Genomic DNA, 57525 nt, shown 5'->3' with positions numbered 1-57525 from the left:
TCGCGTTCGACGTGTTCGGACCGCCGGCCGCGCTGTTCCGGCGATTGCGCGCGCGCCAGACGGTGCAGTACGGCGCGCTCATCGCGTTGCCGGAGCGCCGCTGGGTGCTGTCATGTTCGCCGGAGCTTTTCATCGAAAAGAAGAGCGGTGCGTTACGCGCGCGTCCGATGAAAGGCACCGCGCCGCGCTCACGCGACCCGGACGCGGACCGCGCGGCCGCCGATTTTCTTGCGCACGATCCGAAGAACCGCGCCGAGAACGTGATGATCGTCGACCTGCTGCGCAACGATCTGTCGCGCGTCGCGGAGACCGGCTCGGTCAAGGTGCCGGCGCTGTTCTCGGTCGAGCCCTACGAATCGGTCTGGCAGATGACGTCGACGGTGACCGCGCTGCTGCGGCCTCGCACGTCGTTCGCCGATATCCTGCGCGCACTTTTTCCGTGCGGCTCGATCACCGGTGCGCCGAAACACCAGACCATGCAGCTGATCGACGTGCTCGAAAGTACGCCGCGCGGCCTGTACACCGGCGCGATCGGCTGGCTCGATGCGCCCGCGCAGCCGATGGCGCCGGCCACACAGCGCTGCGGCGATTTTTGCCTGTCGGTCGCGATTCGCACGCTGACGCTCGACCCGGTGCCGCCCGGCGTCAGCACCTACCACGGTACGCTGGGCATCGGCGCGGGTATCGTGCTCGATAGCGTCGCGGCCGACGAATACGCGGAGTGTCGATTGAAAGCGCGTTTCCTGACCGAAGCCGATCCCGGCTTCCAGCTGTTCGAAACGATGTACGCAACGCACGAGGCGGGCGTGCGCCATATCGACCGTCATCTCGCTCGTATCGGCGCAAGCGCCGCGTGGCTCGGCTTCGCGTTCGACGAAGCGGCTGTCCGCGCGCGCATAGCGACGCACTGCGATGCGCTGCAGGCCGGCCAGCCGCACCGGATGCGGCTCGTGCTGGAAAAGGCCGGCGCGGTTGAACTGACGGTGGCGCCGCTGATGCCGCTCGCGGACGAAAGCGTCGGAGTGCTACTCGGCCCCGCGCATGGTTTTATGAATGTCCAGTCGGACGATCCGCTGCTGCGTCACAAGACCACGCGCCGCGCCGAATACGATCGCGGCTGGCGCGAGGCGGAAGTGATGGACGCGTTCGATACGCTCTTCTTCAACGAACGCGGCGAATTGACCGAAGGCGGAAGGTCGAACGTATTCGTAAAGCTCGAAGGGAAGTGGTGGACGCCGCCGCTCGATTGCGGCGTGCTGCCGGGCGTGATGCGCGCGGTGTTGCTCGATGACGCGGACATGGCCGCCGCCGAGCGCGTGCTGACGCGCGACGATGTGATCAACGCCGAAGCGCTCCTGATCTGCAACGCGCTGCGCGGCGCATTGCCGGCGCGGATCGTCAGCTGAGACGACTGGTCGTGACCGCGAATGCACGTCGACCCGCACGTCGACCCGCACGTCGGCCTGCAAGAACGCCCGCGCGCTTAACGCGGGCGGGCTAGTTCAGAACGTGTGCTCCGCGGCCGGGAACAAGCCATCCTTCACTTCGCGCACGTACGCTTCGATCGCAGCGAGAATGCTCGAACTGCCTTGCATGAAATCTTTCACGAAGCGCGGACGCTTACCGGGGTAAATGCCGAGCATGTCGTGCAGCACGAGCACCTGACCTGAACAGTCGAGGCCCGCGCCGATGCCGATCGTCGGAATTTTTAGCTGCTTCGTCACTTCGGCGGCGAGCCGCGCGGGAACCGCTTCGATCACCATCAGCTGCGCGCCGGCGTCCTGCAACGCGCGCGCATCGCGCAACATCTGGCTTGCCGCTGCTTCGGTTTTGCCTTGCACCTTGAAGCCGCCGAACGCGTGCACCGATTGCGGCGTCAACCCGATGTGCGCACATACGGGCACCGCGCGCTCGACAAGAAACCTCACGATGTCCGCCGCCCATTCGCCGCCTTCGAGCTTCACCATCTGCGCGCCCGCGCGCATCAGCGTGACGGCGTTTGCAAACGCGTCGGCGGCGGTGCCGTAAGTGCCGAACGGCAGGTCCGCGACGATCAGCGCGGACGGCCGCGCGCGCGCGACGCAGGCCGTGTGGTACGCGACGTCTTCGAGCGCGACGGGGAGCGTGGTGGTCTGGCCTTGCAGCACGTTGCCGAGCGAATCGCCGATCAGCAGCGAATCGACACCCGCATGATCGAGCAGCGATGCGAAGCTCGCGTCATAGCAGGTCAGCATCGCGATCTTTTCGCCGGCCTCGCGCATTGCCTGAAGTTTCGGCACCGTGATCGCGTTGCGGCTCGTTTCCTGCAAATAGCTCATGGGGCAATCCGTTCGTTGAAGAGGGGAACGCGGGAAACCGGGGCCGGCGCGTTATAGCGACGTGCCCTTGACGAAGAATTCCTTGCGGCCGCGCATCGTCTCGATGCGTTCGGCCAGCAGCGCAAGGTCCGCGTTCGATTCGATCGGGTTCAGATGTTCGGCGTTGACCGTCAGCACCGGCGTGCGGTCGTAGTGATAGAAGAACTCGTTGTACGCGTCGCACAGTGCGCGCAGATAGGCGTCAGAGATCTGCAGTTCCATCGGCACCGCGCGTTTCTGGATGCGCGAGAACAGCACCTCGGGACTCGCCTGCAGATACACGACGAGATCGGGTGCGGGCCCGTCGGCTTCGAGCCGTGCGGCCAGCGCGCGATACAGCTGCCATTCGTCGTCCTTCAGCGTGAGGCGCGCAAAGATGCCGTTCTTCTGCGTGATGAAGTCCGTGATGAGCGGCGTGCCGGCCGCCTGCAGCGCGGCAATGTCCTGGATCTGCTGGGTGCGCTGCAGCGCAAAGCTCAACTGCGCGGGCAGCGCATAGCGCGCCGTATCGCGGTAGAAGCGTTCGAGAAACGGGTTGTCCTGCGGCCGTTCGAACAGCGTCTGCATCGACCATCGCTCGGCGAGGCGCATCGCGAGCGACGTCTTGCCGACACCGATCGGCCCTTCGATCGCAAGATACGCATACGGCGCCCGCGTGGCCGGCGCGGTCACCGTGAGCGGCGATGCGGTCATGAGCGGCGATGCGGTCATGAGCAGCCGCCCTTGCCCGGTTCGCCCGCATCCTTGCCGGCGACTTTGCTACCGCTCAGGGCGGCCAGCGAGGGGCACAGACACGCGGCCTTCACCTTCTCGATACGTTGCGCTGCGACCGCTTCGAGGAAATCGTGCGCGCGGCCGCGTTGAGGAATGATCAGCGACGGCTCGATTTCGACGAGCGGCACGAGCGCGAACGCGCGCTCGGTGAGCCGCGGATGCGGCACCGTCAGATCCGGTTCGTCGATGCAATGCTCGCCATACAGCAGGATGTCGAGATCGAGCGTGCGCGGCGCGTTGCGATACGGCCGTTCGCGGCCGAAGTGGGTTTCGATCTTGTGACAAAGCGCGAGCAGATGCCGTACCGGCAACGCCGTCTCGAGCTTCACGGCGAGGTTGAAATAGTCATCGCCGCCCGCGTCGATGGGGGCAGTGCGATACAGGCTGGACTTCGCGAGCACGGTGATCGCGTGCTGCTGTGCGAGGCACACCACCGCGTCTTTCAGGGTCTGGCGCGCATCCCCGAGGTTTGCGCCAAGGCCGAGATAGGCAACCGTCATGGCATCACTTCCTACGACTTTCGTTCGACGGCTTCCGCCGGAACCGCGTCAGTCTTCGTGTGTGCCGTTGGGGCTCACATCCTTGACTTCGCCGTTGCCTGCGGGCGTGCCGCCCTCCATACCGTCGCCCGCCTTGCGGTTTCTGGCGCCACCTCCGCGCCGCCGTCGTTTTCTGGGCGTCCGGTCCTTCCCGCCTTGCGTGAGCAATGCTTCGCGCGCGGCAGCGTCTCCATTGATGAATTCAGTCCACCACGCAGCAACCGATTCGTCCAGTTCACCGGATTCGCTGCGCAGCAGGAGGAAATCATACCCCGCTCTAAATCTTTGGTGTTCGATCAGCTTCAGCGCACTGCGTCCGGAGCGCCGCTCGAGACGCATCTGCAGGCCCCAGATCTCGCGCATATCGGCCGAGAAGCGCTTGTGAATGGCAAGCTTCTCGGTCTGCATGTCGAGCACGTCGTCCATCGCGCGATGCAGCGCCGGCACGGGGAATTCGCCGTTCGCCTCGTACTGCTGCCAGCGCTGCTGCACGTCGTGCCACAACAGCGTGGCGAACAGGAAGCCCGGCGACACCGTTTTGCCCGCCATCACGCGCGCATCGGTCTTGTTCAGTGCGAGCGTGATGAAGCGCTCGCCGTGCGGCTGTTCGAGCACGACATCGAGCAGCGGCAGCAGGCCATGATGCAGCCCTTCCTTGCGCAGCCGCTGCAGACATGCGAGCGCATGTCCCGACAACAGCAGCTTCAGCATTTCGTCGAAGAGGCGCGCCGCAGGCACATTGTTGATCAGATCCGCGAGCGAGGTGATCGGCGCGCGCGTCGCATCGTCGATCTCGAAGCCGAGCTTGGCCGCGAAGCGCACGACGCGCAGCATTCGCACCGGGTCTTCGCGATAGCGCGTCGCCGGATCGCCGATCATCCGCAACAGGCGCGCGCGCACGTCGGCCATGCCGTTGTGGTAATCGAGCACCGTCTGCGTCGCGGGGTCGTAATACATTGCGTTGATCGTGAAATCGCGTCGCGTCGCGTCTTCGTGCTGCTCACCCCATACATTGTCGCGCAGCACGCGTCCGCTCGCATCGACCGCATGCGTGCGGCGATCGAGCTCGTCGCGCCTCAGGCGCCGCGGCGGCGTGGCGGGCTCGCTTGCAGCGGACTGTGCCGCATCGGCAGACTCAGGCGCCGCGGCGGCAGCCGGCGGATCGACCAATGCACGGAACGTCGATGTCTCGATGATTTCCTGGCCGAACTGCACATGCACGATCTGGAAACGCCGCCCGATGATGCGGGCGCGGCGAAACAGCCGTTGTACCTGTTCGGGCGTCGCGTCGGTCGCGACGTCGAAGTCTTTCGGTGCGATACCGAGCAGCAGGTCGCGCACCGCGCCGCCGACGATAAACGCGCGAAAGCCCGCCTGCTGCAGGCCTTCGGTGACGCGGATCGCATTGCGGGATATCAGCGCGGGGTCGATGCCGTGAACGTCCGACGCAATGATGACGGGCAGGTTCGGGTCGCGCGCGCTGTCGTCCTTAACGGCGGCGCCGGCGCTGGACGCGCGTGCGGGCTTGCGGCGCGAACGGGTCGAAGACGAGGTCGAAGCGGCGGATGTGTCAGAAGCGGCGGCGGTCGCTGCAGCGGGCGCGCCGCGCGGCGGCGGATTTTCGACGCGTTTCGCCGCCGCCGTGTCTTCTTCGTGCAGAGGGGTGGACGGGTCTTCGTCGGCGAGATTGTCGGCGTCTGCCCGGTCTTGTCCGAACAGCTTGCGAATGAGTTTTTTGATCACGTGGTCTGGAATAGTTCGAGGATGCGCCAGCCGTGCGTCTGCGCATACTCGCGCAGCGTGTCGTCCGGGTTGGTCGCGATCGGGTCGGTGACCTTTTCGAGCAGCGGGATGTCGTTATGCGAATCGCTGTAGAAGTAGCTGCGCTCGAAATCCGACCATGTTTTGCCGAGCGAGGCGAGCCATGCCTCGGTGCGCACGATCTTGCCTTCACGGTAGCTCGGCGTGCCGGTCGGCCGGCCCGTATAGGCCGATGCCGGATGGCCGTCGATGGTTTCCACTTCGCACGCGATCAGCTTGTGGACGCCGAACATTTCGGCGATCGGCGCGGTGATGAACTCGTTCGTGGCGGTGACCATGCAGCACAGGTCGCCCGCATCGCGATGCTCGCGCACGAGTTCGATTGCGGCCGGCACGATGGCCGGCTTGATGACCTCGTGCATGTACTGGTCGTGCCACGCCTTCAGCTGCTCGCGCGAATATTTCGCAAGCGGGGTCAGCATGGCGACGAGATACGCGTGGATATCGAGCTTGCCGGCCTTGTAGTCGGCATAGAAGCGGTCGTTTTCGCGCGCGAAGTTCTCAGCGTCGACGATGCCGAGTTTCACCATGAAGCGCCCCCACTCGTGGTCGCTATCGGTGGGAATGAGCGTGTGATCGAGATCGAAAAGTGCAAGATTAGCCATGGGGGCCTATTTTACTTGAAGCGGCCTGATCGGATGGCTGAAACGGCGCGTCCGGACCGTGCGGGCCCGAGGGGGCGGTATTCGCGGCGCCGGCCTTGCCGCCGCTTTCGCCGCCCGGGCTGCCGCTCGTCGCGTTGCCGCCGGCCGGGTTGCCGCCAACGGCATCGGCGCCGGCGGCAGCAGAAGCGGGCGCGAGCCTCGAGTCGGGCGAGGCGAGCATGGTGCGTAACAGCGGCAGCGTCACCGCGCGCTTCTGTTCGAGCGAGAAGCGGTCGAGCGCATCGAGAAGCGCCATCAGGCTCGGCATATCGCGGCGAAAGTGCGTGAGCAGATAGGCGGGCACGTCGTCGGCGAGCGCGATGCCGCGCTCGTGCGCCGCGTGCTTCAATACCGCGGCCTTGCCGTCGTCGGACAGCGGCGCGAGATAGAATACGAGGCCCCAGCCGAGGCGCGTGCGCAGGTCTTCGCGCACTGCAAGGCCGAGCGGCGCCGCGGCGCCGGTCGCGACGAGCGCGCTGGCCGGGTGCGCGCGCACTTCGTTGAACAGATTGAAGAGCGCGATCTGCTGCGCGGCCGATAACGCATCGCAATCGTCGATCGCATAGAGCGTGACGCGCGCATCGAACGCGAACGCGTCGAGGCTGCTGTGCGGTCCCGCGTAGCGTACGTGGCCGGGCGCTGCTTCGTGCGCGAGCGCCTGCAGCAGATGCGTGCGGCCGCTGCCCGTTTCGCCCCACACATAGAACGTGCGGTCCGCGACGGGGCCCGCCGCCAGCGCGGCGTCGAGTCCGCGCAGGCGCGTGACCAGCTCGTCGTTCGCGCCGGCGAAGAAATTGTCGAAGGTCGATGGCGGCGGTGTGCCTAGATCGAGCGTAAGTTGGCGCAGCACAGTATTCGATAGAGAGAAGGACGGTCAGTCCCGCGGCAACCCGTATGCGCGCATCGCAATGCCCGACCGGTACGCGAACTCGACGCAAACGCGGGTTAAGCGAGGATCACGCGTGCGTCGAACACGCGGGTCGAACACGGCGCAACATGACACAAAACGCGCCGCAAGCACGTCGCAAGCACGCCGCAAGCACGGCCTCACGGCAATACAGCGGCGCACGTTAATCGCCGGCATCAATTCTTGTAAAGCGTGCTCGACAGATAGCTTTGCCGCAATTCGCGCCACGCGACGGACAGGATCGCGCTGACCGGCAGCGCGAGCAGCACGCCGAAAAAGCCGAACAATTGACCGAACGCGAGCAACGCGAAAATCACGGCAAGCGGGTGCAATCCGATGCGTTCGCCGACGAGACGCGGTGTCAGGATAAAACTCTCGAGAATCTGGCCGACGCCATACACGATGGCGACTGCGCCGATTCCATACCAGCTGCCGAACTGCAGCAGCGCGGCGACGAGCGCGAGGATCAGGCCCGTCGCGAAACCGATATAGGGAATAAACACCGCGAGACCGGTAAATATGCCGACCGGCAGCGCGATCTCGAACCCGGCGGCCCATAGCGCGACCGAATAATAAACCGCGAGCACGGCCATGACGAGCAACTGGCCGCGCAGGTATTGCGACAGCATCTGGTCCATGTCGTGCGACAGCTGCAGCGTCTTGCCGAGCCAGCGGCGCGGAATGAAGTGCGTGATGCGGCGCGTCATCGCGTTCCAGTCGTAAAGCAGGTAGAACAGCACGAGCGGCACCATGACGAGATTGCCGACGATGTCGAGCATCAGGTTGCTGCTCGTGCGGATCGACGTCCATGCGTAGATCACGACAGTCTGCGCACTGCCTTCGAGCTGGTTCGTGACGAGATCGCGAATGCTCGCGAAGTCGAGCGAATCGGCGAGGCCGAGGAGCTCGAGCTTCGGCTGCAGCCACTGGTGGAGGTGCGAAATCATGACGGGCACCTGCTGGCGCAACTGCGGCACTTCCTTCTGCACGACGGCGAGTATCAGCAGCACGAGCCCTGTCACCATCAGCGTGAAGAACAGCATCATGAGCAACGCGGCGAGGCCCTTCGGCACGCGGCGGCGCCTGAGCCACGACACGCCCGGATGCAGGATGTAAGCGAGGATCGCGCCGAGCAGAAACGGTGTGAGCACCGGGCTCAATAGCCACAGAAGAATGCCGGTGACGAGCGCGATGGCGAACCAGATCATCGCGCGCCGCTGATACGGCGTAAAAATCGGAGCGTTCTGCTGCAAGATAAACTTTTCCTCGTTTTCCTGGGTGGGGTTTCCCCGCCGGTGCGGCGGTGCAAACGGCGCGTATACCGGGGGAAGAATTCCAGCCCGCGGGCCGGCATCAGGTAAAATCGCATTTTACCGACCTTCTCGCGCTTTCCTTATGAATCAACCGAAATCCGCTCCTGACGCTCAAGGTTTGTCGTATCGTGACGCCGGCGTGGACATCGAAGCGGGCGATGCCCTCGTCGATGCGATCAAGCCCTTTGCGAGGAAAACGCTGCGCGACGGCGTGCTGGCCGGCATCGGCGGTTTCGGTGCGCTGTTCGAGGTGCCGAAGAAATATCGCGAGCCCGTGCTCGTGTCGGGCACCGACGGCGTCGGCACGAAGCTGAAGCTCGCCTTCCACCTGAACAAACACGACACGGTCGGCCAGGATCTCGTCGCGATGAGCGTCAACGATATCCTCGTGCAAGGCGCCGAGCCGCTCTTCTTCCTCGACTATTTCGCGTGCGGCAAGCTCGAAGTGGGCACCGCGGCGACGGTCGTCAAAGGCATTGCATATGGCTGCGAACTCGCGGGCTGCGCGCTGATCGGCGGCGAAACGGCCGAAATGCCGGGCATGTATCCCGATGGCGAATACGATCTCGCGGGCTTCGCGGTCGGCGCGGTCGAAAAGAGCAAGATTATCGACGGCAGCACGATCGTCCCGGGCGATATCGTGCTGGGCCTCGCGTCGAGCGGCATCCACTCGAACGGCTACTCGCTCGTGCGCAAGATCGTCGAGCGCGCGAATCCCGATCTCACCGCCGACTTCGACGGCCGCCCGCTCGCCGATGCGCTGATGGCGCCCACGCGCATCTACGTGAAGCCGTTGCTCGCGCTGATGGAACAGATGCCGGTGAAGGGCATGGCGCACATCACGGGCGGCGGGCTCGTCGAAAACATTCCGCGCGTGCTCAAGGCAGGGCTCACCGCCGAGCTCGATCATCGCGCATGGCCGCTGCCGCCGCTGTTCGCGTGGCTGCAGAAGCACGGCGGCGTCGCCGACGCCGAGATGCATCGCGTATTCAACTGCGGCATCGGCATGGCCGTCATCGTTTCCGCGCAGGACGCGAAGCAGGCGATCGGCCTGCTGTCCGCCGCGGGCGAGCAGGTGTGGCAGATCGGCACCGTGCGGCAAAGCAAGGAAGGCGAGGCACAGACGGTCGTCATCTAACGGCGAGCGCCTGGATAGCCAGGGCAACCGAGCAAGGCAACGGAGGCAACTGCTCCGGCAGCGCATTCAACGAAAAACGGCACGCGAATCTGGATTGATGCGCGTGCCGTTTTTCGTTTCGGTTCGTTTGCTTCAACCCCCCCGGCTTCACTTTCCCATTTCACCTTCCCACTTCAATCGTCGGACTCGGGCCGCACAATGAGAAGGTTCTGCACCGAAGTCACGCCGGCGACCTTGCCCGTGATGCCGGCCGCGGATGCAATCATATTCTGGTCGGGCACTGCGCCGATCAGCGCGACCTTGCTGCCTTTCGCGCGGATCAGAATGTCGGTCGTATCGATCTTCGCGTGGGCCAGCGCGACCCGAACGTCGCGTTCGAGCTTGTGATTGGCGTGACGCAGGCTCGCGTGAGTCGCGTGCGTGGCGGGCGTCGTCGTCTGCGTGGCGGACGACGTCTGCGCATCTTGCGCGAAGGCGGCATGTCCGAATAACGATGCGGTCGCGATGGCGGCGGCACATATGATCGTTGCACGGGTGGAGACGAGCTTTCGGCTTGACTTCATCTGACTCACGGAAAATCTCCTTCTGTAATGAATGCAGTCGGGATGCGATTGCAGAAACGGCGATGCCACAATGTGCATCCGCAACGAAATCGCGGCTTGTGCCGGGCAATGGAAATTGACGAGTTCGCACGGAGTCCGGTTGCGCCGCCGGCACGGCCGCGCGTACCGCGACAGCAGTGTCAAAGACGCGCATTGACGTTGCCGAAAGGCATCTGCAACCCTTGCGCTGCCTGCACCAGAAACCGTGCGAATTCGAAATTGCAGTGCGTGGCGGGAAACGCGTTGTTTCGCGACAGGACAGACTTGCGTCACCCGTCGGGCTCGGCGCCTCATGCATCCATCGTCCCGGCTCCGACAAATCAAGAACGACACGACGCGCACAATCCTCATGACCAACCCGTCCGCTCGCGACTGGCTGTTTTCGGTCAAGACTTTCGTGGCCGGGATGCTCGCGTTATATATCGCGCTCGCCGTGCCGCTGCCGCGGCCGTCGTGGGCGCTGGCGTCGGTCTATATCGTGTCGAACCCGTTTGTCGGCGCAACGCGCTCGAAGGCGATGTTTCGCGCGATCGGCACGATGATCGGCGCGGCGATGTCGGTGGCGCTTGTGCCGCCGTTCGTCGAGTCGCCGTATCTGTTCAGCGTGCTCGTCGCGCTGTGGACCGCGACGATGCTCTACCTGTCGCTGTCGGACCGCAGCGCGCGTTCATACGTGTTCGTGCTCGCGGGCTTCACGCTGCCGCTCGTCGCGTTTCCGACGGTGACGAACCCGACGGCGATCTTCGATGTCGCGATCGCGCGCACCGAGGAGATTCTGCTCGGCATCATCTGCGCAAGCGTCGTCGGTTCGATCCTGTTTCCGAGCCGGCTCGCGCCGACGCTGCTCGCACGCACCGACTCGTGGTTCGCCGATGCGGCGCAGTTCGCACGGGCCGCACTGTCGGCGCGCTCGCACGACGTCGTACAGCTGCCGTTGCAGCAACGGCTGGCCTCGACCGTCAAGGCGCTCGACGTACTGCTCTCACAATTGACTTACGATCACGCGAGCCCGGACGTCGTGTCGCGCGCCTACGCGCTGCGCGAACGCATGCAGCTGTTTCTGCCCGTGCTGGCGGCGGTGGCCGATCCGCTCGCCGCGTTCCGGCGCTCGGCAGCGATGGCCCGCGTGCCGGAATTCGAGCCGTTGCTTACCGACGTTGGCAAGTGGATCAATGCGCCTTCGCGCCGAGATCAGAGCGTATCGGCAATCGGCGACGCCGAAGCGACGAGCCTGCGCGCGCGCATTGCCGCGCTGCGCGTGAGCGTGCCCCGCACGCTTGGGCCATGGGACGGCGCGCTGCTGTCGAACGCGCTGTGGCGCGTGCAGATGGCAATCGACATCTGGCAGGATTGCCGCGAACTGCGTGCGCTGTTCGATCATTCCGACGGCATCTGGCATCCGCGCTTCCGGCATTGGCGCGTGAACGGCGAGCAGATCTGGGTCGATCACGGCTTCATGCTGTTTTCGTCGGCCACCGTCGCGGGTTTCGTGGTCGTTGCCTGCAGCCTGTGGATCGCCTCCGGCTGGCACGACGGCGCGAACGCGGTGTTTATCGCGACGGTGGCGTGCTGCTTTTTCGCGGGCCTCGACGAGCCCGCGCCGGCCATCTTCCGGTTCTTCGTTGCGAACATCGTGTCGGTGGTTCTATCGGGCGTCTATCTCTTCGTCGTGCTGCCCGAGGTCCATAACTTCGAGACACTGGTGCTCGTGTTCGCGGTGCCGTTCCTCGCGATCGGCACGCTGATCGCGCATCCGAAACTCAATGCGGTCGCCGCGGTGATCGCGCTCTTCACCGCGACGTTCATCAGCCTCGCCGGCTCGTACGACGCGAACTTCCTGGTGTTCCTCAATACGACCTCCGCGTCGCTCGCGGGCATCGTATTCGCGTTCGTCTGGACCCAGGTGACGCGGCCGTTCGGCGTCGAGTTCTTCGCGCAGCGGCTGATCCGCGCGACCTGGGCCGACGTCGCGCGCTCGGCGTCCGCGCAGCCGATCTCCGATGAGCGCACGTTCTTCTCGCTCATGCTCGACCGTCTGATGCAGGTGCTGCCGCGCGTCTCGACTTCGGGCCCGCATCATCATCCTTCGCTCGAAACGTTTCGCGATCTGCGCGTTGCGTCGAATTCGCTCGATCTGCGCCACTACCGCGATGGCGTTGCCGCCGAAATGAGCGAACAGCTCGACCGCGTGCTGGTCAACGTGCGCACCTACTACGAACTGTGTATCGCGCGGCGCAAGCGCCAGCCTGTGCCGCGCGGGCTTATCGAAGCGATCGATGCCGCGCTGTCGCGCGTCTCGCAATGGGGCCCGGGAACAACGGCGGGGACCACCGGCGGGACTACTGCGGGCGCGCCGCCTTCGTTTTCGACCGAGATCCGGCTGCGCGATGCGGTGCACGCGCTCGTCGGCCTGCGCCTGTCGCTCGCGCCGCTCGCCGCGGGTGCGCCGGCGGCGCCGCCCGGCCTCGCGGGGGCGGGCCCGGCGTCCACCGCGTGAATGCCACTCTCGAACGCTACACCTGAACCCAAAGAGAAAGTCATGATCGGGGAAATCAATATCGTCGGCGTGTTCGTGCCCACCGTCCTGGTGCTGATGCTGGTCGCGTATCTGATCAAGCGCGGCGTGGTCGCGCTGCTCGCGCTGACCGGCTTCTATCGCTTCGTCTGGCACCGGGCTGCTTTCGATTTTTGCATCTACGTGTTCATTTTCGGTGCGGTCGTGGCTCTAACGAGGCGGTTCGGCGCGTGAAACAGATCTCGGTGTTCTCCGTCATTCTGACGCTGATCGCGACCGTTGCGGCCGCGCTCGTGCTATGGAAAGTGATCGACTATTACATGTTCTCGCCGTGGACGCGCGATGGCCGCGTGCGCGCCGATATCGTGCAGATCTCGCCCGACATCTCCGGCTGGATCACCGATATCCACGTCGTCGATAACCAGCCGGTCAGAAAAGGCCAGGTGCTGTTCGTGATCGACGAGGCGCGCTACGCGCTCGCGTATCGCGAGGCGGTCGCGACGCTCGCCCAGCGCAAGGCGACTTACGACGAGGCACGCCGCGAGGACGTGCGCAACCAGCAACTGGGCAACCTCGTCGCGACCGAGGTGCTGCAGCAAAGCCACGCGCGCGCGATCGAGGCGCGCGCGCAGATGGATCTCGCGCAGGTCGCGCTCGACACCGCGCGCCTGAACCTGCAGCGCACGACGATCGTGAGCCCCGTCGACGGCTATGTGAACGACCGCGCGCCGCGCCCGAACGAATACGCGAGCGCGGGCCACCCCGTGCTGTCGATCGTCGATGCCCACTCGTTCCGCGTCGACGGCTACTTCGAAGAGACGAAGATGCGGCATATCCGCATCGGGCAGGCCGTCGATATCGCGGTGATGGGCGAGCCGAAGCTGTTGCGCGGCCACGTGGTCAGCATCGTCGCCGCGATCGAGGACCGCGACCGCACGAACAGCACGCCGAACCTGCTGCCGAACGTCGACCCGGCGTTCAGCTGGGTGCGGCTTGCGCAGCGCATTCCGGTGCGTGTCGCGCTCGACGAAGTGCCGCAGGATTTCCAGATGATCGCCGGGCGGACCGCGACCGTGCTGGTCCGCGGTCCGGAACTGCGGCCGATCGGCAAGGGCGCGGCGTCGGCGCCCGATGCCGCGTCGGCGCCGCAATCGCGCTTCGCGCTGTGGTTCGAGCGGGTGCTCGGAGCGCTCAGATGAACGGCAAAGCGCGCTGGGCGGAGCGGACGACGGTGCGCAATTGCGTGCTCGTGTCCGCCTTCGTCGCGTTGCTCGCCGGCTGCACGGTCGGCCCGAACTATTCGCTGCCGAAAGACGCGCTCGTCAACTCGAACTTCGCGAACGCGCCGATCGAAGGCGCGAACGATCCGCTCGTCACGCAGCAGCCGGTCCCGCCGAACTGGTGGCGGCTCTACGACGACCCGGTGTTGAACAGTCTTGTCGAAGAAGCGCTGGCGGAAAACCGCGACTTGCGCGTCGCGGTCGCGAATCTCGCGGCGTCGCGCGCCGAAGTGCAGTTCGCACGCGAGCAATACGGCTTCAGCGGCGACGCGTCGGGAGCGGTGCAGTACTCGCAGCTTTCGCCCGAACAGTTTCTGACCGACAAGATTCCGCCGCAGACGCTTGCGGGCATCGGCTTTAACGTGTCGTACGAACTCGACCTGTTCGGCAAGCTGCGGCGCGGCATCGAAGCAGCGAAGGCCGACGACGATGCGGTCGAAGCCGCGCGCGATCTCGTGCGCATCACGGTGGTCGCGGATGTCGTGCGTTCGTACGTGGAAAACTGCGCGGCCGCGGAAGAACTCGCGATCGCGCAGCATTCGCTCGCGCTCGAACGCGAGCGCGTCGATGTATCGCAACGGCTTCTCCAGGCGGGCCGCGGCAACGAGCCCGACGTCACGCGCGGCATCACGCAGCGCGACACGATTGCGGCCGAGATCCCGCGCTTCATGTTGCGCCAGCGCGTCGCGCAATACCGGCTCGCGATGCTGCTCGCGCGCTCGCCGCAGGACCTGCCGCCCGCCGCGAGAAACTGCGCGAAACTGCCGCAGATCGGCGAGCCGCTACCGGTCGGCGACGGCGCCGCGTTGCTCAAGCGCAGGCCCGACGTGCGCGAGGCGGAGCGCAAGCTTGCGGCGTCGACCGCGCGCATCGGCGTCGCGACGGCGGCGCTGTATCCAACCATCAGCCTCGGCGCGAGTGCGGGCTTCAACGGCCTCGCATCCGACATCGGCACCGCGCCGACCGCCTACTACTCGGTCGGGCCGATGATCAGCTGGGTGTTCCCGGTGAACGGGCAGCGCGCGAAGGTGCACGAGGCCGAGGCGTCGACAGCCGCGTCGCTCGCGCGTTTCGATTCCGTCGTGCTGAACGCGCTGCGCGAGACCGAGTCCGCACTTGCCACGTACAGCCTCGACACGCAGCGCGCGCAGGTTCTCGAAACGGCGTTGCAATCGGCGCGCAAGTCGGCCGATCAGACGCATCAGCTGTACACGAGCGGCCGCGAGTCGTTTATCTCCGATCTCGACGCGACCCGCACGCTGACCTCGGTCGATGCGCAGGTCGCCGCGGCGCGCTCGACGGTCGCCGTCGATCGGGTCAATCTGTTTCTTGCGCTCGGCGGCGGGTGGGAAGAAGAGGCGCAGGGCGGGGCGAAGGAAGGGACGCAAGGCGGCGCGCAGCAGCTTATGCAGCAGCCGGCCGCGCAGCCCGGCGGCTCGCAGTCGGGTTCCGGCGACCGGACGCAACAGGCCGCGCAGGAACGCGCCGGCGCTCAGCGAGGCTCGCAGACGAGCGAATAGACGGCTGCTTACGGGCCGCGAGCGTTACACGCGTGCGTCGACGACCCGCTCCAGCGCGTGCAGCGCCTGTTCGGTCGCATCGGACGCGCAGCAGTCGATCACGATCCGTTCCGGCATCGCGCGCAGCCACGTCAACTGCCGCTTGCATAACTGCCGCGTCGCGAACACGCCCTTGTCGCGCATCGTCGCATAATCGATCGCGCCGTCGAGATACGCCCACGCCTGCCGGTAGCCGACGCAGCGCATCGACGGCAGTCCGGCGTGCAGATCGCCGCGCGCGCGCAACCGTCGCACTTCATCGACGAAGCCGGCCTCGAGCATCGCATCGAAGCGCTGCGCGATCCGCACATGCAGCATGCCGCGGTCCGACGGTTCGAGCGCGACCGGCACGAAGCGATAGCGCGCCGTGGCTCGATCGTCGCGTGGGGGCGCCGCAAGCAGCGTCGACATCGGCTGGCCCGTCAGCATGAAGACTTCGAGCGCGCGCTGGATGCGCTGCGCGTCGTTCGGCGCAAGCCGCGCGGCTGTTTGCGTATCGACGGCGGCAAGGCGCGCATGCAGCGCGGGCCAGCCGTCGCGCGCGGCATCGGCTTCGAGTTCGGCGCGAAGCGCGGCGTCGGCGGCGGGCAAGTCGTTAAGGCCTTGCGTCAACGCCTTGTAGTACAGCATCGTGCCGCCGACCAGCAACGGCACGCGGCCGCGCTCGACGATCGCATCGATGGCGCGCAACGCGTCGGTGCGAAAGTCGGAAGCCGAATAGGCGTCGGCCGGATCGACGATATCGATCAGATGATGCGGCACCTGCGCACGTTCGTGCGCGGTCGGCTTCGCGGTGCCGATATCCATGCCGCGATAGACGAGCGCCGAATCGACGCTGACGATCTCGCTGGCCCGCCGCGCCGCGAACGCGAGCGCCGCCGCGGTTTTGCCCGAAGCGGTCGGGCCGAGCACGCAGGCGATCGGAAGCGGGGCGGCGACGCGAGTCATGACGATGCGCTCGCGGCGTCAGTGCATGCAATCGTTGCGCGCGCATCGACTTGCGATGCGTTCATTGTCCGCGCATGAAAAGCCGATCGAGGTCGGACAGCGTCAGTTGGTACCACGTCGGACGCCCGTGATTGCATTGATCGGCACGCTCGGTCGCTTCCATCTGACGCAGCAGCGCGTTCATTTCGTCGAGTGTCAGACGCCGGTTCGCACGCACCGCGTGATGGCAAGCCAGCGTGCCGAGCAGTTCGTGCTGACGCTCGGTCAGCACGCGCGAACCGCCGAACGCATGCAGATCGGACAGCACCGCGCGCGCGAGCGCGGGAAGATCGGCGTCTTTCAGCAGCGCGGGCACCGCGCGGATCGCAAGCGTCGTTGGCGACAGCACGGCGAGGTCGAAGCCGAGCGCGTCGAGCGTCTCGCGCTCTTCCTCGACGATGCCGATCTCGACCGGATCGGCCGGCATCGACTGCGGAATCAGCAGCGGCTGCACGGCGATCGTCCGGTCGGCGAGCGCGTTCTTGAACTGTTCGTACAGGATGCGCTCGTGCGCCGCGTGCATATCGACGATCACGAGCCCGCGCGTATTCTGCGCGAGCACGTAGATGCCGTGAATCTGGCCGAGCGCGAAGCCGAGCGGCTGCTCGTCGGCGACGTCGAATGTGTTGAACGTGTCGACGGCGGCAGCGCCGGACGGCTGCGCCGCGAACGGCGATGGCGCATCGTTCGCATCGCGCGCGACGGGCGCGGTCGATGCGTCGAATGCCGTCGCGTTGTATGGCGAACCGGACGAAGAAGTGGACGAAGAAGCGGACGAAAACGCGGACGAAAACGCGGACGAAAGCGCGGCGTCCGTATCCTTGCGGCCGAACAACGCGTCGTAGAGTGCAAGCGGCTGCGCGACCGGCAACGTGCCCTGGCGCATCCGCGCATCGCGCATCCATGTCGTGCCCGACGGTGGCGCGTTGCTGCCGAAGCGGCTGCTGCCGCCGCCCGACGACGATGCGCCGCCGCCGAGGCCTGCGCCGCTGCCGCCGATGCCGGCCGCGCCGCCGGGCGGCGTCGATCCAAACGACCCCGGCCGTCCAGGCGGTTCGATATGCGCCGCATGGCCGCCCGCCGTGGTCTCCGGCGACGCGCCCGCATGCCGCGCGAGCGCGCGCTGCACGGCATGGAATACGAACTGGTGAATCGAGCGCGAATCGCGAAAGCGCACCTCGATCTTCGACGGATGCACGTTCACGTCGACCGCTTCGGGCGGCAGATCGAGAAACAGCACATACGACGGATAACGGTCGCCGTGCAGCACGTCTTCATAAGCGGCGCGCACCGCGTGCGTAAGCAGCTTGTCGCGCACGAAGCGGCCGTTCACGAAAAAGTACTGCTGGTCGGCGCGGCCGCGGCTCGCGGTCGGCAGGCCGGCGCAGCCGTACACGGCAAGCGCGCCGGCCGCTTCGTCGAGCGGCAGGTGCGCGGTGGCGAACGCGTCGCCGAGAATTTTCGCGACGCGTGCCGCCGGATCGCTCGCGTTCCAGTGCTCGACCGCGCGGCCGTTATGCAGCACCGAAATCGCGACGTCGGGCCGCGCGAGTGCGACGCGGCGGACCATCTCGATGCAATGGCCGAGTTCGGTCTGTTCGCTCTTCAGGAATTTGCGGCGCGCCGGCGTATTGAAGTACAGCTCGCGCACTTCGATCGTCGTGCCCTGCGTGCCGGCCGCGGGAGTCAGCGCGCCGGTATTCGCATCGATGCGCGTCGCGTGCGCGGCGTTGCCGGTGCGGCTCGTAATGGCCATCTCCGATACCGATGCGATCGACGCGAGTGCTTCGCCGCGAAACCCGAGCGTGGCGACCGCTTCGAGCTCCGCGAGCGAGCGGATCTTGCTCGTCGCGTGCCGCGTCAGTGCGAGCGCAAGTTCGGCTTCGGGGATGCCGCAGCCGTCGTCGGTGATCGAAATGCGTTTGACGCCGCCTTCGTCGAGCAGAATGCGCAGCGTGGTCGCGCCGGCGTCGAGCGCGTTCTCGAGCAGTTCCTTGACGACCGACGCGGGCCGCTCGACGACTTCGCCGGCGGCGATCTGGCTGATCAGCTGATCGGGCAAGGGCTGGATCGAGCGTGGCGCGCGCGCCGCGCGCAATGCGCGGGAAGGGGCGGCGGCAATCGAAGCTTGTGCGGGCGCGGGGCAGGCGCCCGCGGCCGTGCCGTCTGACGGTTCGCGGAATTCGGACATGGCGGAATTATAGCGATTCGCCGCGAGGCCGCAGTCGGCCGATTGCGTTGCGCGCACCGCTGGCATCGCCTCCGCCGCGCTCCGCTGCCCATAATTTCTTAATATTGAAGCCAGCACTTTCGGTATCATGGCGCGGTCGCATTTCCGGACCGGGCGTGTTGTGTCGTTTTGTGTTATGCGCCGCTGGGCGCCTCGCTGCATCGGGTACTTCGGATGCTGCGCCAGAAGGTGCGTACGCTATGTATGCGTCCCTTCGCGCGTGCTTTTCGTCGGACCACAGGCGCGCGCCGACACGCCTCACCATCCACGTTCTTGAGAGGATGTCTTTTTGGATACGCTGCTGCATTTCGTCAACCTCGTCCTGCATATCGACGCCTTCCTTGGCGACTTCATTCGCCAGTACGGCGCATGGGTGTACGCGGTCCTCTTCCTGATCGTGTTTTGCGAAACAGGTCTTGTCGTCCTGCCGTTTCTGCCCGGCGATTCGCTGCTCTTTATCGGCGGCGCGTTCGCGGCGAGCGGCGCGATGAACATCGGTTTTCTGATCGTGCTGCTCGTCATCGCGGCCGTCACCGGCAACACGGTCAACTACATGATCGGGCGCGCGATCGGCGTGCGGGTTTTCGATTCGCATATTCCTGTGCTCGAACGGTTTCTCGATCGCGAAGCGCTGCGCAAGACGCACAACTTCTACGAAAAACACGGCGGCAAGACGATCGTGCTGGCGCGTTTCATCCCGGTCGTGCGGACCTTCGCGCCGTTTGTCGCGGGCGCATCGCAGATGTCCGTGCGGCGTTTCCAGCTGTTCAACATCGCCGGCGCGCTGTTCTGGGTGTTGCTGCTCGTGCTGCTCGGATACTTCTTCGGCAACATTCCGTTTATCCGTCAGTATCTGAACGTGATCGTGCTGGTCGGTATCGGCGCGGCGATCGTGCCGGTTGCGTTGGGCGCATTGTGGAAAGTCGCGCGACGACGGGCGCCGGCGACTTCGGCGCGCAAGACGGGCGGACAGTGAAGGCGGTGAGCGCCTCGTCGGTCCGACGGGCAGGCATCGTGCAATGAAGCGCGCAATGAAGCGCGCATCCGGCAGGACGTAAGGGCATCGCTTCGATTGCGATGCCCTTTGTATTTATGCCGCCTGCTGAGCTCAACCCGCCGCCGTGCGGCGCACGAACGGCGTTTCAGGCGTCGGATAGCCGGCTTCCCTGAACGTCTCGACAATCGCGCGATTCGTGTCGAAATAGACCTGCCAGTAGTGGTCGGTATGCGTGTAAGGGCGCACGCACAGCATCGGTCCTTCCGGCGTGAACGACAGCACTTCGATATCGGGCGCGGGGTCCCCGGCGACATTCGGAATGCGCACCACGGCCGCGCGCAGCCGGTTCGCCGCGTCGACGGGATCGACGCCGTTGGCGATCTTCGCGGTCAGCTCGACGCGGCGCACGGGCAGCGCGCTGTAGTTCGAGATCGTGTCGGAGAAGATCTTGTTGTTGCCGACGATGGTCGTGACGTTGTCGGGCGTGACGAGCGTCGTGCCGAACAGCCCCAGTTCGCGTACCGTGCCCGTGACGCCGCCGGCCGTGACGAAATCGCCGACCTTGAACGGTCGCAGCACCTGCATGAACACGCCGGCCGCGAAATGCGCGAGCAGGCCGCCCCATGCGGTGCCGATGGCAAGACCGAGACCCGCGAGCAACGCGGCGAACGATGTGGTCTGCACGCCGAACACCTGCAGAATCGCGAGAATCAGCAGCAGGTTCAGCAGCGCGCCAAGAATCGAACTGAGATAGTGCGCGAGTGTCGGGTCGACACGGCTATTGCGTTCGAGAACGGCGCGCAGCATGCGCGTGACGAGTCCGATGACCCAGCGCGCGATGATCCACAGGACAATGGCGGCAAGTACTTTGGTTCCGAAGTCGATGCCGCGGGTCATCATGAAAACGCGTACGGTTTCAAGGTCCACGATGTCCTCGCTCGAGTCGGTGGGTTTGCGCTTCGTTCGATTGACTGCAACGGATGCAGGGTGCTGCGTGGCGCTAACGTGCGGCCGCGCCGCCGTTGCCCTGTCACTGCGTTGTTCTAATGCGGATGCGTTTGCCGGGCAGCGGTGAGACGGCGCACCTCGCGTGACGGCCGGCCGGGCTCGTCCTTCCCGCGGTTTTCGGGAGAGTTATAGTCGAGCGCGCGGGCGTTAGCAAGCCGTATTCCCGCATTGCCGCACGTCGCTCGCGGCGCGGTACGCTCGCTTATCGCACCGCATTCATGCGCAATGCTTGAAACCGGCGCGACCGCCGTTGCTCGCGCAATCGTGCGAAACAGAAGCCGGCTGCTGCAGCGAGTCCATATGCGCATGCGCGCCCGGCAAACGCAACGGTCGTGCTGAACTTGCCATAACGTTGTTGCGAATCGGCGAACACGAGAAAGGTCAGTGCCGCGTCGAAGGCCAGCGCGAAGAGCGAGACTGCCATGAAGATGCGCAAGCCGTCGAGCGACTCGTTGGGCCATAGCCAGTTGACGACGCAACAAACGGCCACTACGACTGCAAGCAGCGCGAACATCCAAAGCAGGTGAAACAGGAGAAGCTCGAGCATCGATATCGGAGCAGAAAAGCACAAAGGAGAACGCGACACGACCGCGCGTTGCCGGGCGCTTCGCGATGCGTGTGTTGCACAGCTGTTGCAACACCGCGCAGCGAGGCGGCGCGCGATCATTGCATGCCTTTCTCTCTCAATAAATAGCTGGTTGCACGCTTCGGTCTCGAAAGCTTTGGAATGCAAAAAAGGCTCACCGGTTACCCGATGAGCCTTCTGCGTCGCAGCCTGTATCTGGCCGTTAGTGCGCGGTGTCAGCGTGCTTTTGCTGCGGCCGTCGTCGAGCCGGTCGCGAAATCTTCGGCGTCGACGTCATAACCCGACGGTTCCCAGCGAATCGCGAGCAACGCGATGAGACCGCAGAGCGGCGCGGCCGCGATGATCCAGAACACGCGCGTGCCGAGTGCGGCAGCGAGCACCGGGAACAGGAACAGCGACACGGTCGAGCTTGCACGCATCAGCGTCTGGTTGAAGCCGACGCCCACGCCGCGCAGCGACGTCGGATAGCTGAGCGAGGCGAAGGTCATGCTGTGCGAGCCGGGACCGAAGCCCTGGCCGAGCAGGAACGCGCCGAGCAGCGCGACCGCAATCGCAACCTGTACGCCGCCCGCCGGTTTGCCGACGATCGCGAGACCGACGAGCGCGGCGAGCTGGAACGTATAGCCAAGCACGGTCGGCTTCCACGCGCCTGTTCTCGGCACCGTGCGCACGGCGATCAACCCGCCGACGAACGCGAATGCGAGATTGAGCGCGAGCGAGGCGAGGATCGTCGTCAGCATCGATTGGGCGAGGAAGCTCGAGATAATCACGGGCAGACCGAACGCTACCGCGTTATAGGCAAACGAAGAAGCGACGGCGATCACCGTCGCGAGCACGGTGCGCTTCAGGTAGACGCCGCGCAGCAGCGCGCCGTAGTTGGCCCACGAGGCGCGCCGCGGCGAGTTATTTGCAGCCGCCGTTCCCTGCAGCGCATCGGGCGCGACCGCTGCATCGATGCCGTACGAGCGCTTGAGGATTTTCGCGGCGCCCGCGAGGTCGCCCTGGTTCGCGGCCCACACCGGCGACTCGCTGATATAGCGGCTGCGGATCGCGATGATGATCAGCGCGGGCACGGCGCCGAAGCCGAGTATCAGTCGCCAGAGCAGCGGCTGGTGGCTGGCCGGCAGCATCGCGTAGAAGGCGAGCACGAGCAGATACGAGACGCTGATCGCCGCGTACCAGACGGGGCACCACATCGCGACGCGCGCGGCCTTGTTGCCGCGTCCGCGCAGTCGCGAAAACTCGGCGAGAAACGCCATCGCGACCGGCAGATCGATGCCGACGCCGAGACCCATGACGAAACGCGCGCCGCCGAGCACCCAGGCATTCGGTGCGAGCGCGCACGCGAGCGCAGCGACCACGAAGAAGAACATGTCGGCCATAAACACGCGATAGCGGCCGATGCGGTCGGTCAGAAAGCCGCCGAGGCATGCGCCGACGATTGCGCCGAAGGTGATCGCCGAGGCCACGAAACCGGTACCGGCCGGCGTCAGCGAGAACTCGCGCGCGACGTCCTTGAGGCCGAATGCGAGGGCGCCGAGATCGTAGGCATCGAGAAACACGCCGCCGAGCGCGATCGCCACGACGATGCGTGCGTCGCTGCCGACCGCGGCGCCCTGGTTGACGAGAGTGGAGACATCCGCGGCGCAGCGGATCAGCGCACGGGCCGGAGCGGCCTGTTGGGCCGGCGCCGCGGCGCGTTCGGGGGCAAGGGAGGTGGACATGCGGCGGGCGCGCAAAAACGCGCAAAGCCGTGATGGTACGGGCGCCTTACGATGCCCGGCAACGTTATTTTCGTTATTAGCTCATGCGGCGCTGCCGCGCGGCGGCGCGCAGCGAAGCCGCTTTAATGGCGACGCTCAGCGCCGCGCAATCACCGCCGTCGACTCGACCCACTCGTCGAGCCAGCCGTCGCGCGCGTGCGCATCGAGCACTTGCTTCAGACGGCTCATCAGTTCATCGAGACGTTCGCCCAGATGACTGCGCGATAAGCTCGACATCGAAAGCGGCCGCATCATCAACGCGTCGACCGGCACGCGGCGCCGCTCGACGACCGATATACGCTCGATCGACGCAAACGCCGATTGCATGAGCATCGCTTCGTGGCCGACCCAGTCGTCGGATCTGCGGCGTGCGCGGGCAGGGTCGGCCTGCGCATACTGATCGAGCAGGCGCTGGTACTCCGCCATCCACGGCTCGGTCGCGCTTTCAGGCTGCGATGTGCCGAATAGCGCGACCGCGCCGCCTGGCTCGATCAGCGCGTCGAGGCGCCGCAGCGTGTCGGCGCGGTCCATCCAGTGAAACGCGCGGCCGATCACCGCGAGCCGGAACCGCCCCGTGTCGTCGCCGAGATCGTACGAGCTGCCATTGCGAAAGGCGATATTCGGCGCGATGCCCGCGCCGAGTTCCGACGCGATGCGCAACATCTCGGGTTCAGGATCGAGCGCGAGTCCCCCGGCGACCCACGACGCGAACGCAATCGACAACTGCCCGGGCCCGCAGCCGAGATCGAGCAGGCGCTGGGTGCCGTCGAGTCCCGCGGCAAGCGCCACGCGCCGGATCAATCGCGGCGAGTATGCCGCGCGGCCGGTCAGATAGTGCGCGGCCGCATGCCTGAAACGGTCGGGGACGAACGGAATGGGATCGGTCATGAGCGTGCCCGGCGTGCTGATTACGCGGCGTCCTGCAGGCGCTGCGCGGCGCCGCCTTTGCGATACAGGATCAGCGTGGCGATCAGTCCGCACACGGCCGCGAAGCTAAGCCAGTAACCTGGCGCGGCCTTGTCGTGCAGCGACTGGATCAGGAACGTCGAGACGGCCGGCGTAAAGCCGCCGAACAACGCGGTGGCAAGACTGAACGCGAGCGAGAAGCCCGCGACGCGTACTTCGACCGGCATCACTTCCGTCAGCGCCGCGACCATCGCGCCGTTGTAGGCACCGAAGAAGAACGAGAACCACATCAGCACGATAAACATGCGGCCGAAGCTCGGTGCGGCGGCAAGCCACGACAGCGCCGGATACGCGGTGAAGATGGCGAGCACGGTGATCAGCAGCAGCAACGGCTTGCGGCCGATGCGGTCCGACACCGCGCCGCCGATCGGCAGCCAGACGAAGTTGCCGATACCGACGCACAGCGTGACGATCAGGCTATCGGCCGTCGACAGCTTCAGCACGGTTTTGCCGAAGGTCGGCGTATACACGGTGATCAGGTAGAAGGTCGTGGTCGTCATCGCGGTCAGCAGCATGCCGGCGATCACGGTCGTCCAGTTCGCGAGCATCGAGCGGAACACTTCGCGCGCGGTCGGATGATGCTTGCGCGCAGCGAATGCTTCGGTCTCCTGCAGCGAGCGGCGCAGCAGAAACAGGAACGGCACGATGAGGCAGCCGATGAAGAACGGAATGCGCCAGCCCCATGCATGCAGCGTGTCGGCGGGCATCCATGCGTTCAGCGCGTAGCCGAGCAGCGCGGCGACGATGATCGCGACCTGCTGGCTGGCCGACTGCCAGCTCGTATAAAAGCCCTTGCGGCCCGGCGTCGCCATCTCGGACAGATACACCGACACGCCGCCCAGCTCCGCGCCGGCCGAGAAGCCTTGCAGCAGGCGGCCGATCAGCACGAGCACCGGTGCGAGCAGGCCAATCGTTTCATAGCCGGGCACGCACGCGATCAGGATCGTGCCGCTCGCCATCAACGACAGCGTGACGATCAGACCTTTGCGGCGGCCCACTTCGTCGATATACGCGCCGAGCACGATCGCGCCGAGCGGCCGCATCAGGAAGCCGGCGCCGAACACTGCGAAAGTCAGCATAAGCGACGCGAACTCGCTGCCGGTCGGGAAGAATACCTTCGAGATATAGGTGGCGTAAAAGCCGAACAGGAAGAAGTCGAACTGCTCGAGAAAATTGCCGCTCGTGACCCGCAGCACGGCGGCCGCCTTCGACCGGGTTGTCTGCGCCGCGAGGGACGTGGTGGCCGAAGAGGACACGATGTTTGTCTCCATGGGTGATTCCGTAACGCGTAGTTTGAACCTTGGTTGCTCTAGATTTCTTTCATTTAGAAAGGAATGTGGCCGGAATGAGGCCATTTTTTAGCTTTTTTGTGGCCTTTCGGGGGCCTCGAATCAGCGCGCCCCGTACGCTAACTCATTCCGAACCGAGCTTCAAACTATTCGCTTGTCTTTTTTCGATCGACGACTTGAGCAGGGCGGCGCTGCGATAAATGCCGTGCGCGAATTTGCCGTAGGGCAGCGTCGCGAAGAGCGCAAGCACGACGCCCAGGTGCGCGGCGAGCAGCCATGCGAGCGCCGCGGTATCGCGCCATGCGAGCAGCGCGAGGCCGCTTGCGCTCGTCAGCAGCAGCAGCGCGATAAAGCCGCGATCCATCGGTTTTTGCGCGGCGTCGCCGCGTGCCGGATCGCGCTTCACATTGAGCCACAGCAAGCCGGCCGGCCCGACCAGCAGACCGACGCCGCCGAGCGTGCCGAGCAGCACCGGGACGCTCGCGAACGGATACGGCGCGTGCAGGTCGAGGAAATAGTGATAGAAGGTTGCGACGACCGTCGCGGCGAAGCACAGCATGAAGCCGTAGAACGTGAAGTGGTGAAAGCGCCGCCGCGCGAGCGTGAAGCGATCGTCGGCTTCGTTGCAGCCGTCGCCGTGACCGCCGTCGAGATACCTGAGCGTCAGCGCGTTTTTCGTTGCTTCCGCAACGGCCCCGCCTGCCGTCGGACTCGACGCGGTTCCCGCCGTCACATCGCGCCAGAAACGCGTCACGCCGATGCCGAGCGACACGATCGCGAGCACGAACACGATGCCGAACAGCAATGCAAGCAGGTTGTGCGGGAAGATCGCATAGAAGTTGCCGGCGAGCGGCGTGCCGAAGAGCGGCCCGTTCATTGCGATACCAAGCACGAGAAACAGTGCGAGGCCGACTGCAAGCGCGAGCGACAGCGTGAGGCCATTGCGCTTGTACAGCGCGCCCATGAACGACGGCACCGCGTATTCGCTGTAGGTGTCGAGACGCACTTTCGCCATCGCCTGCGGCACATTGACCGCGAATTCATGCGGCGGTGCGTACTGGCATGCGTGATAGCACGCGCCGCAGTTATGGCACAGGTTCGCGAGGTAATTGACGTCGGCCTTGCCGAACTCGAGGCGGCGCGTCATCGCGGGGAACACGGCGCAAAAACCCTCGCAATAGCGGCACGCATTGCAGATCTGCATCTGCCGCGCGACCTCGGTTTCGTTTTCGGTCAGCGGCAGCACGCGGATGGTCTGCCGCGTATCGCGTGCCGGCTGCGTCTGCGCGCCGCCGTGGCGCGTACTGTCGCGGCCGGCCGCCAGTTGCTGCGCATCGTGCGCGAGTGCTTCAAGCTTCTGCACGTTCTACTCCGGTTGGTTCGTTTGCGGCATCGGCCGTCCAGTCGGTCAGCGCCTGTCCTTTTGCGACGTGGGCGGCCTGCCGGCCCGCAATGCGGCCGAACGCGGTGCCGATCGACATGCCGACGCCCGCCGTATAGCCCTTGCCGAGCACGTTGCCGGCCATCATCTCGCCGGCGACGAACAGGTTCCCGCTCGGCTTGCCGCCGAAATGCACCTGTGCGCGGTCGTTGACCTTGAGGCCGAGGTACGTGAACGTGATTCCCGGACGCAGCGCGTAACCGTAGAACGGCGGCTTATCGAGTGGCAGCGCCCAGTGCGTCTTCGACGGCGTGAGGCCTTCGGTGCGGCAATCGTCGAGTTTCGTGTGGTCGAATGTGCCGGGCCGGCACGCCGCGTTATAGGCGTTGACGGTATTCATGAACCTGTCGACGGGCAGGCCGAGCGCGCTCGCGAGCTCGGGCAGCGTATCGGCCTTGACGCCCGGAAACACGGGCGGCATGAAACGGCCGATCGCTTTCGAATCGATGATCGAATATCCGATCTGCCCCGGCTGTTGCGCAACGAGCCGGCCCCAGATCGCGTAGCGCTTCGGCCAGAAATCTTCGCCCTCGTCGTAGAAGCGCGCGGCGTCGCGATTGACGACCACGCCGAGCGACACGCAATCGATGCGCGTACAGATACCGCCGTCGTACAACGGCGCGCGCGCGTCGATCGCGACGCAGTGCGATTGCGACGGATCGCCGATCGCGTCAGCGTGCGCGTCCTCGATCATGTGCTTGAGCAGCACGCCCATGTTGAAGCGCGTGCCGCGAATCAGGAAGTTATCGGCCGGCCATTCGCCGCGCTCGTTTTGCCCCCATGCTTCGCGCAGCCATTCGCGGTTCGATTCGAAGCCGCCGGCCGCAAGCACGCACGCGCGTGCCTCGAAACGCTGCTTGCCGCTTTTCGCGGCGACGAAGCGGCCGTTGTCGAGTTCGATCGAATCGACCGGCGTCTCATAGCGGATCTGCACGCCGAGCGCTTCGGCGCTGCGGTAGTACGCATTGACGAGCGCCTTGCCGCCGCCCATAAAAAATGCGTTCGTGCGCGCGACGTGCAGCGCGCCTGACAGCGGCGGCTGAAAACGCACGCCGTGCCTGCGCATCCACGGCCGGCACGTCGACGACGCGCGAATCGTGAGGCGCGCCAGGTATTCGTCCGTGATGCCGCCCGTGACCTTGAGCAGATCCTGCCAGTACTCTTCTTCCGGGTATGCCTCGACGAGCACGTCTTGCGGCGCGTCGTGCATGCAGCGCAGATTGCGCGTGTGCTGGGAATTGCCGCCGCGCCATTCGCGCGGAGCGGATTCGAGGAGCAGCACCGATGCGCCGGCTTCGCGCGCCATCAGCGCGGCGCACAGCGCGGCATTGCCGCCCCCGATGACTAATACGTCGACCATGTGGGAGTCTCCTGTGTCGATCGGAGCCGGCGCTTGAGCGGCTTGCTCCGGTCCCATGCAGGCTATGCTTGCAAGGGCCGCAATGTAGTCGGCGCCGCCGATTGCCGCAAGAAGGCGGTGTGCAACAGGTCTTCACGTTTCGTGAAGACGTTCGGGCGATTCGCGGCAGTTTCCCGTCAACGCAGCCGCGCGCCCAGCCAGCGGCCTTCGCTCACCAGCGTGCGCGCCGTATCCGCGAGCACCACGCGCGCGGCGAGCCCCGCCGGCGACAGTTCGTCGTCCGAGACGCTGACCAGCAGATTCGGCCGCACCGCATCGGCGTCCGCAATTTCCACGCTGGCAAGCCCCGCATATTCGGCCCGTGCCAGGGCCGCGCCCGGCTGGATCGTTGCGCCGAGGCCGCCGCGCACCGCATCCATGAGCATGGCGAGGCCGTCCACTTCGGCGACGATGCGCGGCTCGAATCTGGCACGCTTGAACGATTCGGCGAGCGTCGTGCGCAGGCCGTGCGGGCCGCTCGGCAGGATCAGCGGCAGCGCGCCGAGCTTCGCGAGCCGTACGCGTCTCGCGGCCGGCATGCCGGGCAGATCGCGCGCGCCGATCAGGAACAGCCGCTCGTCGAGCAGCGGCATCACGCTCCAGCGCTGCGCGGGTTCTTCGTGAAAGAGAATTGCAAGGTCGATCTGCCGCGCGCCGAGCATCGAGGCGAGAAAGCCCGACAGGGTTTCGACCATGCGCAGCCGCACATCGGGGTAGCGCTCGCGCATCGCGCGCATGAACGCGAGACCGAGCACGCCGCTCGTGCTCGTTGCGAGGCCGACCGTCACGTGGCCCGACAGCCGCGCTTGGCGCGCGGCGAGTGCGGCGTCGTCCACGTGTCGCAGTGCCAGTTGCGCCTGGCGCCAGAACGCGAGCCCAGCGTCGGTCGGCACGACGCCGCCGGACGTGCGTTGCAAGAGGCGCGTCGCGAGCTCGCTTTCGAGGCGGCTGATCTGCTGGCTCAGCGCGGACGTGACGACGCCGAGTTCGAGTGCCGCCTTGCCCATGCTGCCGTGCTCGACGACGCTGACGAAATACCGCAACTGACGCAATTCCATTGTGTTCCCCGCTTGGGTAGCCGTTGAGCGGCATTGTCCGGAGTGGGGTCGGAAAAGGCAAATGCGGGCAAATGCGGCAAATGCGGCAAATGCGCCAATGCGCCAATGCGCCAATGCGCCAATGCGCCAATGCGCCAATGCGCAAATGCTCGCAAAGCTGACGGTAGGGCCAGGAGCCGACGCATCTCGTGCGCCAATCTGCTTGACAGATTGTATGACAGGAATATAATCATCTCAAAACAAGAACATGTCGTTCATCTGGTTTCGGCGGAATTTCCACAGCAGAGCAGAGCGGAGACACTCAGCATGCGTGATTCATCGACGATCGGCTTGCGCCTCGACGGCCTGCCGCTGTCAGGTTTTCATTGGCGTCTGCTCGGCCTGATCGCGGCCGGCATGTACTTCGACTCCTTCGATATCTATATTGCAGGCACTGTGCTCGCCGCGCTGATTCACAGCGGCGAATCGACGCTAAAGCTCAACGCGACCTTCGTATCGGTCACCTTCATCGGGATGATGGCGGGTGCGTGGCTGTCGGGCGTGCTCGGCGACCGCTACGGCCGCCGCTTCTCGTATCAGATCAATCTCGGCATTTACGGGTTTGCGTCGATTGCCGCGGCGCTCGCGCCGTCGATTTACTGGCTTATCTTCTTCCGGCTTGTCATGGGCCTTGGAATGGGTGCGGAGATCGTCGTCGGCTATGCGACGCTTTCCGAATTCATTCCGGCCGTGTGGCGCGGCCGCTTCGGCACGATCCTGAATCTGATCATCAATACGTCGCTGTTTCTGTCGACGTTCCTCGGCTGGCTCATCGTGCCGCATTACGGTTGGCGCTGGATGTTCGCGATCGCCGGCTGCGGTGCGCTCGTCGTCTGGTTCCTGCGCAAGTCGATGCTCGAGTCGCCGCGCTGGCTCGCCGCGCGTGGCAGAACCGACGAAGCCGAAGCGATCGTCGCGCGCGTCGAGACCGCGTGCGGCGTGGACCCCGCCGCATCGCGAGAGTCGGCGCGCGCGGCCGCGCGGCAAGCGGCGCAAGATGCAACGAACGTCGCAACGCGAAACGAAGCGCGTCTGTCCGAACTGTTCTCGCGGCGGCTACTGACGCGCACGATCACGGCCATCACGGTGCTCGTCGCGCTGTTTATCGTGAACTACGCGTTCGTCAGCTGGATTCCGACCTTCCTCGTCAAACAGGGGCACAGCATTTCGAACTCGCTCGGTCTTACGGCCGTGATGTTCGCGGGCGGTCCGGTCGGCTCATTGATTGCATTTGCGCTGGCCGAGCGCGTCGGGCGCAAATGGGGCATTGTCGCGTTCTCGCTCGTTTGCGTGGGGTTCGGCGTCGCGTATCCGTTCGCGCAAACCGCAACGACGATCACGATGCTCGGCTTTGCCATCACCGCATGCATTTATGTGCTGTCGTCGTTCAGCGTCGCGAGTTATGTACCCGAGCTGTTTCCGACCGAATTGCGTTTGCGCGGCTCGGGTCTCGCCAACACGATCGGCCGTGCGGTCAGCATCGCCGTGCCGTATGGTGTCGCGGCCGCATTTGCGGGCTTCGGCATTAGCGGCGTGATTGCGTTGATCGTCGGCACGCTATTGTTGCAGGCGTTGATTGTCGGTGTGCTTGGCGCGGAGACGAAAAACCGTTCGCTCGAAGCGATCGCCGCTGAAACCGGTGATGACGCGCATGCCGCGGGTGAGCGCGCGGCGGCCGCGATCACCAGCCGGTAAGCGAGAACCCGTGTTCAGTAAAGGAACGATAGCCAATGCAGCAACGCACGACTTCTGCTGAAGAACCGCTTGCGCCGACGCGGCAACTCGCGCAATTCGTCGAGCGCACGCGCTGGAGCGATATTCCGGACGCAGTTCGGCACGAGGCGAAGCGCTCGCTCGTCAATTATTTCGCCGTCGCGTTCGCAGGCTGCGCCGATCCGTCGATCGAACAAGCCGTGAGCGTCTATCGCCGTTATCGCGCCGGTTGCGACGCGAGCCTGATTGGCCGCGCCGAACGCACCGACTGCCTGAACGCGGCCGCGCTCAATGCGATGACCGCGAACGTGCACGATTTCGACGACACGCATCTGCCGACCATCATCCATCCGACCGCGCCGGTCGCCGCGCCGCTGTTCGCGCTTGGCGAAAGTACGACCATGAGCGGCGAGGCGCTGCTGCTCGCCTTCGTGCTCGGCGTCGAAATCGAATGCCGGATCGGCAATGCGGTGTCGCCGTCGCATTACCAGCGCGGCTGGCACATTACATCGACTTGCGGCGTATTCGGCGCGGCGGCAGCCGCGGCGAAGCTACTCAACCTCGATGCCGGGCAGACGGCCCATGCATTGGGCCACGCGTCCGCCCAGGCGGGCGGACTTGTCGAAACGCTCGGCACGATGGCGAAAAGCGTGAGTGTCGGCAATGCGGCGCGCAATGGTTTGCTCTCGGCGTTGCTCGCGCGCGAGGGATTGAGCGGACCGGCGCAGCCAATCGAAGGCGAACGCGGTTTCGTGCGTGTGTGCTCCGATCAACCCGATTTCGATGCGCTTACCGCGCAGCTCGGCAGCCGTTGGGCGTTGCAGGCCAACACGTACAAGCCGTATCCGTGCGGCGTCGTGCTGAACCCCGTCATCGAAGCCTGCCTCGACCTTGCACGCGGCAAGCAATGGTCGCTGGCCGATATCGAGCGTGTCGAACTGCTCGGCCACCCGCTGCTGCGCGAGCGTACCGACCGGCCCGGCATTCGCAGCGGCCGCGAAGCGCAGGTCAGCGCACAGCATAGTGTGGCGGTGACGCTTTCGACAGGCCGCGCGGGACTCGCGGAATTCAGCGACGAAAGCGCGGCGAATCCGGCCGTGCGCGCGTTCGCGGGCCGCGTCGCATTCGTCGACGACAGCCGCCTGCCCGTCGAAGCCGCGCGCGTGACGGTGCTGCTGCGCTCGGGCGAAAGCGTATCGCGCACGGTCAGCGCCGCCCGCGGCAGCCTTGCCGTGCCGCTTTCCGATGCCGACCTCGACACCAAACTGAAAGAACTCGCCGCGTACGGTGCGCCGCATGTCGACACGCAACGCCTGCTCGACACCTTGTGGACGCTCGATACCGCGGCTGACGCCACGATACCGATGCATATCGCACGTACCGAATCCGGTTAGCAAAATAAGGAAGCCGGTCCGACAGATTTTGTTGCGCTTTTACGTAACCGGCGGCTTCGCTGGGTTAGCATCGGCTTCGCATTTCCCTTAACCATCCATACGGAGAATTTCTAATGATCGTCGAGATGCGCGTCTATCACTGTGCGCCGACACGCCTGCCGGCGCTGCTGGATCGCTTCGTCAACATCACGCTCGGTTTCTTCGAGAAATACGGCATCGAGCAGATCGGCTTTTTTACGACGCTGGTCGGTTCGAGCAATCACTCGTTGACGTACATGATCAAGTGGGACAGCCTGGCTGAGCGCGAAACCAAATGGAACGCGTTTCAGTCGGATCAGGAGTGGATCGCGAAACGCGCGGCGACCGAAGCGGATAAGCCGATCGTCGAGCGCATCGAGAACTGCTTTCTGACGCCGACCGCTTTCTCGGCGCTTCGATAGAACCGCACGAAGCGCTGCCCGCTAGCCGGTCGCGCAGCGGCCCGGCTGGCTGGCCCTGGCTTTGCAGGCTGACGAGCAGCTTTAGCCGGCGATTTCATACTCTGGAGCCTGGAATGTCTCGTGTTGGACAGTTTTATATCGATGGAAAATGGGTCGCGCCGCTCGCGCCGGTCTGGTTCGATCTGATCGATCCGGCAACCGAAGTCCGCTTCGATCAGCTTGCGCTCGGCAACGCGGCCGATGTGGACCGTGCGGTTGCGGCTGCGCGTCGCGCTTTTCCGTCGTATTCGACGAGCACCGTCGCGGATCGCGTCGCGCTGCTCAAGCGCATCGTGCAAATTTACGAGCGCCGTATCGATGAATTCGCCGAAGCCATGCGCGCCGAAATGGGCGTGCCGATTACTTTCGCGCGCAACAATCAGGCCGTGCGCGGCCCCGTGCATCTGAATGCGCTGATCGATGTGCTCGATTATTTCGCCTTCGAAACCCAGCGCGGCACGACGCGGTTGCGGCATGAAGCGGTCGGCGTATGCGGCCTCATCACGCCGTGGAACTGGCCGGTCAACCAGATCGTCGTGAAGATCGCGCCGGCGCTTGCGGCCGGCTGCACGATGGTGCTCAAGCCCAGTGAATATTCGGCATTGAGTGCGCTGCTGTTTGCCGAAGTGCTCGACGAAGCCGGTGTGCCGCCGGGTGTGTTCAATCTCGTCAACGGCGACGGTCCGGGCGTCGGTGCCGCGATCGCAGCGCATCCCGATATCGACATGGTGTCGTTCACGGGCTCGACGCGCGCGGGCATTCAGGTCGCGAAGCTCGCGGCCGATACCGTGAAGCGCGTCGCGCAGGAACTCGGCGGCAAGTCGGCCAATATCCTGCTCGACGACGTCAATCTGAACGACGCCGTCACGCGCGGCGTGAATACGTGTTTCGCGAATTCGGGCCAGTCGTGCTCGAGCCCGACGCGCATGCTCGTGCCGCGGCGCCTGATGGATGAGGCCGCGCATATCGCGGCGCGCGCGGCGCAGGCGTTCAGGGTCGGCGCGACCGACAAGGTGACGACGCAACTAGGCCCGGTCGTGAACCGCAACCAGTTCGTGCGCATCCAGTCGATGATTCAATCGGGTATCGACGAAGGCGCACGGCTCGTCGCCGGTGGCACCGGTCTGCCCGAGGGCTTGTCGAAAGGCTGGTTTATCAAGCCGACGGTGTTCGCCGACGTCAAACCCGATATGACGATCGCGCGCGAGGAAATCTTCGGCCCCGTGCTTTCGATGATCCCTTACGACGACGATGAAGAGGCGATCGAGATCGCGAACAGCACGGTCTACGGACTTGCCGCGTATGTGCAGTCGGCAAGCGTCGAGCGTGCGCGCACGGTGGCGCGTGCGTTGCGTGCGGGCGGCGTGCATCTGAATTATCCGGCACCCGATTTCAGCGCACCGTTCGGCGGCTACAAACGCTCGGGCAACGGGCGCGAGTGGGGCGAGGCCGGCTTGCGCGAGTATCTGGAAACGAAGGCAATGGTGGGCTACGGCGAAGCATGAGGCATGGTCGGGCGCCGATAGGCGGACGTATCGGCGCTGACGATTTGCTCGCTTGCGACGCGAAGCGCGCAGGAGCAAGTCCATCGGCCTAAAAAATTTTTCGCTATTCTGTTTGTATGACAATCTGTCGGTAAGACGATCAGTGAAAACGTAGCAGACGATTACGATGCGGACACCGATGCCGCAGCGGCATCGCAAACAACCGAGGGAAACGACTATGGCAAGCAACGACTGGTTTGAAAAGGGTTTCGCGAACCGCAAGACAGTGCTTGGCGCGGGGCATGTCGAGAAATCGTGGGAAAACGCCGACGAGTTCAATCGTCCGATGCAGAAGCTCGTTACCGAGTACTGCTGGGGCGAGATCTGGGGCGACGACACGCTGCCGTTCAAAACGCGCAGCATGCTCAATATCGGCATGCTGACCGCGATGAGCCAGCACCACGAACTTGCGGTGCACGTTAAAGGCGCGCTGAAGAACGGCGTGACGAAAGACGAAATCCGCTCGGTGCTGATGCAGGCGGCAATCTATTGCGGCGTGCCGCTCGCGCTCGCGGCGTTTCGCGTCGCAACCGAAGCGATCAAGGCCTACGAGGCTGAACCGAAAGCGTCGTAGGCGGCACGCCTGATGACGTGAGCCACTGTAGCCGCACGACGGCACTGCGCCGCGCCGAGCGGCACTGGGATGGTGCCGGACAACCATACCGGAGACACGAATGAAAGCGCTGACCGCTGAACACGTCTCGTCGACTGCCGACGAACAGTCGATCGACGCGCGGAGAAGGAGCGCCATCAAAGGCGCGTTCTTTTCCGAATTCATCGACATGTTCGATATCTATCTGCCGGTGGTCGTGCTGTCGCCGGTACTGTTTTTCTTCCAGCCGCCGCATCTGTCGAGCGGTATGGAGACGATCCTCGCATCGCTCGTATTTATTACGACGCTGCTTGGACGGCCGGTCGGCGCGTTGCTGTTCGGCATGGTTGCGGACCGCGTCGGACGCCGCAAGGCGTCGATCTATTCGGTATCGGGCTTCGGCGTGGTCACGTTGCTGATCGCGCTGTTGCCCGGCTACCAGAACATCGGCATCGCGTCGTACTGGCTGCTCGTGCTGCTGCGCTTTGTCGACGGTATTTTCCTCGGCGGCGGCTATACGGGCGCGATGCCGCTTGCGATCGAGTATTCGAGGAAGCATCAGCGCGGTTTCGTCGGAGGACTGATCATCGCGGGCTTTCCGGCCGCCTATGTGACGATCAATCTCGTTGCGATGGCGATGTTCGCGGCCTTTCCGCTGAACGGCGTCAATTCGCCGTATGCGCAGTGGGGCTGGCGCATTCCGTTCGTGATCGGTGCGGTGCTTGCCGGTGTGCTCGCGCTCTACTACGTGCATAAGGTGGCGGAATCGGAAATCTGGAAAAGCGAGGCCGGTGAAAAGCAGGCCAGAAGCGACACGCCGCTGCTGTCCGAACTGATAAGCGGCAAAAGCGCGAAGAGCCTCGTGCAAGTGCTGTTGCTCATGACGGGTTTCTGGCTCACGCAAAACATCATCACGATTTTTCTGCCGACAGGGCTGCTCGTGCACACGCTGCATCTGAGTGGCTTCCAGCTCACGTCCACGCTGCTGCTGTCGTATTTCGTGCTGTTTTTCAGCTATATCGGCGCGGGCATGCTGGGCCAGAAGATCGGCCGGCGGCGTTTCTTCGCGATCGTCGGTCCGTTGATCGCGACCGTCGGCGCCGCGCTGCTCTACGTGCTCGGCAACGTGCACGGCCTGTCGCTGCCCGCGATCATGCTGACCGTTTGCGTGCTCGCGGTGCTCGTCACGTCGCCGTGGGGCGTGATCGTCACGTACATCAACGAACGCTTTGCGACCGAGGTGCGCGCAACGGGCTTCGGCGTCGGCTTCAGTCTCTCGGTGATCGTGCCGTCGTTCTACGCGTTCTATATGAACTGGCTCGGCGCGTGGATGCCGCTTTCGGTGACGCCAGTCGTGCTGCTCAGTATCGGTGGCCTGATCGGCATGGCCGGCGCGCTGATGGGACCGGAAACGAAGGACGTCGATTTCTAGCCTGCTTCACTGACACAGGACATCATGAACAAGGAACGAATCGGATTTATCGGGCTCGGCAATATGGGCGGCCGCATGACGCGCCGCATCGTCGATGCCGGTATCGCGGTGCTTGGCTACGACACCGTGATCGCGCGCGTGAAGGACGCGGGTGCGCAAGCGGCCGCATCGATCCGCGAAGTCGTCGAATACGCGGACCTCGTGCTGTTATCGCTGCCCGATAGCAAGGTGGTCGAAGCGGTCGTCGAAGGCGAGGGCGGGATACTCGCGCACTGCCGCGCGGGCCAGACCGTGATCGATCTGAGCACGGCTGCGGCAAGTTCGACGGTGCGGTTAAACGGCCTGCTGAAAGCGCGTGGCGTGCATTACATCGATGCGGGCATTTCGGGCGGCGCCGCCGCGGCCGAGAAAGGTACGCTGACGTTGATGGTGGGCGGCGACGCCGCCGCGATCGAAGCCGCGCAATGGATCTTCAAACCGGTTGCCGGCAAGGTGCAGGTGATGGGCGGAAGCGGCGCCGGCCACACGACGAAGCTGCTCAACAATTTCCTCAACGCGGTGAGCCTTGCCGCGACCGCCGAAGTCATGGTCGCGGGCAAACTGGCGGGGCTCGATCTGCATCGACTGCTCGACGTGCTCAACAGCAGCACCGGCGTCAACTTCGCGACGCAAAGCCGCTTTCCGAAGATCGTCGACGGCGATTATCTCGAAGGCGGCCTGACGTCGAAACTGATGACCAAAGACATCGTGCTGTACGTCGACCGCGCGCGCGAACTCGGCGTCGCATCGGTCAACGCGGCGGGACCGCTCGCGAGCTTCGGCCTCGCGACGTCGCTCGGCTATGGCGACGCGATCAGCAATCGGGTGGTCGACGCGATCGGCGACGTGTCGGGCGGCGTCAGACTTCACGACCACGCAAAAAGCAAAGGAGCAAACTGATGAAGGTGTTTCACGGCAGAAAGACAGGCGCTGCATCGGAGCGGCGCGGCAATGGCGACACGTTTACCGGTGTGGTGTGGGCCGATCCGGTCATGCCGTCCACCGACGGCGTGACGATCAACACCGTCTGTTTCGAGCCCGGCGCGCGCACGTACTGGCATTCGCACGAGCGCGGCCAGATCTTGCAGGTCACGGCGGGGCAGGGATGGATTTGCGTCGAAGGCGGCAAGCCGGAAGTGATCCGTCAGGGCGACGTCGTATGGATCGGGCCGAACGAACGCCATTGGCACGGCGGCAGCGCGGACAGCTTCATGGTTCATATCGCGACGTCGCTCGGCACGTCGAACTGGCAGGAAGCGGTTAGCGAGCACGACTATCCGCCGTCCGCCGTGCGCTGAAACGGGATCGATTGCCATGCAAGTAACCGCAGCATTGACCGAAAGGCAGCAGCGCGTGAAGGACGAGTTCATACGCGTACGAAAGACATGGGGCCCGTCGTGGGAAAGCCTGTTGCGTCTCGACGCGGGCTTTCTCGAGGCTTACCTCGATTTCTCCGCGGTGCCGTGGCGCAAGAATCACCTCGAGGACAAGGTGAAGGAGTTCATCTACATCACCGCCGATGCGGCGGCGACGCATCTGTATGCGCCTGGTATCCAGCAGCATCTGCAAATGGCGCTCAAGTTCGGCGCGACGCGCGAGGAGCTCGTCGAGGTGCTCGAGCTCATTAGCACGATCGGCATTCATGCGTGCAATGTCGGTGTGCCGCTTTTGCTCGAGGTGCTCGAGGAAGAGGGCCAACGCGAAGGACGGCCGCCGCTCGATGCGCGGCAGCAGGCGCTTAAAGCCGGCTTCGAGAAGAATCGCGGGTACTGGCATCCGTCGTGGGACGGACTGCTAGAACTCGATCCCGATCTCTTCGAAGCGTACCTCGAGTTTTCGTCGGTGCCGTGGCGTACCGGCGTGCTGAGCCCGAAGGTGAAGGAGCTGATCTATTGCGCGTTCGACGCGTCGGCCACGCATCTGTATCAGCCGGGGCTCAAGCTGCATATGCGCAATGCGGTTCGCTACGGCGCGACCGCTGGCGAGATCATGGAAGTGCTCGAGATCGTCAGCGCGATCGGCATCCACGGCGCGGCGGTCGCTGCGCCGATGCTCGAAGAGGCGCTTGCTGCTCACGCGGCCATGTGAGCGAGGTACGGCGCAGCAGCGTCGTCGGGCACTCAGCGCGGCGCGCGACGGAGTCTGCAGGCATAGTGCGCCGCGGCCGTGCACGGTTTCGCATCCGGTATGATGTGCAACAAAATCTATTGTCGGACAGGCATACAACGGACGGGATGAACCATGTCAGCAGAAATTGGGGTGATACGGCCGGAAACGCTGCGCCATCAGGTCGAAAACGTGCTGCGGCAGGCGATCATGACGGGACGTTTCGCGCCGGGCGCGCGTCTCGTCGAACGCGAACTATGCGAAACGCTCGGCGTGAGCCGCACCTCGGTGCGCGAAGCGCTGCGCAAGCTCGAAGCCGAGAAGCTCGTGCGCAGCGTGCCGCACAAGGGGCCGATGGTCGCGGTGATGACGAAGCAGGAGGCGAGCGAACTGTACGCGCTGCGTGCGCTGCTCGAAGGCTTTGCCGCGCACGAATTCGCACGGCTTGCCGACGATAGCGCGATCGCGCGTTTCGGCGAAGTCGCGAGGGAACTGCGTGCCGAAGCAACCGCGCGCAACCAGGCCGGCGTGCTGCGCGCGAAGACGGCGCTGTACGACGTGCTGCTCGACAATTGCGGCAATTCGCTGATCAAGGAATTTCTCACGAGCCTTTATTCGCGCGTCAATCTGTTGCGCGCGACGTCGCTCATGCATCCGGAGCGCCTGCCCGCGAGCCTGCGTGAAATCGACAGGCTTTATAAAGCATTGAAAGCGCGCGACGGCGAAGCGGCGCAACAGGCCGCGCGCATCCACGTGCAGAACGCGGAGAAGGCGGCGATGCGGATGCTCGACGAGCAGCAACCGGACGAGACGTAACGGCACGGCGCGCTCGCGGACTATCGCGGCACCGCATCGAGCCGCACGATCCAGTCCTGCGTGTCCTTGCCGGGCGACGGATAACGCCGCAGTACATCGGGATCGTGCCCGGGCACGACATGCTGCGGCGAATCGGCCAGTGCGTGCACGATCCGGTATCCCTCGAGCATGTCGCCGATGTTGTACACGGCCGGAAACGGCCGCTCCTGCTCCATATTCGCGTACAGGTGCGACGCATCGGAGGCGAGCACGACCCAGCCGCGTTCGGTATGCACACGCGCGACCTGCAGGCCGTTCGTATGGCCACCCACGAGATGCACGGACAGTCCCGGCGCAAGCTGCGATGTGCCATCGTGAAACTGCACACGGCCGTCGAATACGCGGCCGACCATCGTTTTCACATCGTCGGGATTGAACGGATGCCTGAGTTCGCGATGGCACATGCAGCGGCCCGTGCAATAGGCCATTTCGCGGTCCTGCATGTGGTAACGCGCTTTCGGAAACAGCTCGCGGTTTCCTGCGTGGTCGTAATGCATATGCGTGACGATCACGTCCTCGACGGAATCGGCGCGAATGCCGATTGCCTGCAAGCCCTCTTCGACGCGATGCGTGGTCGTGCGGCCGCGCCGCTTGCCGACTTCCGGGTCGAACCCGGTATCGACGAGCCATGTGCGGCTTTCGCCGACCACGGCCCAGACGAAATAGTCGAGCGGCATCGATACGTCATGCGGATCGCCGCCTATGAAGTTGGCGCTTGCGGGGCGGTCGTGGTGCGCGTATTTGATCGCGTAGATCTTGTAGTTTTCGAGCGGTGAAGTCATCGAGCGTCTCCTTTCCCGAATAACTTTCCCGTGAAAATTTCACGAGAACTGATAGCGCTATCATAGCAAACGCGTGGCCAGTCTGCTGCCCGCCGATGCGCCGTACCGGTGGGATACAATTCGCCATCGTTTCGAAAGACCGGATGCAGAACAGTGAAAAAGCGCGCAGGCACCGCTGCTGGCGGGAACTCACGGTTGAGCGAGAACAGAACGCGCAGCGGCGGCGGCGCCGTGCGCATGGCCGACGTCGCGAAGGCGGCGAACGTATCGTTGATGACCGTCTCGCGCGCATTGAACGAGCCGGCCAAACTGTCGGAAGAAACGCGCAAGCACGTGCTCGATACGATTCGCAAGATCGGCTATGTGCCGAATTCGATTGCGTCGAATCTCGCATCGAACCGTTCCAACGTAGTCGGCCAGATCGTACCCAGCATCCAGAATTCGCTGTATTCGCACACCATGAAAGGCGCCGCCGATGTGCTGCGCGCGGCCGGCATGCATCTGCTGATTGCCGATAGCGGCTATTCGCTCGACGAAGAAGAAGCGTTGATCGGTGCATTCGTCGCGCAACGCGTATGCGGGCTGCTGTTGCACAACACCGCGCATACGCCGCGTGCGACGCAGCTCGCGCGCCAGGCCGGCATTCCGGTCATCGAAACGGGCGACCTCGTGCGCAATCCGCTCGACGTCGTGATCAGCTATTCGAACTTCAATGCGGCGAAAGAGATGGCGCTTTATCTCGCCGCGCGCGGCTACAAATCGATCGGTTTCGTCAGCGTGCCGATGCGCAATAACCCACGCTCGAAGGAGCGTCTGAAAGGTTACTATGCGGCGCTTGCGTCGCTTGGCCGCGAGCGCAATGCCGCGCTCGTGCAGGAAGCGGAGCCCGGTTTGACCGCGGGTGCGCATGCGATGATCGATATGATGCAGCGCGCGCCGGAAGTCGACGCGATTTTCTTTGCCGGCGACGTGCTCGCCGTCGGCGCGCTGTTCGAAGCGCAGCGGCGCGGCTGGAAGGTGCCCGAACGGATCGCGATCGCGGGCTTCGACGATCTCGACATACTGCGGCATACGGTGCCGAGGCTTACCTGCCTGAATCTCCCGCGCCTCGAAATCGGCCGGCGCAGCGCCGAGTGTCTGTTGCAGCGGCTACGCGGCGACGCGGACGCGGCGCCCACGCGGCTCGATCTCGGCTTCGAAATCATTCAACGCGAAAGCACCTGAGAAGGCAGCGTTCCGGCGCCTCGCATTCACCGCTTCACATTCACCGCTTCACATCCATCGCTTCACATCCAAGTTTGGCATTGCGTTAAGTTAGCGCTATCATAAAACTACGCCTTCCACGCTGCGGAGGGCATCGCCGACAGGAACTGCCGATGAAAGGGAAGACTGCGCTCGTGACGGGCTCGTCGCATGGACTGGGTTTCGCGATGGCGGATGCGCTGGCCGGCGCGGGATGCGATGTACTGCTGCACGGGGTTGAATCGCAGGCCGACGTGCAGCCCGCGTGCGCCGCCTTCGAAGCGCGCCATCACGTTGCACCGCACTACATTCAGGCGGATCTGTCGCAACCGGAAGCGGTCGAACGGCTTGTCGACGAAACGATCGGGCGGACCGGTTCGCTCGACATTCTTGTCAATAATGCGGTGGTGCGGCACTTCGCGCCGATCGAAGCATTCCCGGCCGACAAGTGGGATCAGGCACTCGCGGTGAATCTGAGTGCGGCATTTCATGCAGTGCGCCTCGCGTTGCCGCGCATGCGCGAACGCGGCTGGGGACGCATTTTCAACATGACATCCGTGTACGGCATGCGCGGCACGGCAAACCGCGTCGATTACGTGACGACCAAATCGGCGCTGCTCGGTCTCACGCGTGCGGTGGCCGCCGAGACGGTCGGCACCGGCATCACGTGCAATGCGATCTGTCCGGGGGCGGTCCATACGCCGACCAGCGAAAAGCGCATCGTCGCGCTGATGAACGAAACCGGGCTCGCGCGCGAGCCTGCGGTTCGCGAATTCCTACGCGGCAAGCAGCCTGGCGGCGAGTTTGTCGATGCGGCGCACGTCGCGCAACTCGTGGTCTTTTTGTGCAGCGATGCGGCACGCGATATCACGGGCGCGATGTTGCCTGTCGAAGGCGGTTGGCTTGCTACATGAGCCGCGACGCACTTTTCATTCATATCGAAGGAGCAGCAGATGCTTGAGAACAAGCTGATCGGTTTTATCGGTGTCGGCGTGATGGGCAGGCCGATGGCACGACGTCTGATCGAGCAGGGGCACTCGCTCGTCATCTACGACAAGGATGCAAATGCGCTTGCCGAACTGCAGAAGCTCGGCGCGCAAGTGGCCGGCAGCGTGTGCGAGGTGGCGGACAGCGCGGGCGTGATCTTCACGAGCTTGCCGACGCCCGCAGTCTTTCGCGACGTCGCGGTCGGCGCGCAAGGCATTGTGCATGGCAAGGCGGTCAAAATACTGATCGATCTGTCGACGGTCGGCTCGACCACGGAAAAGGAAGTCGCAGCCGCGCTGCGTGACAAAGGCATCGAGACGATCGATGCACCGGTGAGCGGCGGCGCAGCCGGCGCGCAGAAGGGCACGCTCGCGGTGATGATTGCCGGCAAGCCCGAGGTGGTCTCTCAGGTGCGCGAGTTGTTTGATGTATTCGGTAAAACCTTTAACGTCGGTAGCGAGCCGGGGCAAGGGCAGCTAATGAAGCTGCTCAACAATATGCTCTCGTCGACTGCCTTTGCGATCACGTCGGAAGCGTTTGTCGCCGGTGTCAAAGGCGGGCTCGATCCGGAAACGATGATGGCCGTCATCAATGCGGGCAGCGGCAAGAACGGCGCGACCCAGGACAAGTTTCCCAAGCAGGTGCTGCCGCGCACGTTCGATTTCGGTTTCCCGATCGGGAGCGTGTGCAAGGACATCGGTCTCGCGGTCGATGAATGCGAGGCACTTGGCGTGCCGATGTGGGTGGGCAGCACGGTGCGGCAACTATGGAATTTCGCGGCACGGCAGGATGGCGCAAAGCGGGACATGACGGAACTCGTTCGGTATATCGAAGACTGGTCCGGTCACTCGAATCCAGGCGCTGGTACAAAAAGATAACCGGATGCGCGCTTCACGCGCGCAACGAATGCAACCAGCGTTCCATTGAAAAGCGCGCCGTCGCTGACGCCGCGCTCGGCAGTTCACGGCGTGCGCCCGATGTCAGCTCGCTCGGGCTATAGCCGAATTGCTCGCGAAACGCGCGGCCGATGAAAATCAGTCATCGTTAGGCCATCACGAGGAGACAGGCATCCCGCAAGCTCAGGTTATCCGCGCTATCGCATACGTCGACGGCGTCGGTGGCGTTCGCGGGCGGGCAGGCGTTCGATGTCGCCGGTGCGCCGATTGCGCGCGATGCGGCGCTCGTCGGTGCCGGCATCAACGCGGCGCTGACGGCGAAGCCGGGTCCTGGTGTTTCGTACTCGGGGCAGTTGGTCGGGCGCACCGAGGATCATTCCTCTATCGCGAATCTCGATTATTGGTTTTGAGCACGCAGTAGCGAGTAGTTGAAGGCAGGGAAGGGGCGCACGGGTCAGGCCGCGGCGCCTCTTTTTTACGGGTGCTGGGGAAGGCGAAAGAGGACTAGTCGGCATGCGTCTCTATCTGGATGATGCGATGCTTGCTTCAACGTATCGCGTCAAGTAACGCACTGGAGAGTCGCCAAGCAATTGCCGGAACGCCAGGGAAAATGCACACGCTAGTGAATGAGATTGATCGGCCTGATGCGGTGGTTGTCTGTGGCAGTGGTCAGTTCGTGACGGCGTGGGAGCAGCAAATTGGCCACACTTTCCCAGATACCGTCATCCTCGACCAGCAGCATCAGCAACGTGGTCACTTCGTCGACGCAATGTAGGGCTCTCAGCACGTGAACGGGAGTGCGGCTATCGGCTCAGTTGCTGTACAAGACCTTGCGGCAAACGGGTAACGCTAGAGCTCTGACCAACCGCTCTGACTACTCGCACACGCGTTCCCGCATCCACTTCGTCATGATCCACTTCTCGCCGCTCGTCACGGGCGCGCCGCCGTGCAGCGTCATCGGATCGAGCTGCCCGCGTCCATTCTTATATCGGAAGTACACGGCGCCGCCGCGGCGCGCGGTGACAGCCGCGCACGCTTGCGGAAAGATCGTTGCGCCGCCGCCCTCGACATCGTTGAGGTACACGATAAGCGTCGCGACGCGTTGACCTCCGCGCGACGTGTGGACCGTGCTGCCTTCCTGATCGGGTGGAAAGTAGTCGAAGTGCGGCCGATACTCGCCGCCCGCCGCGTAATGCAGCACCTGCAAACCTTCGCCGCGGTCGATGGGCCAGTTCATCAACGCGGCGATGCGACGGTCAATCCGTTCGATCAGCGCATCTTCGCAGCGCGGGAACCAGCAGCCTTCGCTTGTGCGCATCTCGATCACGTCTTCGCTGCCGTTGTCGGGATTTACCGTCGTCGAGCGCTTCAGGCGGTGTCTTGAACGCTCGATCAGGTCCTCGCACTCGTCGCCCGATAACACATCGTCTAACACGATGATCTGCGGACGCGCGATGCGGATCAGCACCGATATGTCCCGGTCGTACGCACGTATGCAATTGCCTTCTGCGACGGGGCATGCATCGTACTCGTATGGACTGGCATCATTGACAGTAGTGTCGACGAACGCCGTGTGCTCACCATTGCGCGCCGTAACGGCACTTCGCACGAGGTCGCGAGCCATCGAAACGTCGATGCCCGCATGCACCATCGCCTCGACGATCGATTCGTGCGTGCATCCGCGGTTCAGATTGGTCGCCAGCCATTCGTTCCATAGGCCATTGATCGCTTCCATTGGCGCCTCCGTCTGGTTGTCAGTCTGACTTTTGGCAATAAAGCATAGTCGATTCACAACTTGATTTAATAGATCCTGTAAACAGGATTTGACTTCATTAAACATTAATTAACCCGTCATCGGCGATTGATTTACGGTGAATACGGGTACCGTCGGCTGGATAACCGGCGAATGCTCCCGCAGGACGCTTCGCCATACGGAATAAGACTTTGAGGGGTGCCGAAGGCTAGTCAACCTTGGTCGCGAATGTTTGAAATTTTATTCACCTTTCCAAACGTGAATTAAATGGAAAGCGGCTTTTTAGATTTATTGGTTAACTCTTGATTGATCGATTTTAATGACCTATCTATTAGCAGAGACGTGTCGTGGTGAATAACAGGTTGGGTCAGCAGTTGCGTCGCATGTCTTGTTTTGCATCGTGGCTGTCGGTCGCAGTGCCGAAATGCGTCAGGAGATCTTATGAAGATCAAGAAGAACGGGGCTTGTGTGTCAGCACTCGTTGCGTTGTTGCTCGCAACTCGTTCAATTGGCGCGCTGGCCGACGAGTGGAAAGAAGGCTCGACCTATACCGCCGGTACCACGGTCACGTATAACGGCCACTCGTATCAGGCGCTGCAAACGCATACCGCGTACGCGGGCGCAGGCTGGACGCCGTCCAGTTCGCCGACGCTGTGGCGCGATCTCGGAACGGCTGGCGGTACGCCTTCGCCGGCACCGGCACCGGCACCGGCACCGGCACCTTCGCCTGCCCCTACACCGTCACCCGCCCCAGCGCCCGCACCGACACCGGTGCCTGCACCATCACCGACGCCCTCGGGTGCGGGATGTTATGCCGAATGGTCCGCGACTCAAGCGTACGCAAATGCGGGCTCATTGGTGACTTACAACGGACATAACTACAAGAACAAGTGGTGGACGCAAGGCGACAATCCGGCGCAGTCCGGTAGTTGGGGGGTATGGCAGGATCTGGGCGCATGTGCCGGCGGCCCATCACCGACACCAACGCCGACACCAACGCCGACACCAACGCCGACACCAACGCCGACGCCGACGCCGACGCCAACGCCAACGCCAACGCCAACGCCAACGCCAGCGCCAGCGCCAGCGCCAGCGCCAGCGCCAGCGCCAGCGCCAGCGCCAACGCCAACGCCAACGCCAACGCCAACGCCAGCGCCAGCGCCAACGCCAACGCCGACACCAACGCCAACGCCAACGCCAGCGCCAGCGCCAGCGCCAGCGCCAACGCCAGCGCCAGCGCCAGCGCCAACACCAGCGCCAGCACCCTCGCCTTCCTCGAGCGCACACGAGATAGGCGGCTACTTCGCGCAATGGGGCATCTACGACCGCAACTTCAAGGTGAAGGACATCGACACTTCCGGTCAGGCGAAGCAGTTGACTTTCATCAACTACGCGTTCGGCAACATCTATGCGAAGAACGGCGGCTATGAATGCGGCATCGTCAACAAGGCCGAACCAGGCGCGACGAATCCGAACGCGCCCGACGCGGGCACCGGCGGCGACGCGTGGGCCGACTATCAGAAGGGCTTTTCGGCTAACGAAGCGGTAAACGGAACATCGGACCCGTGGCAATACGCGTGGGACGATCCGCGTAACGGCAAGGCCGGTCCGCTCAAAGGCAACTTCAATCAGTTGAAGCAGCTGAAAACGAAGTACCCGAACCTGAAGATCATGATTTCGCTCGGCGGCTGGACCTGGTCGAAGTGGTTTGGTCGTGCCGCATCGACCGATGCGGGTCGCAAGCAACTGGTAGCGTCGTGCATCGACGTTTATATCAAAGGCAATCTGCCGTTCGATGCGGGTTCCAATGCCGGCGGAGACGGTGTGGCAGACGGCGTGTTCGACGGCATCGATATCGACTGGGAGTTTCCGGGTGGGGGCGGCCAACCCTATAACATCGTTGACCAGAACGATAAGCAAAACTACACGCTGCTGCTAGCAGAGTTTCGCAAGCAGCTCGATGCGATCGGCGCGCAAAAGGGCAAGCGATATCTGCTCACCGTTGCCATCGGCTCGGGTGGAGACAAGATCGCCAATACAGATCCCGCCCAGTACAGCAAATCGCTCGACTGGATCAACGTGATGTCCTACGACTTCCACGGCGGATGGGAGTCGGCCGGCCCCACTGATTTTCAATCGAATCTCTATAAAGACCCCGAGAGCCCGAATGTGAAGACCGAAAACGGCGCGACCTATAACGTCGACGCTGCGGTCAAAGGCCTGCTCGAAAAAGGTGTGCCGCCGTCGAAAATCGTCGTCGGCATTCCGTTCTACGGCCGCGGCTGGACCGGCGTGACCGGCGGGCCGAAAGGCGACGGGCTCTACCAGAAGGCCACCCGGCCGGCGCCCGGCAAGTACGAGGAAGGCATACAGGATTACCGCATATTGAAGAGTGCGCCCGGTACCGTGTACGAGCATCCGGTCGCCAAGCAATCGTGGAAGTTCGACGGCACGACGTTCTGGTCTTACGACACACCGGCAACCGTCCGCACGAAAGTGAATTACGCGAAGCAGCAGAACCTGCGCGGCGTGTTTTCCTGGGAGCTGGACGGCGATACGTCCGACGCGGAGCTGACGAAAATTCTCGGTGAAGTGAACAAGTGACATGGGCCAACGTTTGAAAAGAGGCATGGCCGTCGTTGCGCGGGCGCGCGGCAGGCAATCGTTGCGAGCGCAACCACGCGCGCGCCGTCGGCAGGGTTTTACCTTGCTCGAACTGCTCGTGGTGCTGCTCATCATTGCATTGCTCGCCGGCTATGTCGGCCCGAAGCTGTTCGGCGAAGTCGGCAAGGCGCGCAGCAAAACCGCGGCCTCGCAAATGAAGGGAATCGGCAGCGCACTCGATCGCTACCGCCTCGATACGGGCCACTATCCGGCGGGCGACGCCGGTCTGGCGGCACTGATGACGAACCAGGGCAACACGCCAGGCTGGGATGGTCCCTACATGAGCAGCGCGATTCCGAACGATCCATGGGGAAAACCGTACAACTACCGGGTCCCCGGAGAAAACGGAAAAGACTACGACCTCTTTACTTACGGCGCGGACGGCAAGCCGGGCGGCACGGGCGAGGACGCAGACATCTTTGCGAAGTAGAACGGTCCTGATCGGCGGTCGTCATGCGCTACCGGGTGATAGTCAAGAGCGAGAGCGGCGAACAGGAATTCGAATTGCCGGGCGATGACGAGGCCCAGATACGCCGAACCGTTGCGCAGATGGGCATGTCGGTCGTCGGCGTCGCACCGGTGGAAAAGCGCACGTTCGCGTGGTCGTTTCGCAAACAGGTGTTCGAACGCTCGCTTTTTACGCAAGAACTGATCGCACTACTGGAAGCGGGACTGAGCCTCGTGGAAACGGTCGAAACCCTACGCGACAAGAGCAAGGAAGGCATCAACCGCACGGTGCTGCAGACCATCGTCAATGCACTGTACGAAGGCTTGCCGCTCTCGAAGGCGCTCGAACGGCAGCCCGGCGAATTTCCCGCCCTGTATGTGGCGACGGTCGCATCGGCTGAGCGAACCGGGCATCTTGCCGAGGCGCTCAAACGCTACCACCACTACGATGCGCGGCTCGACGTCGTGCGCAAGAAGGTTGTGTCCGCCATGGTGTATCCGTCGATCGTCATCGCAACGGGGACATTGATCATCGTGTTCCTGGCGTTCTATGTGATTCCGAAGTTCAGCCAGGTATTCGCGTCGATGAAAGACATTCCGCTGTCCGCGAAAGTCATGCTGTGGTGGGGAGACCTCGTTCACGCACACGGCGCCGTATTGCTCGTCTGCTTCGCGCTGGGCATCGCGGCGCTCGGCTGGTCGCTTCGCAACGGCAGGATCAGGGCGAAGATCATGAATGGGCTGTTCCGCTTCCGGCGGCTTGCGGCCTATCAGCGGCTTTTTGCACTGACACGCTTTTACCGGACGCTCGGTCTGCTGCTGTCGGGCGGCATGTCGGTCGTGGCGTCGATGGAACTCGCGGCGCAGTTGCTGCCGCGTCAAATGCAGGCGGCGCTCGCGCAAGCCGTAGAAGCGATTCGCGCGGGCCAGGCGCTGTCGGCCGCGTTGCCGTCCGCGGAGCTGACGACGCCGGTGGCGGAGCGGCTGATTCGCGTCGGCGAGCAAAGCGGCGAGTTGCCGGCCATGATCACGCGCTCGGCGGAGTTCTGCGACGAAGAGCTCGACCGTGCGATCGACACGTTGATGCGGGTCGTCGAGCCGGTGCTGATGCTTGTGGTGGGCGGCATCGTGGGGGCGGTGATCTTTCTGCTGTATATGCCAATCTTCCAGCTCGCGGGCAGCGTGGGGTGAAATCATGGCGCAGCTAGTCCGTGCTCAACCGTCCAACGCGCCCACGGCCGAAGATGAAGCGCCGGATTCGCGCACCACGCAGGCCCGCTTATGGGATGAGGCCGAGCATGACCCGCCGGTTTATCTGCAGCGCGTGGCGCAGCTGACCGGTCTGCGCGGCCTCGATGCGGAACACCTCGAAGCGATGGAGCCGTGCTTCGATCGGCTGCCGTTTGCGGAAGCTATCTCGCGTAATTGCCTGCTGGCTCGCGAGCGCGACGGACAGCGGCTCTTCGTGCTGTCCGATCCGTTCGACCGCTATCTGCGCGCGTGGGCGATGCAGCGTGTGAAGGCAAGCTTCGCATTCGCGTTTTGCGTGCCCGCAGACCTGCTTGCCTATCTCGCTGTGCATGAGTCCGCGCATCAGGCGCTCACGCAGATCAGCGTCGGCGACGCCGCGAGTGCGACAGCGGACGCAGGCGTGGAGATATCGCTCGCGACGCTCGCAGCCGACGTGCATCCCGTCATCCGTCTCGTGAATTCATCACTATACGATGCGCTGAAAGCGCGTGCGTCCGACATTCATATCGAGAGCACGGCGAGCGGGCTTGTCATCAAATACCGCATCGACGGCGTCTTGCAGACCACGGCATCGACGGCCGGCGTCGACGTTGCCGAACAGGTGCTGTCGCGCCTCAAGGTGATGGCGGATCTCGATATCGGCGAGCGCCGAATTCCTCAGGACGGGCGCTTTCGCGCCATCATCAGCCAGCGCGAGATCGATTTTCGCGTGTCGATCATGCCGTCGATTCACGGCGAAGACGCAGTGTTGCGCGTGCTCGACAAGCAGCGCGGAGACTCGAACAGCACGTCGCTGCGTCTCGACGCGATCGGCCACGAGCCCGATATCGTCGAAGCGCTTCGCGCGGTCGCGCATGAACCCTATGGCCTCATCCTCGTGACCGGGCCGACCGGTTCGGGAAAGTCCACGACGCTGTACGCGACGCTCACTGAAATCAACACGGGCGAAGAGAAGATCATCACGATCGAAGATCCGGTCGAATACGAGTTGCCGGGTGTGCTGCAGATTCCGATCAACGACAAGAAAGGCCTCACGTTCGCGCGTGGGCTCCGTTCGATCTTGCGGCACGACCCGGACAAGATCCTCGTGGGCGAAATACGCGACGGCGAAACGGCGGGCATCGCCGTGCAGGCCGCGTTGACGGGGCACCTCGTGCTCACGTCAGTTCATGCCAATAACGTCTTTTCGGTGCTCGACCGCTTCCTGCATATGGGCGTCGATATGCATAGCTTTGTCGATGCGCTGTTGGGCGCGATGGCGCAGCGGCTCATGCGCAAGAACTGCCCGCATTGCGTCGAGGACGACGCGGCGCCGGACGACGCATTGCTGCACGCATCCGCATTGACGCGCGAACAGATACGCGATTGGCGCTTCCGCAAGGGCGCGGGTTGCGACGCTTGCCGGCGCACCGGCTATCTCGGCAGGCAGCCGATCGGGGAAGTGCTGCGGCTCAACGATCGGATCAAGCAATGCTTTGTCGAACGGCGGCCGATGGTCGAGCTGAAGGAGGCTGCGCAGCAAAGCGGGTTTATCCCGATCAGGCAGGTTGCGCTGCGTGCGGTGGCGGACGGGCGCACCACGCTCGCGGAAGTCAATCGCGTGACGATGATCGAATAGAACATGAGCGACGGAGACCTCGATGGCCCTGTCTTGGAATCGCATCACATCTCGCGTATCGGCGGCGAACTGGACGCGATGGTTGCGTGCGCGGCCGCGGCGCGAAGTGAAATGGTGGAGCCAATCGACGGTATGGCTCGATGGTTATCGCGCATGCCGCTTCGGTGCGTCGGGACAGGTCGAGGCGATTTTTTCGCTGGCGAGCCCGTATGAAATTTCGGCCGCTCTGCCCGCCCTCGATGCATTGCTTCCTGAACCGGAGACGTTCGGCGTGCATCGTTTGCGCCTGCTTGTCGGCGCACCGTTCGTTTGTTACTACGCATTGCCGTGGCGCGCATTGCCGAGGCCCGTCGACTGGCTTCCGCTTGCGCGCATGCAATTCGTGCAGGGCGGAGGCGGCGGCGCGGAAGCATGGCGTTTCAATGTGCAGGACCGTGGATGGGGTCGCGCGCGGCTTGCCGCGGCGGTGCCCGAACTGCTTTGCGAGCATCTTGCGCGCCAGTGCAAGCAGCGCAGGATCAGCCTGCATACGGTGGAACCCGCTTACACGTATGCGGTGTCGCAACACCGCCGGCATATCGCCGACGGCGAAATCGCGGTGGTCGAGCTCGAAGAGATGGAATCGAAGGGGGCCTACATTGCAAACATAGGATTTCGAAGCAACGGGCACTGGAGCGGCTTTGTCACGTTGCCTGCACTGGAGCCGTTCGATCGTGTGTTTCGCGATGCCGCAAGCTTGTGCGATGCGCCGCTGCCCGAGCGGATCTACGTGATCGCGCCCGATACCGTGGACCGCAAGGCAGCCGATGCTTCCCGTACGCACTGGCTGACCGTTCCATGGAGCGTTCCTGTATGAAGACGATCCGGCTCGACATGGCGCGGGCGAATCGCCCTGAAGCGGTGCAGGGCATCGTCGCACTGCTGCTTGCAGTCGGTCTGCTGCTCGTCGCGATCAGATATCTGGACCATCTGAAAAGCAATGGCGAGGCGCTCGACGAACGCGAGACGTCGATAGCCCGGCAGGAGCAGAAGTATCAGGCGATCGGCAAGGCGCATCGGCACCCCGGCAACCCGCATGCCGAACAACTGATGGCGCAGCAGCGCTATGCGGCGGAGCCGGCGCGCGACCTGATCGAAAGAGGATGGAGCCCGAACATCGCGCTGCTCTCGCTCGAGGTCGTGACGACCTCGCGGCAGATCAACCTGACCTTCGAGACGCGTACGGCGCAGGAAGCGCTGTCGTACGCGGACTGGGTCGAGGCACAGCCTGCGACTGAACGAGTGAACGTGGTGCGGCAGACGGAAAAACCGGGGCCGCCGGTCAAGTCGGTCGAGACGACGCTGCAGATCACCTGGCGGGGGAATGCGGGAGAGGCGTCGGCGAGCGCAACCAAAGCCCGTTCCACTGTGACTGTCGGCGCACCGGTGGAGGCGCATCGATGAACCGGCTGCTTTGGGAAGCGAGGCGAATGCAGTGGCGTCTTGCAACGCCCGGCTTGCTCGCGGTCATTCTGATCGGCGTGGTGGTCGCGATCGCGTTGTTCGAGATCGTCCCGACCGCGCGAGATATCGGCACGCGTGAAATTGAACTCGACGCGCGCGCGGCGAAGCTGACCGATGCGCCGCCTCCGACCCCGGATGAAGCCGTCGGTCCGGCGAGCGCGGACCAGCGCTTCTTTGTATTTCTCCATAGCTTCCATGCGATCGCGCTGAAGAACGGCATTTCGATACCGCAGGTCAGCTACGAGCCCGCCAGGGAAGAGGGAGCGCTCAGGCGTTATGCGGTAACCGCGGCATTTACGAGCACCTATCTGCAACTGCGTGGCTTCTTTGGCGACCTTCGACGGCTGCCCGGCGCGCGGTGCCAGCGCGTTGCAGTGACCCGGCCGGACATCGGCGCGACACAGCTCGAGGTACGCATTCAGTGCGCGTTTCTCGTTGAAGGAGCGTCATGAAGGGCGTCGATGTCAGGTCGATGAATATCTCCAGACCGGTGCAAGGCCTGCTCGTGGTGGCCGCCGGTCTGGCCGCATTCGCATACTGGAAGGGACATGAAACGTCTATCTCGACATCGCGCGAGCGTAACGCGCCCGCTATTACGGCCTCAACCACGCGGCCCGCGCGGCCGGCTGCGCGAAGCGGAGCCGCCGTGCCTGCTGCTTCGGACGCTGCGAGTGCTGGAAGTTCAGGAGCTGCCGCCTCGGCAGTGCCGGCGCCCCTCGCATCCGCGGCGCCGACCGTCGATGTGTTTCCGAGCCAGAACTGGTTGCCGCCGCCTCCTGCGGCACCACCCGTATCCGCTGCGCCGCCACCGCCGCCTGAACCGCCGCCGCTGCCGTTCGTCGTTCGCTCGTTGTGGCTCGATCAGCATGGCGCCGTCTATATCGTGCTGAATGCGGCGGGCAAGGATTTCATGTTGTGCACGCAATGCAACAGGACGGGATTTTTGCGCACCGGAGATGTGTTGCTCAACGAGTACCGTATAGAAAGCGTCAGCGACCGCGAGATCAGATTTCTCTATTTGCCTCTCAAGCGCAAGCAGAAGCTGACGTTTGGAGGAGCGCGATGATGCGGCTCGTCCGGTCGATCGTGGCGCTGTTGCTGATCATGCTCGCTGCCTGCGCGGGGGACATGCGCAGGCAGCAGCTCGAGACGCAACTGAGCGCATTGCCGCCGGATCAGGCGCTCGAGTCGTTGGCGCAGCAATCGGCCCAATACCCCGATGACTTGCAGATTCGCAGCGAGTATCTGCAAATGCGCCGCCGCGTGATGGAGGATTACCTGACGCGCGCGACGACTGCCTACTATGCGAACGACCTCGCGCAAGCGCGCGCGTGGGTGCAGAAGGCGCAGCAGGCCGCACCGGGTGATGACAGTGCCGCGCAGATGCTCGAGTGGATCGATACGCAAGGGCCGATCGATTCAGCCGTGCAGTACGCCGAATCGATCCGTGCGGAAAGACCGGACGAAGCGCTTGCGATAGCCAATGACGTGCTCAGGCGGCAACCGAACAATGGTCGCGCCGCGCGCCTGCGCAACGATCTGCTCACACCGCGAGGCCGCGAGCTGACGCCCACCCTGACGCGCGACCTCAGTCAGCCGATCACGGTGCAGTTTCGCGACCAGCCGCTGATCAGCATTTTCGAGCTCGTTTCGAATATCACGGGCCTGAACTTCACCTTCGATCACGACGTCGCGGCCACGGCGCCGACGACGATCTTCGCGACCAATACGCCTGTCAAACAGGTGATGGCGATGGTGCTTCAGGCCAATCAGCTTTCGAGCAAAGTGGTCAACGGCACGTCGCTGCTGATCTATCCGAAGCGGCAGGACAAGGAAAGCGAATACCGCGATCTCGCAGTGCGTACGTTCTATTTGCAGAATGCGCAGGCGCCGCAGGTGCTGGCGGTGCTCAAACAGATGGTGAAGACGCGCGATGCGGTCGTCGACGAGCGCACCAACGCGATCATCATGCGCGATGCGCCGGAGACGATCGCGGTGGCCGAACGCCTTATCGCGGCAATGGATGTGACGCCTGCCGAGGTCGTGATCGAGGCGCAGATCATCGAGGTGTCGTCGACCGACCTCCTGCAACTCGGCATACGGTACCCGGACCGGATCGAGTTCGGCATCCGTCCGACCCCGGACCAGACCGATACGACGACGCTTCCTGCGGGCTTCGTGACGCTCGATGAACTGCATCATCTGAACAGCAGCGATGTGATCGTGAGACTCGGAACCGTCGGCATCGACTGGCTGCAAAGCATGGGCAAGACGAAGACATTGGCCAATCCGCGGATTCGCGTGAGAAACCGCGAGAAGGCGAAAGTGCTGATCGGCGACCGCTTGCCCGTGGTGACGACAACCTTGTCCAGCAATTTCAGCTCCGAGAGCATCAACTATCAGGACGTCGGTCTGACGCTCGAAGTGCAGCCGTCGATCGTCAATTCGCGCGAAGTGCAGGTCAAGCTGAAACTCGAAGTGTCGAATGTCACCGATACGATCACGACGAGCAGCGGCCTCGTCGCGTATCAGATCGGCACGCGAACGGCCGAGACCGTGATGAGCGTCAACAACAACGAAACGCAGATTCTCGCCGGGCTGCTACAGCGCAACGAACGAAGTGGCGGACAGGGAATTCCGGGCCTGAGCCGGATTCCGATACTCGACCGGATTTTCGGCACGAAGGTCGACGACGACAAGCAAACCGAGCTGATCCTGCTCCTGACGCCGCGCATCGTGCGCAATCAATCGATCCCCGCGGGCAATGCGGTCGCGTTCGATTCCGGCACGGAAACCCGGATCACGACCGAAGGCAACGATCTGACCGGCGGTGCGGAGATCAAGGTACCGCCGAAGGGAATGAACACACCGCCGCCGGCGCTCGAACCGCCCGGCGGAAAAAAGCCTTAGGCGGCCTGGAAGCGATCATGCAGCGCGGCTTCACGTTGATCGAGATGCTCGTCACGCTGGCGATCATGGCGGCGCTCGCAATGGTTGCGCTGCCGCTCACGCAGATTGCGGCGCAGCGCGAGAAGGAACAGGAGTTGAGGCGCGATTTGTGGAGGATTCGCGATGCGATCGATGCATACAAGGCGGCGGCGGAAGCCGGAAAGATCGACCGGACCGTGGGCGATAGCGGATATCCGCCGACGCTGAACGTGCTGGTCGACGGTGTGCCGGACAAAACGAGTCCGGCGCACTCGCGGCTGTACTTTCTGCGCCGGATTCCTCGCGATCCGATGTGCGATTGCCCGAGCAGGGCCGATGCGCAGACGTGGGGCAAGCGCAGTTACGCAAGCCCGCCTGACTCGCCGAGCGAAGGCGTGGACGTGTACGACGTGTATTCGTTGTCGGACGAGCAGGGGTTCAACGGGATTCCGTACCGGAAGTGGTGATCGATATGGTCAAGCGTGCGTTCCGCGCTTTTACGCTGATAGAACTGTTAGTCGTGCTGGCCATCATTGCGACGCTGCTGACGATTGTCGTGCCGCAGTTTTTTGGGCAAACGGACAAGGCGAGGGAGACGGTGCTGCGCGAAAACCTCAGCATGATGCGCGATTCGATCGACCGGTTCCGTGCCGACCAGGGGCGGTATCCGGAGACGCTCGATGAACTCGTGACGCGGCGCTACCTGCGGGAAGTGCCGATGGACACGATTACCCAAAGCCGGAGCACGTGGCAGGTGGCGCCGGCGCCCGATGGAAAGCCGGGCGTCTATGACGTGCATAGCGGAGCGAAAGGCAAGGCGAAAGATGGGTCGGATTACGGGAACTGGTGATGAGGTTGCTCGCCGCTCGTCGCGAGGGCGTACGCGTCCGCGCGCTTCGGGTTGCGGCCCCGGTGGCGGCCCCGGTTGCGGCCTTCGTTGCCGGCGGTATGAACGTGGGGTCGTCATGTTGTGGGCGCTGATGTGCGTCGCGCTGATATCGATCTACCTGATGAAGGTCGGCGAGATGTGGGCAACGAACATCGAGCGGGCCAACGAAGACGAGTTGCTGAGAAGGGGCGATGCGATTCGCGGCGCGATCGACAGCTATGTGCGTGCGGAGAGCAACGGCGCTTTTCCACGGAGCTTCGAGGATCTTTTGCATGACCCGCGCGTTTCATACCCGCGCCGGCATCTGCGCGCGATCTATCGCGATCCGATCACGCATGGCGACTGGAAGCTCGTGACGGGACCTAACGGTGAGCTTTATGGCGTCTACAGCAATGCGGATGGTGTGCCGTTGAAGCGTGACGGTTTTTCCGATGCGGATGCGAGCTTTTCGCTGCAGACGAGTTATCAGGAATGGAAGTTCGTGATCTACCCGAGCAATGGAATGGTCAGGCGGTGAGGCAAGTGGTTTGAAGCGCAAGGCTTGGCTTGTCGGGATCGGCGTTAGACCGGCGTTGTGTTCGTGCGTATGGACTTCGGGGCGTGCAGATGGTTTGCGATCGAGTGGAGGCGATATGAAGTCGCGTGTTTATAAAAGGTTCGCATTGTTGCCGACGGTGGCGGTACTCCATGCTGCCGCCGGGTATGCGCAACAGGCGTGGCATGAAGGGGCGACCTACACCGCCGGCACGACTGTGACTTATAACGGGCGCAGCTATCTGGCGCTGCAAACGCATACGGCGTATCCGGGCTCGGGGTGGACGCCGTCGAGTTCGCCGACATTGTGGAGAGATTTGGGAGCGGCTGACGGGACGCCGGCTCCGGCACCGGCACCGGCTCCGGCTCCGGCTCCGGCTCCGGCTCCGGCTCCGGCTCCGACGTCTGGAGGGTGCTACCCAGCTTGGCTAGCCACGCAAGCATACGCAACGCCGGGGACCAGAGTGACCTACAACGGACACAACTACAAAAACAAGTGGTGGACACAAGGCGACAATCCTGCGCAGTCGGGTGCTTGGGGCGTTTGGGAGGATATGGGCGCGTGCTCTGGTGGCTCGACACCAACGCCGACACCAACGCCGACACCAACGCCGACACCAACGCCGACACCAACGCCGACACCAACGCCGACACCAACGCCGACA

At 63.9% G+C, this 57525-nt stretch carries 53 protein-coding genes and 1 pseudogene (1 of these 54 only partly in view); 34 read left to right on the top strand and 20 right to left on the bottom strand.

The window, feature by feature from the left end; translation table 11 throughout:
- A protein-coding gene (gene pabB / locus QYH69_RS04335) for an aminodeoxychorismate synthase component I (protein ID WP_308830682.1) crosses the window boundary here: on the top strand, positions 1-1406 show its 3' portion. 499 nt of this gene lie to the left of the window's left edge; only the last 1406 of its 1905 coding nucleotides appear in the window; its start codon lies beyond the left edge, outside the window; the stop codon is at positions 1404-1406.
- A gap of 96 nt (positions 1407-1502) precedes the next feature.
- Here the strand turns inward: pabB and panB are convergent, their stop codons facing one another.
- The 7 genes and pseudogenes from panB to QYH69_RS04300 all read right to left on the bottom strand — a co-directional run bounded on the left by panB (position 1503) and on the right by QYH69_RS04300 (position 8295).
- A complete protein-coding gene (panB, locus tag QYH69_RS04330; protein WP_308830681.1) occupies positions 1503-2318 on the bottom strand; it encodes a 3-methyl-2-oxobutanoate hydroxymethyltransferase in 816 nt (271 codons plus the stop codon).
- 51 nt (positions 2319-2369) lie between these two features.
- Positions 2370-3050, bottom strand: a complete 681-nt coding sequence (locus QYH69_RS04325) for a deoxynucleoside kinase (protein ID WP_308830832.1) — start codon at positions 3048-3050, stop codon at positions 2370-2372.
- A gap of 14 nt (positions 3051-3064) precedes the next feature.
- Entirely contained in the window at positions 3065-3631 is a 567-nt protein-coding gene (folK, locus tag QYH69_RS04320) for a 2-amino-4-hydroxy-6-hydroxymethyldihydropteridine diphosphokinase (protein ID WP_308830680.1), read from the bottom strand.
- Positions 3632-3679: 48 nt separating this feature from the next.
- On the bottom strand, positions 3680-5413 hold the full coding sequence (gene pcnB / locus QYH69_RS04315; RefSeq protein WP_308830679.1) for a polynucleotide adenylyltransferase PcnB: 1734 nt from the start codon (positions 5411-5413) through the stop codon (positions 3680-3682).
- The gene (locus QYH69_RS04310; protein ID WP_075158073.1) at positions 5410-6096 is read right to left on the bottom strand and encodes an HAD family phosphatase; all 687 of its coding nucleotides are present in this window, start codon (positions 6094-6096) and stop codon (positions 5410-5412) included. The genes pcnB and QYH69_RS04310 overlap by 4 nt, the downstream gene beginning before the upstream one ends.
- A 202-nt stretch (positions 6097-6298) precedes the next feature.
- Positions 6299-6985: pseudogene (hda, locus tag QYH69_RS04305) on the bottom strand (DnaA regulatory inactivator Hda); the annotation flags it as partial.
- Positions 6986-7218: 233 nt separating this feature from the next.
- Positions 7219-8295, bottom strand: a complete 1077-nt coding sequence (locus QYH69_RS04300) for an AI-2E family transporter (RefSeq protein WP_308830678.1) — start codon at positions 8293-8295, stop codon at positions 7219-7221.
- A 142-nt stretch (positions 8296-8437) separates the two neighbouring features.
- Between QYH69_RS04300 and purM the strand changes: the two genes are divergently transcribed.
- Positions 8438-9493, top strand: coding sequence for a phosphoribosylformylglycinamidine cyclo-ligase (purM, locus tag QYH69_RS04295; RefSeq protein ID WP_308830677.1), 1056 nt, complete (start codon positions 8438-8440; stop codon positions 9491-9493).
- Positions 9494-9666: 173 nt separating this feature from the next.
- Here the strand turns inward: purM and QYH69_RS04290 are convergent, their stop codons facing one another.
- Positions 9667-10056: a BON domain-containing protein gene (locus QYH69_RS04290; protein ID WP_308830831.1), complete on the bottom strand. Its 390-nt coding sequence runs from the start codon at positions 10054-10056 to the stop codon at positions 9667-9669.
- Between the two features lie 388 nt (positions 10057-10444).
- Here QYH69_RS04290 and QYH69_RS04285 point away from each other — a divergent pair, with 388 nt between their 5' ends.
- From QYH69_RS04285 to QYH69_RS04270, 4 genes are read left to right on the top strand one after another with little or no spacing between them, the layout of a single operon-like run.
- Positions 10445-12592, top strand: coding sequence for an FUSC family protein (locus QYH69_RS04285; RefSeq protein ID WP_308830676.1), 2148 nt, complete (start codon positions 10445-10447; stop codon positions 12590-12592).
- 42 nt (positions 12593-12634) lie between these two features.
- Positions 12635-12844 (top strand): DUF1656 domain-containing protein, encoded by a 210-nt coding sequence (locus QYH69_RS04280; protein WP_075158069.1) that lies wholly within the window; start codon positions 12635-12637, stop codon positions 12842-12844.
- A complete protein-coding gene (locus QYH69_RS04275) occupies positions 12841-13809 on the top strand; it encodes an HlyD family secretion protein (RefSeq protein ID WP_308830675.1) in 969 nt (322 codons plus the stop codon). Before QYH69_RS04280 ends, QYH69_RS04275 begins: the two co-directional genes overlap by 4 nt.
- A complete protein-coding gene (locus tag QYH69_RS04270) occupies positions 13806-15410 on the top strand; it encodes an efflux transporter outer membrane subunit (RefSeq protein WP_308830674.1) in 1605 nt (534 codons plus the stop codon). Before QYH69_RS04275 ends, QYH69_RS04270 begins: the two co-directional genes overlap by 4 nt.
- A 24-nt stretch (positions 15411-15434) precedes the next feature.
- Here QYH69_RS04270 and miaA read toward each other — a convergent pair whose 3' ends face one another.
- Both miaA and mutL read right to left on the bottom strand, forming a co-directional pair.
- A complete protein-coding gene (miaA, locus tag QYH69_RS04265) occupies positions 15435-16397 on the bottom strand; it encodes a tRNA (adenosine(37)-N6)-dimethylallyltransferase MiaA (protein ID WP_308830673.1) in 963 nt (320 codons plus the stop codon).
- A 61-nt stretch (positions 16398-16458) separates the two neighbouring features.
- Positions 16459-18627 carry a DNA mismatch repair endonuclease MutL gene (gene mutL, locus QYH69_RS04260; protein WP_308830672.1) on the bottom strand — a complete coding sequence of 723 codons (2169 nt, stop codon included), beginning with the start codon at positions 18625-18627 and terminating at the stop codon, positions 16459-16461.
- Positions 18628-18955: 328 nt separating this feature from the next.
- Here mutL and QYH69_RS04255 point away from each other — a divergent pair, with 328 nt between their 5' ends.
- Positions 18956-19642 carry a DedA family protein gene (locus QYH69_RS04255; protein ID WP_308830671.1) on the top strand — a complete coding sequence of 229 codons (687 nt, stop codon included), beginning with the start codon at positions 18956-18958 and terminating at the stop codon, positions 19640-19642.
- A gap of 132 nt (positions 19643-19774) precedes the next feature.
- Here QYH69_RS04255 and QYH69_RS04250 read toward each other — a convergent pair whose 3' ends face one another.
- From QYH69_RS04250 to QYH69_RS04215, 8 genes are all read right to left on the bottom strand, one after another.
- Positions 19775-20590: a mechanosensitive ion channel family protein gene (locus QYH69_RS04250; RefSeq protein WP_308830670.1), complete on the bottom strand. Its 816-nt coding sequence runs from the start codon at positions 20588-20590 to the stop codon at positions 19775-19777.
- 283 nt (positions 20591-20873) lie between these two features.
- Positions 20874-21218 (bottom strand): hypothetical protein, encoded by a 345-nt coding sequence (locus tag QYH69_RS04245; RefSeq protein WP_308830669.1) that lies wholly within the window; start codon positions 21216-21218, stop codon positions 20874-20876.
- Between the two features lie 254 nt (positions 21219-21472).
- Entirely contained in the window at positions 21473-22981 is a 1509-nt protein-coding gene (locus tag QYH69_RS04240; protein WP_308830668.1) for an MFS transporter, read from the bottom strand.
- Positions 22982-23116: 135 nt separating this feature from the next.
- A complete protein-coding gene (locus QYH69_RS04235; RefSeq protein ID WP_308830667.1) occupies positions 23117-23908 on the bottom strand; it encodes a class I SAM-dependent methyltransferase in 792 nt (263 codons plus the stop codon).
- Positions 23909-23928: 20 nt separating this feature from the next.
- Positions 23929-25257, bottom strand: coding sequence for an MFS transporter (locus QYH69_RS04230; RefSeq protein WP_308830666.1), 1329 nt, complete (start codon positions 25255-25257; stop codon positions 23929-23931).
- A gap of 142 nt (positions 25258-25399) precedes the next feature.
- Positions 25400-26638 carry a tricarballylate utilization 4Fe-4S protein TcuB gene (gene tcuB / locus QYH69_RS04225; RefSeq protein ID WP_308830665.1) on the bottom strand — a complete coding sequence of 413 codons (1239 nt, stop codon included), beginning with the start codon at positions 26636-26638 and terminating at the stop codon, positions 25400-25402.
- Entirely contained in the window at positions 26625-28076 is a 1452-nt protein-coding gene (gene tcuA, locus QYH69_RS04220; protein WP_308830664.1) for an FAD-dependent tricarballylate dehydrogenase TcuA, read from the bottom strand. The genes tcuB and tcuA overlap by 14 nt, the downstream gene beginning before the upstream one ends.
- 176 nt (positions 28077-28252) lie before the next feature.
- Positions 28253-29173: a LysR family transcriptional regulator gene (locus QYH69_RS04215; RefSeq protein WP_308830663.1), complete on the bottom strand. Its 921-nt coding sequence runs from the start codon at positions 29171-29173 to the stop codon at positions 28253-28255.
- Between the two features lie 306 nt (positions 29174-29479).
- On the opposite strand from QYH69_RS04215, the gene QYH69_RS04210 reads away from it, so the two are divergent.
- The 10 genes from QYH69_RS04210 (at position 29480) to QYH69_RS04165 (ending at position 39327) form a co-directional block, all read left to right on the top strand.
- A complete protein-coding gene (locus QYH69_RS04210) occupies positions 29480-30907 on the top strand; it encodes an MFS transporter (protein ID WP_308830662.1) in 1428 nt (475 codons plus the stop codon).
- 35 nt (positions 30908-30942) lie between these two features.
- Entirely contained in the window at positions 30943-32319 is a 1377-nt protein-coding gene (locus tag QYH69_RS04205; RefSeq protein WP_308830661.1) for an MmgE/PrpD family protein, read from the top strand.
- Positions 32320-32432: 113 nt separating this feature from the next.
- A complete protein-coding gene (locus QYH69_RS04200) occupies positions 32433-32759 on the top strand; it encodes an NIPSNAP family protein (RefSeq protein ID WP_308830660.1) in 327 nt (108 codons plus the stop codon).
- 113 nt (positions 32760-32872) lie between these two features.
- Entirely contained in the window at positions 32873-34303 is a 1431-nt protein-coding gene (locus QYH69_RS04195) for an aldehyde dehydrogenase family protein (RefSeq protein WP_308830659.1), read from the top strand.
- A gap of 217 nt (positions 34304-34520) precedes the next feature.
- Positions 34521-34916, top strand: coding sequence for a carboxymuconolactone decarboxylase family protein (locus tag QYH69_RS04190; protein WP_308830658.1), 396 nt, complete (start codon positions 34521-34523; stop codon positions 34914-34916).
- Positions 34917-35016: 100 nt separating this feature from the next.
- Entirely contained in the window at positions 35017-36366 is a 1350-nt protein-coding gene (locus tag QYH69_RS04185) for an MFS transporter (RefSeq protein ID WP_308830657.1), read from the top strand.
- A 24-nt stretch (positions 36367-36390) separates the two neighbouring features.
- Entirely contained in the window at positions 36391-37305 is a 915-nt protein-coding gene (locus tag QYH69_RS04180; protein ID WP_308830656.1) for an NAD(P)-dependent oxidoreductase, read from the top strand.
- Positions 37305-37703, top strand: coding sequence for a cupin domain-containing protein (locus QYH69_RS04175; RefSeq protein ID WP_075158051.1), 399 nt, complete (start codon positions 37305-37307; stop codon positions 37701-37703). The genes QYH69_RS04180 and QYH69_RS04175 overlap by 1 nt, the downstream gene beginning before the upstream one ends.
- Before the next feature lie 16 nt (positions 37704-37719).
- Positions 37720-38493, top strand: coding sequence for a carboxymuconolactone decarboxylase family protein (locus QYH69_RS04170; RefSeq protein WP_308830655.1), 774 nt, complete (start codon positions 37720-37722; stop codon positions 38491-38493).
- A 153-nt stretch (positions 38494-38646) separates the two neighbouring features.
- On the top strand, positions 38647-39327 hold the full coding sequence (locus tag QYH69_RS04165; RefSeq protein ID WP_308830654.1) for a GntR family transcriptional regulator: 681 nt from the start codon (positions 38647-38649) through the stop codon (positions 39325-39327).
- Positions 39328-39347: 20 nt separating this feature from the next.
- On the opposite strand, the gene QYH69_RS04160 is transcribed toward QYH69_RS04165, so the two are convergent.
- Positions 39348-40148 carry an N-acyl homoserine lactonase family protein gene (locus tag QYH69_RS04160; protein ID WP_308830653.1) on the bottom strand — a complete coding sequence of 267 codons (801 nt, stop codon included), beginning with the start codon at positions 40146-40148 and terminating at the stop codon, positions 39348-39350.
- Positions 40149-40343: 195 nt separating this feature from the next.
- Here QYH69_RS04160 and QYH69_RS04155 point away from each other — a divergent pair, with 195 nt between their 5' ends.
- From QYH69_RS04155 to QYH69_RS04140, 4 genes are all read left to right on the top strand, one after another.
- Positions 40344-41372 (top strand): LacI family DNA-binding transcriptional regulator, encoded by a 1029-nt coding sequence (locus tag QYH69_RS04155; protein ID WP_308830652.1) that lies wholly within the window; start codon positions 40344-40346, stop codon positions 41370-41372.
- Between the two features lie 152 nt (positions 41373-41524).
- Positions 41525-42304, top strand: coding sequence for an SDR family oxidoreductase (locus QYH69_RS04150; protein ID WP_308830651.1), 780 nt, complete (start codon positions 41525-41527; stop codon positions 42302-42304).
- A gap of 39 nt (positions 42305-42343) precedes the next feature.
- Entirely contained in the window at positions 42344-43255 is a 912-nt protein-coding gene (locus tag QYH69_RS04145) for an NAD(P)-dependent oxidoreductase (RefSeq protein WP_308830650.1), read from the top strand.
- A 239-nt stretch (positions 43256-43494) separates the two neighbouring features.
- Positions 43495-43683 (top strand): hypothetical protein, encoded by a 189-nt coding sequence (locus QYH69_RS04140; RefSeq protein WP_308830649.1) that lies wholly within the window; start codon positions 43495-43497, stop codon positions 43681-43683.
- Between the two features lie 464 nt (positions 43684-44147).
- Here QYH69_RS04140 and QYH69_RS04135 read toward each other — a convergent pair whose 3' ends face one another.
- Positions 44148-45008 (bottom strand): 2OG-Fe(II) oxygenase, encoded by an 861-nt coding sequence (locus tag QYH69_RS04135; protein WP_308830648.1) that lies wholly within the window; start codon positions 45006-45008, stop codon positions 44148-44150.
- A gap of 459 nt (positions 45009-45467) precedes the next feature.
- On the opposite strand from QYH69_RS04135, the gene QYH69_RS36020 reads away from it, so the two are divergent.
- From QYH69_RS36020 to QYH69_RS04065, 13 genes are all read left to right on the top strand, one after another.
- Entirely contained in the window at positions 45468-47630 is a 2163-nt protein-coding gene (locus QYH69_RS36020) for a glycosyl hydrolase family 18 protein (protein WP_374992344.1), read from the top strand.
- 25 nt (positions 47631-47655) lie between these two features.
- Positions 47656-48120, top strand: a complete 465-nt coding sequence (gspG, locus tag QYH69_RS04120) for a type II secretion system major pseudopilin GspG (protein ID WP_308830647.1) — start codon at positions 47656-47658, stop codon at positions 48118-48120.
- Positions 48121-48143: 23 nt separating this feature from the next.
- Complete coding sequence (locus QYH69_RS04115; protein WP_308830646.1) at positions 48144-49328, top strand: type II secretion system F family protein; 1185 nt, start codon at positions 48144-48146, stop codon at positions 49326-49328.
- 4 nt (positions 49329-49332) lie between these two features.
- Positions 49333-51006: a GspE/PulE family protein gene (locus tag QYH69_RS04110; protein ID WP_308830645.1), complete on the top strand. Its 1674-nt coding sequence runs from the start codon at positions 49333-49335 to the stop codon at positions 51004-51006.
- A 22-nt stretch (positions 51007-51028) separates the two neighbouring features.
- On the top strand, positions 51029-51862 hold the full coding sequence (locus tag QYH69_RS04105; RefSeq protein WP_308830644.1) for a hypothetical protein: 834 nt from the start codon (positions 51029-51031) through the stop codon (positions 51860-51862).
- A complete protein-coding gene (locus QYH69_RS04100; protein ID WP_308830643.1) occupies positions 51859-52449 on the top strand; it encodes a hypothetical protein in 591 nt (196 codons plus the stop codon). The genes QYH69_RS04105 and QYH69_RS04100 overlap by 4 nt, the downstream gene beginning before the upstream one ends.
- Positions 52446-52961: a hypothetical protein gene (locus QYH69_RS04095; RefSeq protein WP_308830642.1), complete on the top strand. Its 516-nt coding sequence runs from the start codon at positions 52446-52448 to the stop codon at positions 52959-52961. Before QYH69_RS04100 ends, QYH69_RS04095 begins: the two co-directional genes overlap by 4 nt.
- A complete protein-coding gene (locus QYH69_RS04090; RefSeq protein WP_308830641.1) occupies positions 52958-53575 on the top strand; it encodes a hypothetical protein in 618 nt (205 codons plus the stop codon). Before QYH69_RS04095 ends, QYH69_RS04090 begins: the two co-directional genes overlap by 4 nt.
- Complete coding sequence (locus QYH69_RS04085; protein ID WP_308830640.1) at positions 53572-55419, top strand: secretin N-terminal domain-containing protein; 1848 nt, start codon at positions 53572-53574, stop codon at positions 55417-55419. The genes QYH69_RS04090 and QYH69_RS04085 overlap by 4 nt, the downstream gene beginning before the upstream one ends.
- Before the next feature lie 17 nt (positions 55420-55436).
- Positions 55437-55904 carry a type II secretion system protein gene (locus tag QYH69_RS04080; protein ID WP_308830639.1) on the top strand — a complete coding sequence of 156 codons (468 nt, stop codon included), beginning with the start codon at positions 55437-55439 and terminating at the stop codon, positions 55902-55904.
- A 5-nt stretch (positions 55905-55909) separates the two neighbouring features.
- Positions 55910-56287, top strand: a complete 378-nt coding sequence (locus tag QYH69_RS04075) for a prepilin-type N-terminal cleavage/methylation domain-containing protein (RefSeq protein WP_308830638.1) — start codon at positions 55910-55912, stop codon at positions 56285-56287.
- Between the two features lie 115 nt (positions 56288-56402).
- The gene (locus tag QYH69_RS04070; RefSeq protein ID WP_308830637.1) at positions 56403-56843 is read left to right on the top strand and encodes a type II secretion system protein; all 441 of its coding nucleotides are present in this window, start codon (positions 56403-56405) and stop codon (positions 56841-56843) included.
- Positions 56824-57525, top strand: a 702-nt coding sequence (locus QYH69_RS04065; RefSeq protein ID WP_308830636.1) for a carbohydrate-binding protein, incomplete at its 3' end; no start/stop codon positions are given. The genes QYH69_RS04070 and QYH69_RS04065, both read left to right, overlap by 20 nt.

Source organism: Paraburkholderia sp. SARCC-3016, from assembly GCF_031119615.1.
In the GTDB taxonomy this organism is placed as follows: Bacteria; Pseudomonadota; Gammaproteobacteria; order Burkholderiales; family Burkholderiaceae; genus Paraburkholderia.
This window is presented reverse-complemented; position numbering and strand designations above follow the sequence as displayed.

Excerpts from the sequence above, each read along its gene's own strand:
- QYH69_RS04190 (WP_308830658.1), top strand. The coding sequence starts at position 34,521 with ATGGCAAGCAACGACTGGTTTGAAAAGGGTTTCGCGAACCGCAAGACA.
- QYH69_RS04285 (WP_308830676.1), top strand. The coding sequence starts at position 10,445 with ATGACCAACCCGTCCGCTCGCGACTGGCTGTTTTCGGTCAAGACTTTC.
- QYH69_RS04235 (WP_308830667.1), bottom strand. The coding sequence starts at position 23,908 with ATGACCGATCCCATTCCGTTCGTCCCCGACCGTTTCAGGCATGCGGCC.
- QYH69_RS04090 (WP_308830641.1), top strand. The coding sequence starts at position 52,958 with ATGAAGGGCGTCGATGTCAGGTCGATGAATATCTCCAGACCGGTGCAA.
- QYH69_RS04280 (WP_075158069.1), top strand. The coding sequence starts at position 12,635 with ATGATCGGGGAAATCAATATCGTCGGCGTGTTCGTGCCCACCGTCCTG.
- QYH69_RS04230 (WP_308830666.1), bottom strand. The coding sequence starts at position 25,257 with ATGGAGACAAACATCGTGTCCTCTTCGGCCACCACGTCCCTCGCGGCG.
- QYH69_RS04115 (WP_308830646.1), top strand. The coding sequence starts at position 48,144 with ATGCGCTACCGGGTGATAGTCAAGAGCGAGAGCGGCGAACAGGAATTC.
- QYH69_RS04165 (WP_308830654.1), top strand. The coding sequence starts at position 38,647 with ATGTCAGCAGAAATTGGGGTGATACGGCCGGAAACGCTGCGCCATCAG.
- QYH69_RS04185 (WP_308830657.1), top strand. The coding sequence starts at position 35,017 with ATGAAAGCGCTGACCGCTGAACACGTCTCGTCGACTGCCGACGAACAG.
- QYH69_RS04290 (WP_308830831.1), bottom strand. The coding sequence starts at position 10,056 with ATGAAGTCAAGCCGAAAGCTCGTCTCCACCCGTGCAACGATCATATGT.
- QYH69_RS04175 (WP_075158051.1), top strand. The coding sequence starts at position 37,305 with ATGAAGGTGTTTCACGGCAGAAAGACAGGCGCTGCATCGGAGCGGCGC.
- QYH69_RS04200 (WP_308830660.1), top strand. The coding sequence starts at position 32,433 with ATGATCGTCGAGATGCGCGTCTATCACTGTGCGCCGACACGCCTGCCG.
- purM (WP_308830677.1), top strand. The coding sequence starts at position 8,438 with ATGAATCAACCGAAATCCGCTCCTGACGCTCAAGGTTTGTCGTATCGT.
- mutL (WP_308830672.1), bottom strand. The coding sequence starts at position 18,627 with ATGTCCGAATTCCGCGAACCGTCAGACGGCACGGCCGCGGGCGCCTGC.
- folK (WP_308830680.1), bottom strand. The coding sequence starts at position 3,631 with ATGACGGTTGCCTATCTCGGCCTTGGCGCAAACCTCGGGGATGCGCGC.
- QYH69_RS04310 (WP_075158073.1), bottom strand. The coding sequence starts at position 6,096 with ATGGCTAATCTTGCACTTTTCGATCTCGATCACACGCTCATTCCCACC.
- QYH69_RS04095 (WP_308830642.1), top strand. The coding sequence starts at position 52,446 with ATGAACCGGCTGCTTTGGGAAGCGAGGCGAATGCAGTGGCGTCTTGCA.
- QYH69_RS04085 (WP_308830640.1), top strand. The coding sequence starts at position 53,572 with ATGATGCGGCTCGTCCGGTCGATCGTGGCGCTGTTGCTGATCATGCTC.
- QYH69_RS04105 (WP_308830644.1), top strand. The coding sequence starts at position 51,029 with ATGGCCCTGTCTTGGAATCGCATCACATCTCGCGTATCGGCGGCGAAC.
- QYH69_RS04160 (WP_308830653.1), bottom strand. The coding sequence starts at position 40,148 with ATGACTTCACCGCTCGAAAACTACAAGATCTACGCGATCAAATACGCG.
- QYH69_RS04135 (WP_308830648.1), bottom strand. The coding sequence starts at position 45,008 with ATGGAAGCGATCAATGGCCTATGGAACGAATGGCTGGCGACCAATCTG.
- QYH69_RS04080 (WP_308830639.1), top strand. The coding sequence starts at position 55,437 with ATGCAGCGCGGCTTCACGTTGATCGAGATGCTCGTCACGCTGGCGATC.
- QYH69_RS04070 (WP_308830637.1), top strand. The coding sequence starts at position 56,403 with ATGTTGTGGGCGCTGATGTGCGTCGCGCTGATATCGATCTACCTGATG.
- tcuA (WP_308830664.1), bottom strand. The coding sequence starts at position 28,076 with ATGGTCGACGTATTAGTCATCGGGGGCGGCAATGCCGCGCTGTGCGCC.
- QYH69_RS04195 (WP_308830659.1), top strand. The coding sequence starts at position 32,873 with ATGTCTCGTGTTGGACAGTTTTATATCGATGGAAAATGGGTCGCGCCG.
- gspG (WP_308830647.1), top strand. The coding sequence starts at position 47,656 with ATGGCCGTCGTTGCGCGGGCGCGCGGCAGGCAATCGTTGCGAGCGCAA.
- QYH69_RS04245 (WP_308830669.1), bottom strand. The coding sequence starts at position 21,218 with ATGCTCGAGCTTCTCCTGTTTCACCTGCTTTGGATGTTCGCGCTGCTT.
- QYH69_RS04170 (WP_308830655.1), top strand. The coding sequence starts at position 37,720 with ATGCAAGTAACCGCAGCATTGACCGAAAGGCAGCAGCGCGTGAAGGAC.
- QYH69_RS04180 (WP_308830656.1), top strand. The coding sequence starts at position 36,391 with ATGAACAAGGAACGAATCGGATTTATCGGGCTCGGCAATATGGGCGGC.
- QYH69_RS04205 (WP_308830661.1), top strand. The coding sequence starts at position 30,943 with ATGCAGCAACGCACGACTTCTGCTGAAGAACCGCTTGCGCCGACGCGG.
- QYH69_RS04270 (WP_308830674.1), top strand. The coding sequence starts at position 13,806 with ATGAACGGCAAAGCGCGCTGGGCGGAGCGGACGACGGTGCGCAATTGC.
- QYH69_RS04075 (WP_308830638.1), top strand. The coding sequence starts at position 55,910 with ATGGTCAAGCGTGCGTTCCGCGCTTTTACGCTGATAGAACTGTTAGTC.
- QYH69_RS04150 (WP_308830651.1), top strand. The coding sequence starts at position 41,525 with ATGAAAGGGAAGACTGCGCTCGTGACGGGCTCGTCGCATGGACTGGGT.
- QYH69_RS04325 (WP_308830832.1), bottom strand. The coding sequence starts at position 3,050 with ATGACCGCATCGCCGCTCACGGTGACCGCGCCGGCCACGCGGGCGCCG.
- QYH69_RS04110 (WP_308830645.1), top strand. The coding sequence starts at position 49,333 with ATGGCGCAGCTAGTCCGTGCTCAACCGTCCAACGCGCCCACGGCCGAA.
- QYH69_RS36020 (WP_374992344.1), top strand. The coding sequence starts at position 45,468 with ATGAAGATCAAGAAGAACGGGGCTTGTGTGTCAGCACTCGTTGCGTTG.
- panB (WP_308830681.1), bottom strand. The coding sequence starts at position 2,318 with ATGAGCTATTTGCAGGAAACGAGCCGCAACGCGATCACGGTGCCGAAA.
- QYH69_RS04100 (WP_308830643.1), top strand. The coding sequence starts at position 51,859 with ATGAAGACGATCCGGCTCGACATGGCGCGGGCGAATCGCCCTGAAGCG.
- miaA (WP_308830673.1), bottom strand. The coding sequence starts at position 16,397 with ATGACTCGCGTCGCCGCCCCGCTTCCGATCGCCTGCGTGCTCGGCCCG.
- QYH69_RS04240 (WP_308830668.1), bottom strand. The coding sequence starts at position 22,981 with ATGTCCACCTCCCTTGCCCCCGAACGCGCCGCGGCGCCGGCCCAACAG.
- QYH69_RS04210 (WP_308830662.1), top strand. The coding sequence starts at position 29,480 with ATGCGTGATTCATCGACGATCGGCTTGCGCCTCGACGGCCTGCCGCTG.
- QYH69_RS04145 (WP_308830650.1), top strand. The coding sequence starts at position 42,344 with ATGCTTGAGAACAAGCTGATCGGTTTTATCGGTGTCGGCGTGATGGGC.
- QYH69_RS04215 (WP_308830663.1), bottom strand. The coding sequence starts at position 29,173 with ATGGAATTGCGTCAGTTGCGGTATTTCGTCAGCGTCGTCGAGCACGGC.